Origin of the sequence: Nonomuraea sp. NPDC005983, assembly GCF_040614375.1 — a bacterium.
GTDB lineage: Bacteria > Actinomycetota > Actinomycetes > Streptosporangiales > Streptosporangiaceae > Nonomuraea.
Window position 1 is genome coordinate 55,949 of the sequence record NZ_JBEXUP010000001.1, and the last position, 56,068, is coordinate 112,016.

Genomic DNA, 56,068 nt, shown 5'->3' on the forward strand with positions numbered 1-56,068 from the left:
AGCATCCTGGGGATGAACGCGGCGCTCGGCATGGTCAGCCTGAGCCAGCAGCTCACCGCCGAACGCGAGGACGGGACCCTGCTCCGCGCCAAGGCGACGCCGAACGGGATGCGGGCCTACCTCGTCGGCAAGATCGTCTCGGTGTCCGGCAGCCTGCTCGCCGACCTCGCGATCTTCCTGATCCCCGGCGTGTTCATCATCGACGGCCTGGCGGCCGGCAGCCTGAGTTCCTGGCTGACCCTGGCCTGGGTGCTGGCCCTGGGCATGCTGGCGACCCTGCCCATCGGCGCGGTCCTGGGCTCGGTGTTCGGCAGCGCGCGCGGCCAGGGACTGATGCAGCTGCCGATCCTGGGCATGATCGCGATCTCCGGCATCTTCTACCCGATCACCTCGATGCCGGAGTGGCTGCAGGGGATCGCCCAGGTCTTCCCGGTCTACTGGCTCGGCCTCGGCATGCGTTCGGCCCTGCTGCCGGACACCGCGGTCAGCGTCGAGATCGGCGAATCCTGGCGGCACCTGGAGACCATCGGGGTGCTCAGCGCGTGGGCCGTGCTCGGCCTGGTCCTGGCCCCGATCGTGCTGCGACGGATGGCGCGCGGGGAGTCGGGGTCCAGCGTGGCCGCCCGCCGCGAAAGGGCCCTGCAGCGGGTCGGCTAAGGCGCGCGGCTCACCACGGACAGGGAGGTCGGCGCGCACGCCGACCTCCCTCGTCCGAAAGGAAGCGAGTTGAGGAGGTGCCGATGCGCACCGGCATGGGCATCTACGGCGTGCACCGGCTCCCGGTGACCTGGGACGTGCCTTAGACGCTGACCGGCCTGAGTGGCCTGACCGGGGCGGGGAGCTCCAGGCCGCGCTCCTGCCACAGGTCGCGCATGCGATCCGGGTAGTCGGTGACGATTCCGGTCACGCCCAGGTCGAGCATCCGGCCGCCCAGCTCGGTGTCGTTGACCGTCCAGACGGCGACGTCCAGCCCGGCCGCGGCGGCCTGGGACATCAGGCTCTCGTTCACCATCACGTGCTCGGGCGAGAGCGTGGTGGCACCGGCGTCGCGGGCCGCGGCGGGGACGTCGTCGCCCAGGTCGTCGTGCCAGTGCAGGGTGTCGAGCTCGATCAGCGCGAAGCGCCGGGCGGCGGGGGCCAGCTCGGCCGCGTGGCCGATGATCCGCCAGTCGAAGCTGAGGATGGCCGCGTTGTCGAGCCTGCCGTGCCGGTCGAGCTCGTCCACGACCAGCTCGGTGAACATCCGCGGGTCGGGCGTCAGCTCGGGCCTGGTCGGGTCGGACTTCAGCTCGACGTGCATCCGCACGCTCTCGGCGTCGTAGGCGTTGACCAGCCCGAGCACCGCGCCCAGCGTGGGCATCCGGGTGTCGGGAACCGCCACCTGGGTCAGCGCGAACGGGTCGGCGGGATGGCGCGGCATCCTCACTCCGACGTCCAGCGTGCGGAGCTGGGCGAGGGCCAGGGAGTTGATCGGCTTGCCGACGTACGGGAAGTCGGGGTCGTCTGCCACCACGGGACGCCTGTCGGCGCTCGTCACGGCGGAGACCGTGAGGTCATGTGTCAGCACGAGGCGCCGGTCGGCGGTGAGCGCGACATCGAACTCGAGCGCGTGCACCCCCAGCTCCATCGTGCGGCTCAGCCCCGGAAGCGTGTTCTCGGGCCACAGGCCCCTGGCACCCCGATGACCGTGTATCTCAACGCGCACACCGGGGACACTACCTTGCCGCGCGGCGCAATCCAGCGATGCCACGCCGCGTCCTTTTTGTGGCGTAAAGCGGCAAAGACCCGAAGCCGAACAGTGTGCCAACGCTGAACGATCTCTCGGGGTGGCGGGGACGTCGTCGCCCCAGGGTGACGCGACGATAGGGTCCGGCACTTCCGCCCTCGACGTCCCATTTCAGGCAAATAATCCGGCTACATAGCAATAACCTGGACGACATGACGGAGGCTCTCGAAACGGTCCGGCCCGCGACGGTCAGGGCGTGGGTGGACGGATGGGTCCTCTCGCGCAACGCCCCCCAGCCCGTGGAGGAGCCCTGGGGCCTGAGGGTCGACGTGGGGCTTCCCGATCACGTGGCCCGGCACATCCTCCCCGACCCCGACCCGGTCTTCCTGCGCCACCTGACGTCCCGGATCACCACGCCGGGCACCTGGCTCAAGCTCTGCGCCCCCGCCGAGTCGGTGAGTCGCTGGCTTCCGACGCGCTGGGAGGTCAAGGAGCCCGAGTACATGATGACGGCCTCCCTGGAACACGCCGAGGCGACGGCCCCGCCCGGTTACGCCCTGGCCGTCACGACCAGGGCGCACCTGACGACCGCCCGCCTCCTGACGCAGGCGGGCGAGGTGGCGGCCCGCGGCCAGATCGCCATCACGGGCGCCACCGCCGTCGTGGACCAGGTCGAAACGGCCGCCACACACCGCCGCCGGGGGCTGGGCAGCGTCATCATGACCGCCCTGTCGGCCAGGGCCGCGTCGTGCGGTGCCCACACGGGCATCCTCGTGGCCACCCCCGCGGGCCGCTCCCTCTACCGGACCCTCGGCTGGACCGTCCACACACCCATGACGGCCGCCGTCCTCACCGCGTGACGGCCGGTCAGACCAGCGAGCGGAGCACCAGCGTCTGGTCGCGGCCCGGGCCCACGCCGATGGCGGAGATCGGGGCGCCGCTCATCTGCTCCAGGGCGCGCACGTACGACTGCGCGTTGGGAGGCAGGTCCTCGAAGGACTTGGCCTCCGAGATGTCCTCCTGCCAGCCGGGCAGCTCCTCGTACACGGGCTTGGCGTGGTGGAAGTCCGTCTGGGTCATCGGGATCTCGTCGTGCCTGACGCCGTCGACCTCGTACGCCACGCACACCGGGATCCGCTCCAGACCCGACAGCACGTCCAGCTTGGTGAGGAAGAAGTCGGTGACGCCGTTGATCCGGGTCGCGTACCTGGCGATGACCGCGTCGAACCAGCCGCAGCGGCGGTTGCGGCCGGTGGTGACGCCGTACTCGCCGCCGGTCGTGCGCAGCCACTCGCCCATCTCGTCCTCGAGCTCGGTCGGGAACGGGCCGGAGCCGACGCGGGTCGTGTAGGCCTTGAGGATGCCGATCACGCGGGTCAGTCGCGTCGGCGGGATGCCGGACCCGGCGCACGCCCCTCCGGACGTCGGCGAGGACGACGTGACGAACGGGTAGGTGCCGTGGTCGATGTCCAGCAGCGTGCCCTGGCCGCCCTCCAGCAGGACGAACTTGCCCTCGTCCAGCGCCTTGCTCAGCACGAGCGAGGTGTCGGCGATGTGCGGCTTGAGCCGCTCGGCGTACGCCAGGTACTCCTCCAGGACGCGCTCGGCCTCGATCCCGCGCCGGTTGTAGACCTTGGTGAGCACCTGGTTCTTCTCGGTCAGCACGGCGTCGATCTTCTTGGCCAGAATGCCCGGGTCGAGCAGGTCCTGGACGCGCACACCCATCCGGTAGATCTTGTCGCCGTAGGCGGGGCCGATGCCGCGCCCGGTCGTGCCGATCTTGGCCTTGCCCAGATAGCGTTCGGTGACCTTGTCGAGCGCCTTGTGGTGAGGCATGATCAGGTGCGCGTTCGCCGAGATCAGCAGGCGCTCGGCGGAGATGCCGCGCGCGGCGAGCCCGTCGATCTCGCTGAGCAGCACTCCGGGGTCGACCACCACGCCGTTGCCGATGACCGGCACGACGTGGGGCGAGAGGATCCCGGTGGGAAGCAGATGCAGGGCGTATTTCTGGTCGCCGATCACCACCGTGTGGCCCGCGTTATTACCACCCTGGTAGCGGACGACGTAGTCGACGTCGCCACCGAGCAGGTCGGTGGCCTTGCCTTTGCCCTCATCGCCCCACTGGGCACCCACGAGAACGACAGCCGGCATGGTTCTAGTCTCCCGAACGCAAAACGAAAACCCCTGGCGCAAGCGCGACAGGGGCTCTTGCGTAGTGAGACTACCCGAGTATGGCTAAATGTCCCAAGAGCTAGTTCTGGGTCAGCGCGTCGTAGGCGGTGTCACTGCTGTCTTTGAGGAACTGGACGCAGCGCTCGGCCTCGTCCTTCTCGCCGATCGCCTGGGCGGCCCTCGACAGCGCGTACAGGCACCGCAGGAAGCCGCGGTTCGGCTCATGTTCCCACGGGACGGGCCCGTGGCCCTTCCAGCCGCTGCGTCGCAGTTGGTCGAGCCCGCGATGGTAGCCGGTACGTGCGAAGGCGTAGGAGGTGACGGCGTGCCCCTTCGCGAAGTACTCCTCCGCGAGCGCCGCCCACGCCGCTGGATGGGCAGGGAAGCGGGCGGCCACGTCAGCGGCCTTGGCGCCGGATTCGAGCGCCTCTCGGGCCTCGGGCAGATCCGGCAGGTAGGTCGGCGGCGGCCCGGCGAGAAGGTTGTCCATAGGACAAGTCATACCCGCCGGGCACCGAAAGTGGCTAGGAGATCTTCGTTCCGGCGCTCTTGAGGTTCTGGCACGCCTCGACGATGCGGGCCGCCATCCCCGTCTCGGCGGCCTTGCCGTACGAGCGCGGGTCGTAGGTCTTCTTGTTGCCGACGTCGCCGTCGACCTTGAGCACGCCGTCGTAGTTGCGGAACATGTGGTCGGCGATGGGCCTGGTGAAGGCGTACTGCGTGTCGGTGTCGACGTTCATCTTGACCACGCCGTACGAGATCGCCTCGTGGATCTCCTCCAGCGCCGAGCCGGAGCCGCCGTGGAAGACCAGGTCGAACGGCTTGTCCTTGCCGTACTTGGCGCCGACCGCGTCCTGGATCTCCTTCAGCACGCTCGGCCGTAGCTTCACGTGCCCCGGCTTGTACACCCCGTGGACGTTGCCGAACGTGGCGGCCAGCAGGTACCGGCCCCTCTCGCCGAGCCCGAGGGCCTCGGCCGTGGCGAGCGCGTCTTCGGGTGTCGTGTAGAGCTTCTCGTTGATCTCGCCGACGACGCCGTCCTCCTCGCCGCCGACGACGCCGATCTCCGCCTCCATGATGATCCTGGCGCGGGCGCACTTCTCCAGGAGCTCCTGGGCGATCTCCAGGTTCTCCTCGAGGGGCACGGCGGAGCCGTCCCACATGTGCGACTGGAAGAGCGGGTCGAGCCCCTTCGACACCCGCTCCAGGGAGATGTCGATCAGCGGCCGCATGTAGCCGTCGAGCTTGTCCTTCGGGCAGTGGTCGGTGTGCAGGGCCACGGTGACCGGGTACTTGGCGGCCACCACCCTGGCGTACTCGGCCAGCGCGCTCGCGCCGATCACCATGTCCTTGACCGTGGTGCCCGACAGGAACTCGGCGCCACCGGTGGACACCTGCACGATGCCGTCGCTCTCGGCTTCGGCGAAGCCGCGCAGCGCGGCGTTCAACGTCTGAGAGGAGGTCACGTTGATCGCCGGGTAGGCGAATCCACCGGCCTTGGCCCGGTCGAGCATCTCGGCGTAGACCTCTGGAGTCGCTATGGGCATGATTCATCTCCCTGGGAAGTACGGCTTCGCGCGAGCCCCGTCGCGAGCTCAGTATCCCGACTTAGTACCCCGCGTGGTAGTGACAACGCGTCCGCCGCTCCTCACCGCGGAATACCCTGCTCCAGGTAGGCTCCCTGTGTGGACTGGCTTTCCAATCTCCTCGACCCGACCTGGTGGCTCACCATCCTCGGCGCGTTCGCCACGATCGGCGTGCTGGCCATCATCTTCGCCGAGACGGGTCTGCTCATCGGCTTCTTCCTGCCCGGTGACTCGCTGCTCGTGGCCGCGGGCATCTTCAGCTCCGCGGCGGCGGCGAAGGGGATCGGCATCGAGCCGCTGTCCTTCCCCGTGCTGCTCATCGGCACGCCGCTGTGCGCGATCGCGGGTGCGCAGCTCGGCCATCTCATCGGGGTGAAGGTCGGGCGCAGGCTCTTCGAGAAGCCGGACTCACGGCTGTTCAAGAAGGAGTACGTGGAGAAGGCCGAGCACTTCTTCGAGAAGTTCGGCCCCGCCAGGGCGGTGGTCATCGCCCGGTTCGTGCCGATCGTCCGCACCTTCCTGAACCCCGTCGCGGGCGTGCTGGAGATGCCGGCCCGCCGGTTCTTCGTGTGGAACGTGGTCGGCGGCGTGCTCTGGGTCGAGAGCATGCTGCTGATCGGCCACTTCCTCGGCAGCCAGGTCGACCCCAAGCAGATCGACAAGTACATCCTGCCCGGGGTCTTCCTCATCGTGGCCATCTCGCTGATCCCGATCATCGTCGAGGTCGTCAAGACCCGCCGGGCGGGCAAGCAGGCGCAGACGCCGACCGGCAAGCACCACCGCGTTCCGTAGAGATCGGGAAGGCGAGCCTACCGACGGGTACGCTCCGGTGTGTGGGACGTCACAGGTCCGATCCGATGAGTCTCGCCCGCCTCGCGCTCGTCGTCCTGGCGGTCGCCGGGGTCGCCGCGCTCCTGGTCGTCGGCGGGCGGGCGCTGTTCGCCTCGCTCAGCACGCGGGCGCCGCAGCCCGAGCACCAGCGCGCCTCCGCCGCGCCTCCGTCGGCCGCCCAGGTGCCGACGGTGCGCATCGAGTGCGTCGCCGACACCTGCCCGCTCGTCACGGTCAGAGTGCCCGGCGGCGACGTCCTCCAGTACCGCGACATGGGCAGGGGTGAGGAGGTCAGCTACTTCGAGCCCGAACTGGACGTGGTGCTCGCCGACGCGGGCACCGTCCGCGTGACCGAGAACGGCACGCTCCGCGCGCAGGGCAAGCCCGGCGCGCGGGAGGCGTTCACCGTCAAAGGCCGGTGAACGCGTGGCCGCGGGAGGCGTTCACAGCGCCGCTGCGCGTGCCGCTTCGGGAGGCGTTCACAGCGCCCGTGCGCGTGCCGGTTCAGGAGGCGTTCACGGCGCCGGTGCGCGTGCCGCTGTGGGAGGCGTTCAGAGCCCGAGGTCGTCGAGCGTGAAGGCGCTGCGGTAGTCGAGGCCCTCCTCGGCCATCCGGGGCGCGGCACCCCGCTCGACGATCGTCGCCACCGCCACCACCTCGGCGCCCGCCTCGCGCAGCGCCTCGACAGCCGTCAGCGGGGACGTGCCGGTCGTCGAGGTGTCCTCGACCGCGAGCACCCGGCGCCCCCGCACCTCGGGGCCCTCGATCCTGCGCTGCATGCCGTGCGCCTTCTGCGCCTTGCGCACCACGAACGCGTCGAGCGTGCGGCCCCTGGCCGCGGCGGCGTGCATCATCGCGCTGGCCACCGGGTCGGCGCCCAGCGTCAGCCCGCCCACGGCGTCGTACTCCAAATCGGCCGTCAGGTCGAGCATCACCCTGCCGACCAGGGGCGCCGCGGCGCCGTCGAGGGTGATCCTGCGCAGGTCGAGATAGAAGTCGGCCTCCTGACCTGAGGAGAGCACCACCCTGCCGTGCACCACGGCCTTCTTCTTGATCTCGGCCAGCAGGTCGTCGCGATCCGTCATGGTCCCCAGCCTATGGGGCCGCCAGGTGCGCACCGGACCGCCTCCCATACGTAAAGCCACGGTCGGGGTTTAGTCATGGCGCTGGGTGCGGAAGGAATCCGTGATGCAACACCGGGTAATCGTGAGGTCACTATGAGTGCTGAGATCCCCTGGGGCGACGCGGATCTGCTCCAGGCGGTACGTGAGGGCGACGCCACCGCGTACGAACGGCTCCACGAGCGTCACGCGGGTGCCGCGCGGGCGCTGGCCAGGCAGCTCGTCAGGGGCGAGGCCGAGGTCGAGGACGTGGTCGCCGAGGCGTTCACGAGGATCCTCGACCTGGTCGGCAGGGGAGGCGGGCCGGAGTCGGGCTTCCGTACGTACCTGCTGACCGTGGTCCGGCGCACCGTCTACGACCGGACGCGGGTGGAGAGCCCCCACATGGCCGCCGGGGAGTCCGGCCGGTTCGACCCCGGCGTGCCCTTGGTCGACCCGGCACTTGTCGGTCTGGAGAGGTCCCCGGTCGCCAGGGCGTTCCGCACGCTGCCCGAGCGGTGGCGGGCGGTGCTCTGGCACACCGAGGTCGAGGGCGCCACCCCCGCCGAGGTCGCGCCGCTGCTCGGGCTGTCAGCCGGCGGGGTGTCCGCGCTGGTCTTCCGGGCGCGGGAGGGGCTCAGGCAGGCGTGCCTGCAACTGCGCCTGAGCGCGGCGCCGCGGCAGGAGTGCCGCCCGGTGCTCCGCAAGATGGGCGTGCACGTCAGGGACGGCTTGCCCAGGCGCGAGGCCCGCGCCGTCGACGAGCACGTGCGCGGCTGCGCCGAGTGCCGCTCGGTGCTTCTGGAGCTGACGGACATCGACCGAGGGCTGCGCGTCATCGTGGGCCCCCTGGTCGTCGGCCCCGCCTTCGCCGGGTACCTGGCAGAGCTGGGCAGCCCAGGATCGGATGGCCCCCCGCGCCTGCTCGGCCGGCTGCGGCAGAGAGCGGGCGGCCCGGCCCGCCGGCTGCGGTCGGGCGTGAGAGGCGCTCACCGTCCGCTCGGCCGGTCGCAGCGGGAGGCGGCTGGCTCTCTGCTGCGGCGGGTGTCGAGGCAGCAGTTGGCGGCCGTGGCCGGGGGGCTGACGGCCACGGTGGCCGTGGGGGCCGCGTTCCTGCTGGTCCTGACCGAGGAGCCGGTGCCGCAGCCGACCGCGCACGTCCCGCTCGCCGCCTCCTTCCAGGCCGAGCCGTCCGAGCCGCCGGACGAGCCGACGCTGGTCCGTCCCCAGCCGGCGCCCACCGTCCACGAGAGCGTGGGCGCGGTGCGGCTGCGTGCGACGATCGACGCGCTCGGCACGCTCGTACGCGACCAGTCCGGCATCGTCGGGCTGCGGCTGCGCAACACCGGCAGCCAGCCGAGCAAGGACCTGCGGGCCAAGGTCGACCTGCCGCCCGGCGTGACGATGAGCCCGCCGGCCGGCCAGGGGCAGGGCTTCGCCCCCGCCGGCGGGGCCGGGGCGGCCGACGGCTGGTCATGCCGTCCGGCCGGATACGGGGCGAACTGCGTCAGAGGCCCGCTCGGGGCGGGCCGGAGCACCGCGACGTTCCTGCGGGTGCGGGTCGCCGCCGACGCGCCGGAGGGCCTGGCGCCCGCCGTCCATGTCGCGTCCGGGCAGGTGCGGATCAGGGCGCGGGCGGTCGCGGGCGTGCGGCCCACCGGCGCGGCGGCCAGGTTCGCCACCGAGGGCAGGGTGGTGGTCAAGGCGGTCGGCAACGCGCTGCTGACCTGCCCGGACGAGATCGAGGGCTGCGCCGAGGCGCGCAGGCGCGTCGGCGACAGGCGCGACAACGACCAGTGGCCGATGGTCCCGCTCGACCAGGACACGGTGGCGAGCACGACCGCGTCCAGCGGCGCCACCCTCGACCTGCCCCGGGGCAGCCGGATCGGGTGGGCCGGGCTCTACTGGTCGGCCGGCGTCGCGACGGCCGGGCCGATCAAGTTCAGGCCGCCCGGACGCAAGAGATACCTGTCGATCACGCCCACTCAGGTGCTGACGCGGGCGCTGCCCTCGGGCCCCGCCTACCAGGCGTTCGCCGATGTCACCGGGCTCGTCAGCAGCACCCACGGGTCCGGCACGTGGTGGGCGGCCGATCCGCCGATGGCGACGGGGGTCTCGCAGCACGCCGGGTGGAGCCTGGTGGTGATCCTGGCCGACCCCGCCCTGCCGTACAGCCAGGCGGTGGTGCTCGACGCGGCCACAGTGGTGGGCGGCGAGGCGGGCACGGCGCGGATCCCGCTCGACGGGCTGAGCCCGTCGGCGTCCTCCGCCAGGGTCGAGCTGGTCACCTGGGAGGGCGACGCCGACCTCGGCGGCGACACGGTCTCGCTCGGCTCGGGGCCGCTCACGCCGGCGAGCGGCGGACGCGACCCGGCGAACGTCTTCGACGGCTCTGCCAACGGCGTGCGGGGGATGACGTTCGGCATGGACGTCGACACGTTCGGCGCCCCGCTCGGCTCCGATCCGGGGTTGCTGATCACCACCGAGGACGACGTCGTGCTGTTCGGTGTCGCCGCGGTGAGTGTCCCCGCACGCTCGTAACCCATAACAGGACAAACTGGTACGGTCTGCGTAGCTGTGCTGGCGTAACGTCGTGCGCGGGGCGAATCGTCGGGATTAACCCTCGCACGATCACCGGTCTTCATTACCCTGAGAGAGGGCCGCTGGAGTCCGGTCTCTGACGGTGCAGGGCCGGCAAGCTCGGGGCCACCCAAGAAAGGGGCGGTGTCAGTGGATCGCTGCGCGCTGTTCGTGGACGCTGGCTATCTGCTGGCTGACGGCGCGATGGCCGTGCATGGGACCCGCCATCGCGAGGCCGTTTCCTGGGACTATCCCGGGTTGCTCCAGCTCATGAGCAACCTGGCACGCGAGCGCACCGGCCTGCCGCTGCTGCGCTGCTACTGGTACGAGGCCACCGTCGAGGGCCGCCGGACCCCCGAGCACGACGCGCTGGCCGACATCCCCGGCCTCAAGCTCAGGCTCTCCCGCATCCGCCCCGGCCGCCGCGAGGGCGTCGATGCGCAGGTGCACCGCGACCTGATGACGCTGGCCCGCAACAGCGCCATCTGCGACGCCGTGGTGGTCAGCGGCGACGAGGACCTCGCCCAGGTCGTCTGCGACGCCCAGGACCTCGGCATCAGGGTGACCGTCGTGCACATCACCACCGAGGGCAGCTGGGCCGTCTCCCGCACGCTCAGGCAGGAGGGCGACGATCTCATCGAGATCGGCGCGAACCACCTGCGTCCCTACGTCAACCTGGTCAGCGGGGCCGTCGAGGCGTCCAACGGGCACCAGCCGCTCAGCAACGGCCACCACTCGCTGGGCAACGGGCATCAGCCGGCCGGGAGCGGTCACCAGCCGATGAGCAACGGCCATGCCGCGCACTCGCTGCCGCCCGCCTCGCAGCCGTCGGCGCCGCCGATCACACCGCCGATCACACCGTCGATCACACCGCCGCCCGCGCCATCGTCCGCGCCGCCGCCCACGCCCGCACTGCCGTCCCTGCCGCCCGCGCCGCAGAAGAGCAGCGGCAGCCACGCCGCGCCCCCGGCCGAGCAGCCCCCGCAGAGCCAGCCCACCGCTGGTGGCCTGCCGCCGAGCCGGGGCCAGGCTGCCACGCCGCCCGCGCTTCCCTCGTACACGTTCCCGTCCGAGCAGCCCGTCACGCCGCCGCCTGCCGCGCCCGCGACGGGGCCCGTCCAGCAGTCGCCGATGACCGGCCAGTTCTCCTCGCCCCCCGGCGGTTACCAGCCGTCGCAGCTCGGCCCCTACACCGGGCCGCAGCCCGCGCCCGTCCCGCCGCCCGCGGCCACCGCGGGCGCCACGACGCTGGCCGACGCGGTCAAGTCCGCGCACAGGGAGGGGCACGACTTCGGCGAGTCCGTCGCCCGCGACGCGCCCGCGCTCTGGCTGGAGGCGGTGCTCGCGCGCAAGCCGCGCATGCCGTCCGACCTGGAGGCCAGGCTGTTGCAGGGGTCGTCGCTGCCGATCGACTTCCTGCTGCACGACGAGGTGCGTCACGCGCTCCGCCGCGGCTTCTGGGACGCCTTGGAGCGCGCCAGACACTAGCCCGCCCGACGCCGGCCGGTTCGTTCGAGTGCCCGCCGACGCGGGTTCAGGCGGCTCGCTCGCGCCGGTCGACCGCTGACCCCGGTCATGAGCTCGCGCCGGTCGACCGCTGACCCCGGTTCACCAGCGCAGGTGCGCGGCCACGCCGTCGTGGTCCGCCAGCTCGGCCGCGGCCTGCGCGGTGAGGATGGTGACCTGGGCGCCGCTCTCCAGCGCTCGCTCGATCATCCGCTCGCCCAGGTCCGGCTCCTCCACCGCCTGCACGCCCGGCGGCACCTGCCCGGCGGGGTAGAGGAAGCCGTCGGGCCCGCGCCCGCCGTGCCACCGCCCGTTCTCGTCGAGCAGCAGGTCGTCCACCCGGCCCTCGTTCAGCAGCGCCAGCGTCTGCCCGAGCCCCAGCGCGCCGTGGCCTCCGGAGAACGCGGCGTCCTTGACCTGGCTGACCAGCGCGGCGTCGCGGCGCGCCCGTACCTCGGCCAGCGTGCCGGAGACGTGTTTGACCACGTCGGGCGCGTGCAGCGACGGCGGGATGATCGTGTCGGCCTGGATGACCGCCAGGGGGCGCAGCGCCGCCGCCACCGTCTCCGTCAGCTTCGGGTCGCCGACCAGCAGCAGGTCCGTCCAGCGCAGCCGTCCCATCCGGCTGCCGATCTGTGGTGCGATCGCGTGCAGGTAGCGCTGGAGGTTCACGTCCACGCGGCGCTGGAACTTGTCGAACAGGACCGACGACTGCCGCGCCGCGCTCGGGGAGGCGGGCCCGCGCATCTTCCGCCAGTCGCCGGTGTCGAGGGTGAAGACCGACTGGTAGACGTCCTCGGCGAGGCCGTACCTGTGGTCGATCAGCCGCACGCCGTCGCGGGAGATCAGCGCGATCCCGGCGGGCGCGCCGGTGGCCATCGCGGTGACGAGCGGCCGTACGTACGCGGTCGACTCCAGCACCGCGCAGGTGCCGACAGGCACCTGCAACGTGGTCATCCGCACGTCGTCGTCGCTCACCGGCGAGACGAGCACCCGCCCGATCCCGGACGCGGCGGGGTTCACCAGCTCCAGGACGTACGGCTCCAGCTTGTCGAGATGGCCGAGGACGGCCATGCGCCGATCCCTCTCCGGCCACTCGGACACCTGCTCCCGCATGGCCACCAGCTCGTTGCGAAGCTGGATCTCCCAGACGGGCCTGATGGCCGTCTCCTCCCGAGGGTCGGCGGTGACGTACAACGACACCACGCCGACCTCGTCCTTCAGCGCGACGAGCTCCCGAAGGAAGGCATGCTCGAATACCATGTCGGCCTCCTAGCGCCGGATCACTCCGACTCTAGGCACCAGAAATACGGATAATTCACCCTCTTAACGGAGGTTGTTCGCGGTTTTTACCATGACCTCCGGAGGAAGCCCGGTCCTTCAGGGCCGGGCGGACTCCGGCCCCGCAAGGGGGGCCCGGCGGAGCCGGGACAACCCAGGGCGCGAAGCACACATAACCTCACCTTCTCCCTTTCGCTGACGGATCTTTCCGTGCTGCGGCAACATACGAACATGCGTACGGCGTACAAGGTGCGGGTCTACCCCACCCCCGAACAAGCGGCGGTGCTGAACCGCACGTTCGGCTGCGTACGCCTGGTGTGGAACAAGACGCTGGCGTGGCGGCAGAACCGCTATCACGCCGACGGGGTCACGACGTCCTACGCGCAGAGCGACCGGTACCTGACCGAGCTGAAGCGTGACCCTGAGTTCGGGTTCCTGCTCGACGTCTCCTCCGTGCCGTTGCAGCAGACGTTGCGCCACCAGTACACGGCGTTCGTGAACTTCTTCGCCGCACGCGCCCGCTACCCCCGGTTCAAGTCCCGCCACGGCAAGCAGTCGGCGACCTACACCCGCTCGGCGTTCCGCTGGAAGAACGGATGGCTGTTCCTGGCCAAGATGGACGCGCCTGTCGAGTTCGTGTGGTCCTGGCCCGAGGTGGACCCCGCCACGCTGAACCCGACGACGGTGAGCATCTCCCGCGACCTCGACGGCCGCTGGCACGCCTCTCTCGCCGTCGAGGCCGCCGACGAGGCAACCGACATGGCCGCTGGCGGGACCGCCGGCGACCCCGGACAGGCCCCGGCCGCCGGCTCGGCGGTGCCGCCGCCTGGCGCGGGTCATCTCCGACTGCGGATGGGGCGAGTTCCGGCGCCAACTGCAGTACAAGACCGCCAGGCACGGGTGGCACCTGATCGTGATCGACCGCTGGTACCCCTCCAGCAAGACCTGCTCGGCGTGCGGGCACCTGCTCGCCGAACTCTCGCTCAACACCCGCACGTGGCAATGCCCGTCCTGCGGCACCCGGCACGACCGGGACATCAACGCTGCCAAGAACATTCTGGCCGCTGGTCAAGCGGTGCCCGCCTGTGGAGCTGACATGAGACATACCGGGCCCTCCCGGATGCGGTCGGCTGCGAAGCAGGAAACCTCACCCGCGAGGGTGGGACTCCCCCTCCGTTAGGAGGAGGAGGAAGTCAACTCAGGACAGCGCGTCGAATCCCGAGCGGAGGCGGGCGATCCGCTCGGCCAGGTCGGCCACCGGCCCCGCCAGGCCGGGATCCTGCGTCTTGCGGACGAGCTCGCGCACCCGCGCCAGCTCTTCCTCCACCGCCGACAGCCTGCGCGTCAGCTCCGGCAAGACCGCGGCGTGGTCGCCCGCGCCCGGCGGCAGCTCGCCGCTGACCTTGTCGCGCAGCAGCGACGCCTGCTCGGCCAGGCGCTTGTTCATGTTGTAAAGCTCGGCGAAGACCGACACCTTCGCCCGCAGCACCCAGGGATCGAACGGTTTCGTGAGGTAGTCGACCGCACCCGCCGCGTAGCTGCGGAAGGCGTAGTCGGGAGCGCTGTCGACGACCGTCAGGAAGATGATCGGGATGTTCCTGGTGCGCTCGCGTCGCTTGATATGGGCAGCTGTCTCGAACCCGTCCATGCCGGGCATGCGCACGTCGAGCAGGATGAGCGCGAACTCGGTGTTGAGCAGCGCCTTGAGCGCCTCCTCGCCCGATCTGGCGCGCACCGGCACCAGGTCGAGTGAGCTGAGGATGGCCTCGAGTGCGATCAGGTTCTCCTCCCGGTCATCGACCAGGAGGATCTTCGCTCGCTCCGCCATCGATCACGACCCTTCGGCTGAATCCGTCGTGGCCCCACGCCCACGGCTGAGCCAACCGCGCAGTCGTTCGAGCAGGCGGTCCACGTCGACCGGCTTGGGCACGTAGTCGGACGCGCCCGAGGCGATGCTCTTCTCACGATCGCCCCGCATGACCTTAGCGGTCAACGCGATGATCGGCAGATCCGCGAACTGCGGCATGCGCCGGATGGCGGACGTCGTGGCCCACCCGTCCATCTCCGGCATCATGATATCCATCAGGACGAGCCCGACATCCTCGTTCCGTTCGAGCTGCTCGATCCCCTCCCGCCCGTTCTCGGCGTAGACGACCGTCGAGCCGTGCCGTTCCAGCACGCTGGTCAGCGCGAACACGTTGCGGATGTCGTCGTCGACGATGAGGATCTTCGCTCCGCTGAGCGGGTCGTCGCCCTGCCAGTGACTGCCCTCGACGGGCGCGTCGATGAGCTCGGGCAGCGGCAGGTGATCGAGCGGCATCGGCTCGGGGGCCGGCGGCTCCTCGACGGGCACGGCGATGAGCTGCCTGCGGGCGGCGCCGCCGTCGGTCGCCACCAGCGGGCCCGAGTACGAGGCCGGCAGGTACAGGGTGAACGTGCTGCCCTGGCCCAGCTCGCTCTCGACGTGGATCTCGCCGCCGAGCAGCCTGGCGATCTCGCGGCAGATCGACAGGCCCAGCCCGGTGCCGCCGTACTTGCGGCTGGTCGTGCCGTCGGCCTGCCTGAACGCCTCGAAGATGACCTCGCGCTTGTCGGGCGCGATGCCGATGCCGGTGTCGATGACCTGGAAGGCGAGCAGGTCGTGGGAGTTGTGCAGGGTGTCGTCGTCGAAGTCGACCCCCGCGGGGGCGGGTGCGACCCGCAGCTTCACCTCGCCCTTCGGGGTGAACTTCACCGCGTTGGAGAGCAGGTTGCGCAGCACCTGCTGGAGGCGCTGCTCGTCGGCCCGCAGCTCCTGCGGCACGTCCGTGTCGACGTCCACCGTGAACGCCAGCCCCTTGTCGGCGGCGAGCGGCGAGAACGCGGCCTCCAGCAGGTCGACCATCTTCGGCAGCGACACCTGGATCGGGTGGATGTCCATCCGGCCCGCCTCGACCTTCGACAGGTCGAGCATGTCGTTGATCAGCTGGAGCAGCGCGGAACCCGCGCCGTGGATCGTCCGGGCGAACTCGACCTGCTGCGAGGTCAGGTTGCCCTCGGCGTTCTCGGTCAGCAGCTTGGCCAGCACGAGCAGACTGTTGAGCGGCGTGCGCAGCTCGTGCGACATGTTGGCGAGGAACTCGGACTTGTAGCGGGACGAGACCGCGAGCTGCTCCGCGCGCTCCTCAAGCGTGCGGCGGGCCTGCTCGATCTGGAAGTTCTGGATCTCGATCGCCCGGTTCTGCTTGGCGAGCAGCGCCGCCTTGTCCTCCAGTTCGGCGTTGGACCTGCGCAGCTCCTCCTGCTGGCGCTGCAGCTCGTCGGAGCGCTCCTGCAGCTCGCGGGTGAGCCGCTGCGACTCCGTCAGCAGGTCTTCGGTGCGGGAGTTGGCGATGATCGTGTTCATCGTGACGCCGATGGTCTCGACGAGCTGCGTCAGGAAGTCGAGGTGCACCTCCCCGAACGGGGTGAAGGAGGCCAGCTCCAGCACGCCCAGCACGCGGTTCTCGAACAGGATCGGCAGCACCACGATCTGCGCGGGCGTGGACTGGCTGAGCCCGCTGTCGATGGTGATGAACTGCGGCGGCACGTCGTCGAGGATGATGTGCCGGCCCTCGGCCGCGGCCTGGCCGACGATGCCCTCGCCGACCGCGAAGCGCTGGCGCGGCCCCCGGTCGGGACGCACCCCGTAGCCGCCGATCAGCAGCAGCTCGTGATCGCCCTCGGGATCGACGCCGTAGAACGCGCCGTAGCGGGCCGACACCAGCGGGGTCAGCTCGCTCATGGTCAGCTTGGCCACCTCGAACAGGTCGCGGTGGCCCTGCATGAGCCGTGAGATGCGGGCCAGGTTGGACTTCAGCCAGTCCTGCTCCTGGTTGGCCTGGGTGGTCTCGCGGAGGTTGGCCACCATCGAGTTGATGTTGTCCTTCAGCTCCGCCAGCTCGCCCTGCGCCTCGACGGCGATGGAGCGGGTCATGTCGCCGCGCGCCACGGCGCTGGTGACGGTCGCGATCGCGCGGACCTGCGTGGTCAGGTTCCCGGCCAGCTCGTTGACGCTCTCGGTGAGCCGCTTCCAGGTGCCCTCGACGCCCTCGACCCGGGCCTGGCCGCCGAGCTGGCCCTCCGAGCCGACCTCGCGGGCGACTCGGGTCACCTCGGACGCGAACGACGACAGCTGGTCGACCATCCGGTTGATGGTGGTCTTCAGGGCCAGGATCTCGCCCTGGGCGTCGACGTCGATCTTGCGGGTGAGGTCGCCGTTGGCGACCGCGGTGGTCACCTCGGCGATGTTGCGCACCTGGGAGGTCAGGTTGTTGGCCATGGAGTTGACGTTGTCGGTGAGGTCCTTCCAGACACCTGACACGCCCTGCACTCTGGCCTGGCCGCCCAGCTGCCCCTCGGTGCCGACCTCGCGGGCGACGCGGGTGACCTCGTCGGCGAAGGACGACAGCTGGTCGACCATGGTGTTCAGGGTGTCCTTGAGCTGGAGGATCTCACCCTGGGCGTCGACAGTGATCTTCTTCGACAGGTTGCCCTGCGCCACCGCGGACGAGACCGCCGCGATCTGCCGCACCTGGGAGGTCAGGTTGTTGGCCATGGAGTTGACGTTGTCGGTGAGGTCCTTCCAGACCCCGGAGACGCCGCGGACCTGCGCCTGGCCGCCCAGCTGCCCCTCGGTGCCGACCTCGCGGGCGACTCGGGTCACCTCGGACGCGAACGACGACAGCTGCTCGACCATCGTGTTCATGGTCGACTTGAGTTCGAGGATCTCGCCCTGGGCGTCGACGTCGATCTTGCGGGTGAGGTCGCCGTTGGCCACGGCCGTCGTCACCTGGGCGATGTTGCGCACCTGGTAGGTGAGGTTGTTGGCCATGGAGTTGACGTTGTCGGTGAGGTCCTTCCAGACGCCCGACACGCCCTTCACCTCGGCCCGGCCGCCCAGCTTGCCCTCGGTGCCCACCTCGCGGGCGACGCGGGTGACCTCGTCGGCGAAGGACGACAGCTGGTCGACCATGGTGTTCAGGGTGTCCTTGAGCTGCAGGATCTCACCCTCGGCGTCGACAGTGATCTTCTTCGACAGGTTGCCCTGCGCCACCGCGGTCGCCACCGTCGCGATGCTGCGCACCTGCGAGGTCAGGTTGTTCGCCATGAAGTTGACGTTGTCGGTCAGGTCCTTCCAGACGCCCGACACGCCCGTCACCTGGGCCTGGCCGCCCAGCTGCCCCTCGGTGCCGACCTCGCGGGCGACGCGGGTGACCTCCTCGGCGAAGCCGGACAGCTGGTCGACCATCGTGTTGACGGTGTTCTTCAGCTCGAACATCTCGCCGACGGCGTCGACGGTGACCTTGCGGCTCAGGTCGCCCTTGGCCACCGCGGTGGTCACGACCGCGATGTCGCGCACCTGCGCGGCCACGCGCGACGACATGGTGTTGACGGCCTCGGTGAGGTCGCGCCAGCTGCCGGACATCCCGCGCAGGTTGGCGCCGCCGCCCAGCCGGCCCTCGGTGCCCGCCTCGCGGGCCACCCTGGTCACCTCGGAGTTGAACAGGGCGAGCTGGTCGACCATGCCGTTGATGGCCTTGCCCAGGCGGCGCACCTCGCCGCGCGCCGAGCGGTCGAGGTCGATCCGGCGCGACAGGTCGCCCTTGGCCACGGCGTCGATCACGTCGGCGGCGCCGCTCACCGGGCTCACCAGCGCGTCGATCAGCATGTTGACGGACTCGACGCTCTCGGCCCACGCGCCGACCCCCGGCCCAGGGGTCAGGCGCTCGCCGAAGCGGCCTTCCTTGACGACTTCCTTGCGCACCCGTACGAGCTCGTTCGCCAGATGTTCCCGACGATCAGCCACCTCGTTGAGCAGCAGCCGCACCTCGCTCAGGATTCCCGCGGGCGCGTGCGGGACACGGCGCCGGAAGTCTCCGTCGCGCCACGAGAACAGCGTCTCCAGAATCGGGACGAGATCCGACTCGGTGTAGGTCCTCTCCTCAGGACTCGACGCGGCCTTGGCCGGTGTCATGGGGCCTCCTTCACCCCCGGCATCCCTCCGGGAGTGATTCAAGTCTGTCACGATGAGTAGCTCGTAGTCCTGTCCTTGGATTTACCCCAAGTCAGCGCGAAGTGTGGTAGGCACGGTGGGATGACTGCATCTCCCCATGCGGTGCTCGCTGCGACCTTCGCGCCGGGCGAGACCGCTGTGCCGGCTGCGATGAGGTTCACGCGCGAGGTGATGACCGCGTGGGCCGCGGGCGGCATGCTCCACGCCGCCGAGCAGGTGGCGGGTGATCTGGCCCAACAGGCCGTCGACGAGCCGTTCGAAGTCATCTGGAAGCACTTTGGCGATGCCGTGCAGGTTGAGCTGCGGCAGCGCATGGCGGCGCAGGGGGATCCGAAAGCTCCGTCCGTGGGGGTCGAGGAGTGGGGAATCACCTTTGCGGGCGATTCCCGTGTCCATTGGGCAAGACTCACGCTACCCGGCTCTGGCGATCGGATGACGTCCGAGTGGCTGGAGGAGGGGTCTCGTGGCCCCCACTGGCTGGGTTTCCTCGCCGACGCGAGCGACCTGCTGGCCGGCACGCTCGACCCCGGCATGGTGCCCGCCATCATCGCCCAGATCGTGGTGCCCAGGCTGTCGAGCTGGTGCGCCGTCTACACCTCCGACAGCGTGGCCGGCCCGGCGCGGCTGGCCTACCTCTGGCACGCCGACGAGGCCAGGATCGACGGGCTGCGCGAGGAACTGGCCGAGGTGGACGTGTCGTCCGTCGACTCCAGGGTCACCTCCGCCATCCAGCTCGCCGACTCCCAGGTGCTCGCAGTGCCGCTGACGGCGCGCGGGCGCAGCCTCGGCATGATGTGCCTGGGCAGGTCCGACCGCTTTGCCGACGAGGTCATCCAGTTCGCCGAGGACATCGGCAGGCGTGCGGCGCTGGCCATGGACAACGCCCGCGTCTACGCCCAGCAGGCCGCCGCCAACCGCGCCCTGCAGCGCAGTCTGCTGCCGCCCAACGAGCCCGAGGTGCCGGGGCTCGACTACGGCGTCGTGTACGAGCCCGCGGGCGAGGTCAACGAGGTCGGCGGCGACTTCTACGACCTGTTCAAGGCGGGCGACGACTCGTGGCGCTTCGCCATCGGCGACGTGTGCGGAACCGGCCCCGAGGCCGCGGCGGTGACCGGCCTGGCCCGCCACACGCTGCGGCTGCTCGCCCGCGAGGGGTACGGCGTGGCCGCCGTCCTCGGCCGGCTCAACCAGGCGATCCTCGAAGAGGGCGAGCGGGCCAGGTTCCTCACGCTGCTCCACGGCGACATCACCCCGGTCGGGTCGGGCCTGGAGGTACGCATGGTGTCGGCCGGGCATCCCGAGGCGCTGCGGCTCAAGCCGAACGGCGCCGTGGAGACGGTGACCACCCCGCAGTCGCTGCTCGGCGTCTTCCACGAGGTGGTGTTCGAGGCCGACACCATCCATCTCGACCACGGTGACGTGCTGCTCGCGGTCACCGACGGGGTGACGGAACGCCGCTCGGGCGGGCGCCTGCTCGACGACGACGGCGGCCTCGCCAAGCTGCTCGCCGAGTGCGCGGGGCTGTCGGCCAGGGCCGTCGCCGAGCGCATCCGCAGGGGCGCGGCGGAGTTCGCCGCCGAGCCGAGCGCCGACGACCTGGCGATCCTGGTCCTCCGCGCCCGCTGAACGAACTCTCGCGGCGTGGGCTGGGAGAATCTCGGGCAGGTGACGGGTTCGGGGGGAGGCAGGCATGGGAGAGACGCTACGGGCTGAGGTGGCCTCGCTGCGGGCCACGCGGTGGTTCGCCGACACACCGGTGCCGACGAGCGAGATCGTGCGGGTGCTGGAGGCGGCCCGATGGACGGGGTCGGCGCGCAACCGTCAGCCGTGGCGGTTCGTCGTCGTCAGGGACCGCGGCCTGCAGAAGGCGTTGAGCCTGCTGGGAGCCTACGCGGCTCATCTGGCCGCCGCTCCGGTGGTCGTCCTGCTCGCGGTGAACCAGGAGACCGGGGGCGAGGACGCGGAGTTCGACGCGGGCAGGGCCGCCCAGAGCCTCATGCTCGCGGCACACGGTCTGGGTATGGGCACCTGCCCGGCCTCGTTCTTCCCCGCCTACAACGCCGAGCGGGCCGCCCGGATGGTCGACGTCGAGGCCCCGTGGAAGGTGCGTACGGCCATCTCCCTCGGATATCCGGCCCCCACGCCACCGGGCAGGTCGGCGATCCCCTCCGGACGTCTCCCACTCGACCGCCTGGTCCGCTGGATCGACGGCTGATTTCGGGCACTTACTGATGAAATGTCATTCTCTAGTGGACATTGACGTGTTTACGGGCGAAATCGAGCTGAAGCGCTATTTGAGCGATTCGCTCGGCGACGACCAGTGAACCGTGAACGGCGTCGTACGTATACACCTCGTGATCGCGTCCGTGTTCGGCCAGTTTCGCTACGTATTTTTCGATCTGGCGTAGCGGGCAGCGCGTGTCGTTCTCTCCGGCGAGAATCAGGACCGGGGCCTTGACCTGGTCCACGTAGGTGATCGGGGAACTGGCCGCATACCGCTCCGGCTGCTCGTCGGGTGAGCCGCCGAACAGCGCCCGATGGTAGGCGCGCAGGCTCTCGGCCTCGTCCTCGTAGGACGTCTGGTGGCAGGCGATCGGCACCGCCGCGATGCCGGCCGCCCAGAGGTCCGGCTGGGTGCCGAGCCCGAGCAGCGTGAGGTAGCCGCCCCAGGCGGTGCCGCTCAGCAAAGTCCTGGTGGGGTCGGCGATGCCGCGCTCCACCACCCACGCGCGCACGGCCGCGACGTCGGCCAGCTCGATGCGGCCCACGTCGCCGTGCAGCGCGTCGCGCCAGGCCGAGCCGTACCCGGTCGAGCCCCGGTAGTTGACCCGCACCACCGCGTAGCCCGCGTCGACCCAGGCCGCCGCCTCGGGGGAGAAGGAGTCGCGGTCGTGGGCGGTGGGGCCGCCGTGCAGGACGAAGACCGTGGGGTAGGGGGCCGCGCCGTGCTCCGGCCTGGAGACGAGCGCGTGGATGCGCCCGCCGGGGCCGTCGACGTCCAGGTCCTCGACGGGCACGCTGGGCGGCGCGGGCGGGCCGCCGGCGTTCATCACCACCTGGCCGTTGCTGGAACGGATCACCGGCGGGCGGGAGGCGCTGGACCAGGAGTACTCGACCGCACCGCTGGGGCGCGGCGCCGCCTCCTCGATCACGCCGTGCGGGGTGTCGATCAGGGTCAGGCCGCCGCCCGCGAGGTCGTAGCGGTGCAGGTAGCTGCGCGCCCGGTTGTCGCGGAGCAGCAGCAGGCCGCGGCCGTCGTGGTACCACTCGGCGGCCAGGTCGCCGGAGTCCTTCAGCCAGATCTCGCGCTGCTCGCCGGTGACCGCGTCCCAGACCAGCGGCTCGTGGCGCTGGCGGCGCTCGTGCAGGGCCAGCAGGCGGCGGTCGCCGAGGACCGGGGCGAAGCTGAGGCCGATCACGCCCTTCCCGGGCCCGTCGTACAGCTCGCCGACCACGTCACCGCACTGGCGGACGACCCTGAGCGCCGGATGCCGGAAGTCGCCGTATTCGCCGTGATTTATCGCGATTAACGAGCCGTCGAGGGACATGTCGGCGACCCAGGCGGCCTCCGCGTGCTCGTAGAGCAGGTGGGAGTCCTCGCCGGCGCGCGCCAGGTGGATGCGGAACGAGCCCCCGCTGGCGAGGCTGATCGCGGCCAGGCCGGTCGCGGAGAGCGCGATGCCGCCCGGCTGGCCGGCGGGCAGGTCGGGGGCGGCGAGTTCGTCCGGGCCGCCCGTGAACGGCTGACGCCACCAGACGCCGAACTCGTCGCCCTCGGTGTCGGCGAACCAGTAGATCCACTGGCCGGTGGGGTCGATGGCGGCGTGCGCGGTGCCCTTCGGTCTGTCGGTGACCTGACGGGTGACGCCGGTGCCGCGGTCCCAGGCGTAGACCTCCCAGGTGCCGCTGGCGTTGGAACGGTAGATCGAGCGGCTCGGAGCCTGGCGTGACCAGGACGGCAGCGTCATACGCGACGCCCGGAACCTGGCTTGCCAGCGTTCCTCGGCCTTCATCCGGTGCCCCCCTCCCTCTGATTACCCGCCTCAGGGCGTTGGTTGCCGTCCAGTATTGCGCCTGCGCCGCGAGAATACTCAGGGAATGTGGGGGAATTTCGGACTAAAAGCCCCATCAGTAACACGAGTCCCAGAGGCCCGTCAAGGAACGGCTCTTGAACGCGGCGATGTCTCGAAGATAGACAGGTGAAGCGCCGCTTTCACTTTCTCGCGATGCGTTACGCCATTCTCGTCGTTTCGATCCTCTTGTGCGATATATCCAGCGATTTGCTCTTCCAGCTTGGCCGCCTCAGTGTGCCACGCGCTCGGGCCCATTTTCACCACCTCGGCGATGCCGTGACGGTCGAGCTCCAGGTCGAACTCGACCACCTGCCGCGCCACCTCGGTGAAGCCGGCCAGGCTGCGTGCCACCCGACGTTCCTTCTCCTCGTCCACGGTGAGCAGGCCGAGCCGCTCGACCAGCGGGCTCAGGTGCGCGGGCGCGGGGGTGACGACGACGACGGCCCCACCAGGACGCAGGATCCGCGCGAACTCCGGCCCGTTCCTGGGCGCGAACACGTCGATCACCACATCGGCCACCTCGTCCTGGATCGGCAGCGGCCGCCACACGTCCGCCACGAACGCACCAGCCCGAGGGTGCGCCCGAGCCGCTCGCCGAACGGCGTGCTTGGACACATCGAACGCCAATCCGACGCCGGGATCCACCGCTTTGAGGACATTCGCAAGGTAGTAGCCGGTGCCGGCCCCGGCATCGACGACCACCGGCTTACGGTACGCCTCCACCCGGCCGCTGTCCGGTCTTCCGCCGATCCGACCGGACAACCCCCGGTGTGTGTGGCCTGGGATGAGGTCGCGGACCGTCTCGGCCAGGGCGGCGGCGAGAGGGGCGTAGCGGCCGGCGTCCAGGAAGGCGGCGCGGGCGGCGACCATGTCCGCCGTGTCGGCGGTGCCCGGGGGGCGCGAGCCGGTGAGCAGGCTGACGTAGCCCTGCTTGGCGACGTCGAAGCCGTGACCTTGGGCGCACCTCAGGGTCGCGCCGTCGAGCCGCAGTTCGGCGCGGCACACCGGACAGGCCAGGTATTCGATGATGTCGGCAAGCATGAGGACATTGTCGCCCCGGGCGGGGAAGTGCCTCGTGCCGGGCGCGAGCGTCACGGCGACCGGCCACGTACCGGTCAGAGGTCGTGTTCCTGGAGGTCCTCAGCCACGTGCGGCGGGTGCGTCGATCGCTGTGGGAAGCGGTGTGACTGCGCGAGGTCGGGTTACGACGAGGCGGCGGTGTGGAGGAAGGCGGCGTTGGTGGGGGTTTCGCGGAGCTTGCCAACGAGCAACTCCAGCCCCTGCTGCTTGTCGAGGGCGCCGAGCATGCGGCGCAGGCGCCAGACCACCTGCTGCTCGCCGGACGGGAGCAGGATCTCCTCGCGGCGCGTGCCGGACGCCTCCAGGTCCACCGCCGGGAACAGGCGGCGTTCCGCGAGGTCGCGGGTCAGGTGGAGTTCCATGTTGCCGGTGCCCTTGAACTCCTCGTACAGGCTGTTGTCCATGCGGGAGCCGGTGTCGACCAGCGCGGTGGCGAGGATGGTGAGCGAGCCGCCGTCGAGCACGTTGCGTGCCGCGCCGAAGAAGCGCTTGGGCGGGTAGAGGGCGGTGGCGTCGAGCCCGCCGGTGAGGACGCGTCCGCCCCCGCGCGCCTGGTTGTTGTAGGCCCGGCCGAGCCGGGTCAGCGAGTCGAGCAGCAGGACGACGTCGTGTCCGCCCTCGACGAGGCGCTTGGCCCGTTCGATGGCGAGCTCGGCGACGGCGGTGTGGTCGCGGTCGGGATGGTCGAAGGTCGAGGAGAAGATCTCGCCCTGGATGGACGCGCGCATCTCGGTGACCTCTTCTGGCCGCTCGCCGACGAGCAGCACCATCAGGTGGACTTCGGGATGGTTGCGGGCGATGGCCGCCGCCAGCGCCTGCAGGACCATGGTCTTGCCGGCCTTGGGCGGCGCGACGATGAGCCCGCGCTGCCCCTTGCCGATGGGCGCGAACAGGTCGATGACGCGGGTGCTGAGCGACTCGGTCTCGATGCACAGCCGTTCCGTCGGGTGGACGGGGGTCAGGTCGGTGAAGTGCGGACGGTCCAGCCATTCGGTGGAGCCGTTGGCCGATTCGACGCCGACCAGCTTGTTCCCGGCGACGGTGGCGACCACCTGGTCACCGGGGCGCAGGCCGAGCTGCTTGACCCTCTCGGGCGGCAGCCGCACGTCGTCCGGGCAGGGCAGGTGCTGCAGGCGGAGGTGCGCGCCCTTGTCCCTGACGTCGAGCAGGCCGCTGACCTGCCGGGTGGGAGCGGACGTGCGTGGTTGGGGGATGGTGTGAACAGACATGATGAACCCTCTCAGGGGTACGCCGAAAAGATGCTCGGCAGGTGTTGAACGCGAGCCCGGGCCCACAGAACGGGCGGGGCGGCGAAGCGGGAAAGCGAGCGGAGCTGAAGCTCGACGCTGCTCGGAACGTATCACACGTTCTGACCCAGACAACACCTAGCCCGCTTGGGCTATTCCCGGGGGGTTCTGGCGCCTTCGCCCGCGACGATCGGGGCTCCGACGTAACAATGTCCACCTCCGCTGTCGCGGAATGCCTGTGACGGGTGTGCAGAACGGCATGGTTCGCCCATCGGCGCAGCGGCATCCTGTCAAGCGACCTGCAGGGCCTCTGCAATCCGACGAGGCTTCCATAGAAGGACGAACTCCAAGGGGGACGAGATGAAGACCAAGACCAGCTGCCCGCGCTGCCACCACGAGCTCGACGAGGGCCCGATCATCTACCGGTGCGCCCACTGCTGCCGCGCGGTCTACGCCGCCGACGTCGAGAACGAGTACGTTCCGCGCCAGCGCGTCGCCGCATAGTCTGGGCGGATGCCGCACCAGCCGTTGACCGTGTCCGGCGTCGAGGTGACACCGCTCTGCGACGCCGTCGGGCCGATGGGCGAGGCCATCCGCCGCCCGCTCCCCGAGCTGTTTCCCGGATCGGCCGCGCAGGACGATCCGTGGGTCCTGCACTTCCACTGCTACCTGCTCCGCGATCGGGCGGGCCGCGTCACGCTGGTCGACACCGGCATCGGCGCCGCCGACTCACCCGCGTCGAGCTGGGCGCCGGTACCGGGCACCCTGGCCGGTGAGCTGGCCGCCGCGGGTGTCACGCCCGCCGAGGTCGGCACCGTGATCCTCACGCACCTGCACAGCGACCACGCGAGCGGGGCCGTCGCCGACGGCAGGCCGCTGTTCGAGAACGCCCGCTACGTGCTCCAGCAGGCCGAGCTGGACACCGCCCGCGGCGCGATGCTGGAGCAGATCGTCACCCCGATCAAGGGGCAGCTCCAGGCCGTCGAAGGAGAGGCCGAGGTGTCGCCCGGCGTCCACGTGCGGTTGACGCCCGGCCACACGCCCGGTCACCAGATCGCCAGGGTCGGCGAGCTGGCCATGACGGGCGACCTGGTGCTCCATCCCATGCAGCTGGCGGATCCGCGCGTCCGCTACCTCTACGACGACGACGCCGAGCAGGCGGTCGCCACGCGCGTGGAGGTGCTCGACGGGCTGCGGGCCGAGCGCGCGGTCCTGGCGACCGCGCACTTCAGCGACCCGTTCGTCCGCCTCTGACCCCGCTCACGCCTCTGATCCTGGGGGACGGGGTCAGTGGGCGAGGGCGGGCTGGTCCGACAGGATGGCGGACGGCAGCATCACGCTCGCCGTCAGCCCCCCGTACGGCGAGGGCGCGAGCCTGACCCGGATGCCCTGCCTGGCGGCGAGCCTGCTGACCACGAACAGGCCGAGCCGGTCGCTCTGCGCCAGGTCGAACTCCGGCATCTCGGCCAGCCGGGCGTTGAGCTCGTCGAGTTCGGGCCGGGGCAGGCCGAGCCCGCGGTCCTCGATCTCCACGGTGAGGCCGTGCGGGGTCTGCGTGGTTCGCAGGTCCACCCTGGTCTTGGGTGGTGAGAAGAGTGTGGCGTTCTCGATCAGCTCGGCCATCAGGTGCGCGACGTCGGCGACCGCGGCGCCCGTCAGCGACAGGGGCGGCGTCTGCAGCACCTCCACCCGCTGGTACTCCTCCACTTCGGCGACGGCGGCGCGCAGCACGTCCACGATGGGCACCGGGTTGCGCCAGCCGCGGCCCGGCGCCTGGTCCGACAGGATGATCAGACTCTCGGCGTGCCGGCGCATGCGGGTGGTGAGGTGGTCGAGCTTGAACAGGTCGTCCAGCGCATCGGGCTCCTCGGTCTGCCGTTCCATGCTGTCGAGCTGGAGCAGCTGGCGGTGCAGGAGCGACTGGTTGCGCCGGGCCAGGTTGACGAAGACCTGGTTGACGCCGTGCCTCAGCTTCGCCTGGCTCACGGCCGCGTCCACAGCCGTGGACTGGACGGTGTTGAACGCCTGCACGATGTCCGCGACCTCGGCGGTCTCGGCCTTCACCGTGAGCGGCGCCAGCTCCACGGGCCCCGTGGGGTTGCCGCGCAGCCGCTGGACGAGCCCCGCCAGCCGCACCTCGGCCAGTTCGGTGGCGGCGTCGCGAAGGCCGGCGAGCTCGCGTACGAGCCTCCGGCGGAAGCGGAAGGAGAGCATGAGTGAGGCGGCCACGGCGAGCAGCCCGGCGCCGCCCGCCACACCGATCTTGACGAGGATGCCGTTGGCGGCGGGCGTGACCCGGCGGACGATCTCCTGGACGGCCTTGAACTGGTTGAGGTCGACGACCGTCCACAGGTTGTTCGCGTCGATGGGCCAGGTGGCCGCCGTGGCGGGCAGCCCGTTCAGGACGGCCTGGCCTCTGATCGCGTCCTCGGCCTCCTCGAACTCGCGGTAGACGGGCGAGCCGACGAGCTTCTGGTACGGCCCGCGCAGCCCGGCGTCGAGGTGGGAGAGCGCCTGCGTGTAGAGCAGGCGCCGGGTGGCGACCATGCCGGTGAACGCCTCGCGCTCGCCCTTGATCACCCTGCCTCTGGACAGGACCACCGCGATGACCGACTGCTCGCGCGACAGGATGTCCTTGGCCTCACCGAGGGCGGAGACCGCTCGCGCCTGCCGGTAGAGCGCCATGTCGGGGACGAGGATCATCGTGTCGTGCATGCGGAAGGACGCGTCCACGATCTCGCTGAAGCCGTCGATCACGGAGAGCGGGGTCGAGGTGCGGCCGTCGACCTGTCGCCGGATCTTGGGGAGCCGGTCGAGCCGGTCGTTCAGCTGGGTGAGCTGGGCGGCCATCTCGGGCGAGATGTCCGGCTGATCGCGCGCCAGCTTACGGAAGGTCCCGATCGTGGAGTCGGTGAGGGCGCGCTGCTTTGCCAGGCTTCCGGCGCTCCGCTTGCCGATCATGAACTCGACCGAGGCCAGCCGCTCGGTCTGGAGGTGCACGTTCATCTGTTCGGACGGGTTCGCCAGGTTCCTGACCAGCTCGTTGATCTGGAGCAGGCGCAGCCCGTCACCGCCGGTGAGTACGGCCGCGAACACCCAGAGGCCGACGAGCGAGAGCAGTGGCACGGTCAGCAGGATGAGGAGCTTCAACGCGATGGGACGGCCACGCGTGGGGGGCATGCGACCTCCGGGGCAAGGTGAGAGCGCCTCGCAGATTACACCCCTCAATGCGGAGATTCGGGTGGTTCACGCCTTGGCGCGAGGACACGCCCGCCCTCGCGCCGTTACGCCAGTGCCCGGCGTCCTCGACGCCACCGACCACGAGCCGGTCGGTGGGCGCGGCCGGATATGGCGGAACCCCTTGTTTCGTCGGGCTTTCCGGCACGGCATCGATCATCATGGCCAGCATGAGACCCGACCCTGGACAGGTACTGCACTTCTCCGAGGACCCGACCATCGAGCGGTTCGTCCCGCACGTCGCGCCGACCTCCGTACGATCCGAGCCGTACGTGTGGGCGGTCGGCTGGGACCGCTGCCCCGACTACTGGTTCCCGCGCGCCTGCCCCCGCGTGATGGCCTGGCGTGGGCCGCGCACCACCGACTCCGACGCCGAGCGCATCATCGGCGCGGGCTGCGGCGAGCGGGTGCACGCCATCGAGTACAGCTGGCTGAAGGCGCTCATGGAGGTTCGCCTGTACGCCTACAGGCTGCCCGCCGACGACTTCGCGCCGATCGGAGACCCGCCGCACGCGCTCGTCTCGCAGGTGCCCGTGGAGCCGCTCGGCCCGCCCGAGCCGGTCGAGGACCTCGTCGGGCTGCACGAGCGGGCCGGGATCCAGCTGCGGCTGCTCGACACTCTCTGGCCGTTCTGGTTGGAGGTGACGTCGAGCACGCTGGAGTTCAGCGGGATACGGCTGCGGAACGCTCGTCGATGAGCGCCACCAGCTCCTGCACGGGCATCGAGCCCGGCGGCAGCTTCTGCTTGGCGTACCTGTCGGCCTCGCGCTGGAGGACGTCGTTCACCGGGGTGGGGATGCCGAGCCGGCGGCCGAGCAGCGCGATCTCGCCGTTGAGGTAGTCGGCCTCGATGGAGCCGCTGCCCTTGGCCAGGCTCTGCCAGGACGAGCCGCCGCCGCGGGCGAGCCCCTCGATCGGGCGCAGGTCCACCCGGTTGCCGCGCAGTTCCTGCTCCTCCTGCTGGGTCGGGAAGTCGATGCCCGCCTCCTTCAGCACGGCGGCGCCCTCGGCCCTGACCTGTTCCGCGACCGCCTGCGCGCCCGGCTGGCGGGAGCAGAGCGCGTCGATCGCGTTGCCGAGGTTGCCGAGCAGCTTGGCGTACTTCCAGCGCATCACGTCGGGGCTGGCCAGGGCGACGAACCGGCTCTTGGTGAGGTCGGTGACGATCTGCTGGGCGACGTCGTCCACACCCTGTGGATAGCGTCCGACGTGCAGCATGCCGGAGTGCGGGTAGCCGTACGCCGCCACCACGCCCGGCTCCAGGTGCTCGGCGGGCAGCCAGACGCACATGCCGTAAACCCGATCGAATCTCCGCAGCACGGTCCGCTCGTTGTCCACGCCGTTCTGCGCGCACACCACCGGCAGGTGCCTGGGCCACGGGTCGAGCGCGGCGACGGTGTCCTGCGACTTGGTCGCGACGATCAGCACGTCGTCGTCGCGTGCCGGGATGGGGCCGTCAGCTGTCTCGACGTCGAGGGCCTCGGCCGAGTCGGGGGTGATGAACCGCAGGCCGCCGCTCTTCAGCGCCTCGTAGTGGGCGCCTCGGGCGACCAGCACCACCTCGTGGCCGCCCTGGAAGAGCCGGGCCCCGATCGTTCCGCCGACGGCTCCCGCTCCGATGACGATGTAACGCATGGTCCGAGAATGTCATCGTTTACTTGGCGAGCGCCACCTGGGTCTGAGGGGTGGCCGTCCCGCGTACCCGCTCGCGCAGGATCGTCTTCAGCACCCGCCAGCCGTCGCGGACGGCGTGCAGGTTGCTCTCACCGTGGATGCGGGAGCGCTCGTGGCTGGGCACCTCGCGGATGACCAGCCCGGCCTGCGCGGCGCGGACGTTCATCAGCGTCTCGATCTCGAAACCGTCGCAGTCGAGGTCCATCGCGTCGAGGTGGCGCGCCCAGAAGGCGTTGTAGCCGTAGCACAGGTCGGTGTAGCCGGTGCCGTACAGCAGGTTGGTCAGGCCGGTCAGCGCCTTGTTGCCGAAGGAGCGCAGCGGGCTGAGGTCGTCGGAGCCGCCGCCGGGGGCGTACCTGGAGCCCTTGGCGAAGTCGGCGCCGTCGAGCAGCGCCTGCACGAACGCGCCGATCTCGCGGCCGTCGGTGGACCCGTCGGCGTCGATCATGACGATGATGTCGCCGCGCGCCGCTTCGAAGCCCTCGATCAGCGCGTTTCCCTTGCCTCGCCGGGTCTGCGTGACGACGCGCAGGCCCGGACGCAGCCGCCTTGCGACGGCTACGGTCTCGTCGTTGGAGTTGCCGTCGACGAGGACGACCTCGTCGATCCAGTCGGGCAGCGTGGCGAACACGTGAGGCAGGTTGTCGGCCTCGTTCATCGCTGGGACGACGACGGTGACGCTGGCAGAGTGCTTCATGTGAGTAAAGTGCGCCAGCTCACATGCAGGTCGCTTGACTGTGCCTTGCATAGATCGCGAACCTATGTGTGCTATGGGTGCCCCACCAGGGCGTGTTCACCGTCCTGTGACCTGGGGTCTCGGCCGGGCGCGCCGGTTCTGCGCTGCCCGGTTTTGTTACCTTGACTTGTTTTGCGAAATGTGCGCCTCTTGCGCGGCAAGATACTCGGCCTCCGCGGCTCTGGAAAGGATCTCGTCCACTGTCTCCTCCGGTGTCTGCCCGGACGTGTCCAGCCAGAGGCCGATGCGCGGGGTGTCGCGCCTGAGCACCTCGTCGAGCTGGGCCACCGTCCAGTCGCCGTAGCCCGACTTGGGACGCTGCCGCTCGCGCTGCTCCACGGTGGCGGCGTCGGGGGCGAGCACCACCACCAGCAGCGGGCGGCTGCGCACCAGCCGCACGAACAGGTCGAGGTCGGGGCCGAGCACGACGTCCTGGATGATCGGCGTGAAGCCCGCCTCGAAGTACAGGTCGGCGGCCGAGGCCGCGATCCGGTACCGCAGGTGGAGCTGGGCGACTCCCTCGGGCACGCCAGGCTCCATGGGGACGGCCCCGTTCACCACCATCCGCCGGAAGGTGTCGCCGCGGACGTGCGCCGAGCGCGGCAGCCGCTCCGCCAGCGCCTGCGCGACCGTGGACTTGCCCGAGGCCATGATCCCGGTGACCAGGACGGCGGCCCTCACCCGCGGACCTTCCTGGCCCGTATGGCGCCGCTCACCCGCCGACCAGCTTCCTGACCCGGTCGGCGCCTACAGCGAGTAGCAGCGTCGGCAGCCGTGGGCCGGTGTTGCGGCCGATCAGGAGCGTGTACAGGAGCGCGAAGAAGGCCCGTTGCGCCGCCTTCAGTTCGGGCGTGGCCTTGGCGTCGGCGTCGAGGCCCGCCTGGAGCTTCGGCACGCCGTACACCAGCGTGGTCAGCCCGTCGAGCGACCAGTGCTCGTCGAGCCCGCCGGCCAGCAGGCGCAGCGCCTGTCTGTCGGTCTCGCCCAGTGAGTCGAGCAGCTCGGTGTCGGGGTTGTCGCGGACGCGGGTGCGCTGGTCGGCGGGCAGCTGCGTGTCGACCCAGCGCTGCGCCCTGTCGAGCCGGGGGCGCGCCTCGTCGAGCGCGGTGAGCCCGTCGGCGTCGCGCAGGATCCGCAGGGTCTGCTCCTCGTCGCCGGTCGTGATGTCGACGATCGAGGCGAGAGTCCGGTACGGCACCGGCCGCGGGGTCTCCGGCAGCGGCCCGGCGGACGTCCGCACCGCGCGGTCGTACGCGAACGACTCGGCGGGCTGCGCGGCCCCGGACGCCACCTTGCGCCCCACCGCGTCCCACTCGTCGTAGAGCCGCTGGATCTCCTGGTCGAAAGCGATCTTGAAGGACTGGGACGGCTTACGCCGCGCGTACAGCCAGCGCAGCACCGGAGCTTCCATGATCTCCAGCGCCTCCGACGGGATCGGCACACCACCCTTGGAGCTGCTCATCTTGGACATGCCGGTGATGCCGACGAACGCGTACATCGGCCCGATCGGCTGCCGGCCGCCGAACACGTCGGCCACGATCTGCTCGCCGACGATCCACGCGGAGCCCGGCGAGTGGTGGTCGACCCCCGACGGCTCGAACAGCACGCCCTCGTACGCCCAGCGCATCGGCCAGTCGACCTTCCACACCAGCTTGCCCCGGTCGTGCTCGGCCAGCCTGACCGTCTCGCCGAACCCGCAGGCACAGGTGTAGGCCAGCTCGGTGCTGTCGTCGTCGTAGGCGGTGACCGTGGTCAGGTCGCGCTCGCACAGCTCGCAGTAAGGCCGGTACGGGAAGTACTCGGCGGACTCCTCCTTGCTCTCCGCCGCCTCCTTGGTGCGGTAGCGGGCGAGGACGGCGTCGATGCGCCGCCGCTCGCGCATGGCCAGCAGGATCTGCTCCCGGTACACGCCGGAGGTGTACTGCTCGGTCTGGCTGATGCCGGTGTACTCGACGCCCAGCTCGGCCAGCGCGTCGATCAGCGGCGCCTTGAAGTGCTCGGCCCAGCTGCCGTACGGGCTGCCGGGAGGGGCGGGCACGGAGGTGAGCGGTTTGCCGACGTGCTCGGACCACGACGGGTCGATGCCCGCGGGCACCCGGCGGAAGCGGTCGTAGTCGTCCCAGGAGAGCAGGTGCACGCAGTCGAGCCCGCGCCGCCTGATCTCGTCGGCCACCAGGTGCGGGGTCATGACCTCGCGCAGGTTGCCGAGGTGGATCGGCCCCGACGGGCTCAGCCCTGAGGCGCAGACGATCGGTTTGCCGGGCGCGCGACGCTCCGCCTCGGAGATCACCTCGTCAGCGAACCTGGAGACCCAGTCGGTCTCGGCACTGTCAGCCATCGCGCCATTCTTGCGGCTCGGCCGCGTTCAGGCCAACGCAATCGGCCTCGGGCGGGCGCCGCGGGTCATGACGGCCGCCCTTCCAGGCCGGCGGCCACGGGGTGGCCGCCGCCGACCCGGACGATCGACCCGCTGATCTCCTGCGGGGAGCGGATCAGGTTCAGGATCGGGCAGACCCGCTCGACCTCGGCGTGCAGCCTGGCCAGCTCCTCGTCGGAGGCGGGCGAGTCGAGCAGCACCTCGTAGCGGAAGTTCTGCGGGTACACCGGGACGCCGGTCTCGCCGGGCTGCTGGGCGCGCGGGTCGTACTCGGCCCGGACGTCCACCTCCAGCGAGTCGACCGGCACCTCCAGCTCGGCCGCCTTGATCAGGAAGATGTGCGTGACGCAGCTGCCCAGCACGCCCGCCTGCAGCTCGGGCGAGCCGGGGCCGAGGTCGTACCCGGCGAAGTCGGGGGCGCTGTCGCTGATGATCTGGAAGTCCCTGATCCGGATGCGCCGGACGCCGCTTCGACCCTCGGCCGTGACGTGGGCGTGCAGCGGCACCGGGCCGCCGCCGGGCGCCTCGCGCCTGGCCAGCAGGGCCGCGCGCTTGTGCGACAGGTACTCGCGAAGGGTGCTCATGGATTCTCCTCAGCGCAGGGTGACGGTGCCGAGCGGGGTCTCCAGCTCGGCGCGCAGCTCGGTCTCGGCCCCTTCCGCGACGTCCAGCTCGACGCCGAGCGCCGCCAGGTCGCGCCGCAGCGCGGCGGGGTCGGGGTGGGACGCGGACAGCGAGCTCAGGCCCAGCCGCGGCAGGCCGGAGGCGGCGGGATGGGCGGTGGCTCCCCAGTCGATGAGGAACGGCACCGGCCGGACCGTCGCGGGGTCCTCGCGCCGGGTGAGCCGCCATTCCAGCAGCGTCCCGGCGGGGGTGCGCCGCGACAGCGGGGCCACGTCGCCCGGGTCGTAGCCGCGCTCACGGGCCCGCCGCACCGACGCGTCGAGGTCGTCAGGGTGGACGGCCCACGCGGCCAGGCGCGGCTCCGTGAGCGTCTCCAGCCCGAAGGCGCGGGGACGGGTGCCAGGGGCCGCCGCGGGGTCCGGCCCGATGATCTCCAGGTACGCCGTCGGGCCGAAGCCGACGAGGTAGTTGGCGGTGCCGCCGGGATGCCTGCCCCCGGCGACCGGGGTGACGCCGGTGCGCCGGGCGAACTCGGCCACCCCGGCCTCCAGGTCGGGCACCGCGTAGACGAGATGGTCGAGCTGCGGGTCGGTCACTTGGACGCCTTTCCTGCTGTCGGTTCTGTCGGTTCTGTCGGCTCCCCGAGCGAGAGCATGAGCCGGTTGGCCCAGTTGAAGAACGCGGCGGCGTGCAGCGTGTCGCTGATCGCCAGATCGTCCAGCCCGGCGGCGCGCAGCGCCTCGATGTGCGCCTCGCCCAGCTGGCCGGGCGTCGCCGCCAGCGCCACCGAGGCGTCGACGACGGCCTGCCACCGTCCGTCCTGGGGCGCGTCGACGCCCTCGTCGAGCAGCCGCCGCACGTCGTCGGGGCGCTTGGAGTAGTGGGAGGCGAACCTGGCGTGCACCGACGCGCAGAAGACGCACCCGTTGCGGCGCGAGGTCGCCGTCGCCGCCAGCTCGCGCTCCGCGCGCGGCAGCCCGCCCTTGGCGTTGTAGAAGATGTCGTTGTCGGTCTTGGTCCGCGCGTGCAGGATCTGCGGGTCGCGGGCGAGCAGCAGGAAGTACGGCGAGCCGGCGCGGGCCCTGTCGACCAGCGCCTCCCAGTGCTCGTCGGTCAGCTCGTGCTCGGCCAGCGGCTCCAGCCACGGTGCCCAGCCGAGCTGCTCCTGGGTGAAGCCGGTCATGACGGTGATCCCTTCTGGGCGGCGCCGAGCAGCCGCAGCCCGGCGACCACCCGTACCTGGAAGCTGAGGAAGGCGACGAGCTGGGAGAGCGTCACGATGCCCGTGGTGCTCCAGCCCGCCTCCGCGAGCGCCCGCAGCGCCTGGCGGCCGGCCTCGCGCGGGCGGAACACGAGCAGGTGCGCGTGCTCGAACGCGGCGGCGAGCCGCCCGCCGAGCGTGTCCGGGTCGCCGGGACGGTAGCGCAGGCCCTCGTCGCTCTCGGCGGCCAGCGGCCCGTCCGCCGGGTAGGTGCCGTAGGGGCCCGTCGTGCTGCCGGCTGCGATCTCCGCCTCGACGGCCTTGAGCAGCCCCGGCGCGAGCTCGGCGAGCCGGTCGGCGTAGAAGGCGGCCGCCACGGCGTCGCCGTGCAGCCCGGCCACGAACGCCGCGACCGCGTCGCGTTCGACGAGGGTGACCTCGTCCTCGGAGTCGGGGGCGAACAGCGCGTCGAAGCTGCGCTGGGCGTGCTCGCGGGCGTCCGGACGCTCGTCGCGCAGCCGGTCGAGGTGCGAGCCGGGGGAGATCCCGGCCAGGCGGTCGATGACGTCGGTCACGTGGTGCTCAATTCGGTGGAGGGGACCCAGCCGAGCGCGGGCGCGACCTCGGTCGCGAGCAGCTCGATCGAGCGCAGGATGAGAGGGTGCGGCGGGTCGACCGAGTGCACCTGGAAGACCAGGTCGGTCACCCGGTCGAGGGTGGGGTCGGCGAGCAGGCTCTCGACGACGTCCTGCGGCGTGCCGAGGTGCACGTCGAACGCGGTGATGCGCTGGTCGAGGCCGCTGTCGGGCAGCTCGAACGGCAGCCGTCCGCGGCCCAGGCCCAGCTCGGCGTGGCGCAGCGCGTCGGCCCTGCTGTCGGCCACGAACGCGGTGCGCGAGGCCATGATCCGCGGCGTGGCTCCCGAGGGCAGGTTGTCGTAGTACGCGTCCACGATGGGCCGCTGGATGTCGGCCAGCGTCGCCTGCGGGTCGTCCGCCGGGCGCGGCTGGGTGCGCGACAGCATCAGCCCGTTGCCCGCCCGGCCCGCGCGGGCGCCGCCGCCGGCCGAGAAGGTGGCCTCCCAGACCGCGTCGAGCAGGCGCGGCGCGGCCGGGTAGAGCCGGTTGCCGCCGCCCAGGTCCCGTCCGGACCAGGCGTCGAGGAGGGTCGCGAGGTGCTCGGCGTAGATCTGCGAGCGGCGCGCGCTGTCGTGGCCGAACGCGGCGAACGACGCGGGCGTGCCGCCGCTGCCGACGCCCACCTCCAGGCGGCCGCCGGTCAGCAGGTCGAGCACGGCGGTGTCCTCCGCCACCCGTACCGGGTGTTCGAGAGGCAGCGTGATGATGCCGGTGCCGAGCCGGATGCGGCTCGTCCGGGCCGCCACGTGGGCGAGGAAGACCAGCGGCGCGGGCAGCCCGCCCTCCTCGCCGTCGAAGTGGTGCTGGGCCACCCAGGCCGTGTCGAACCCGGCGTCCTCGGCGTGCTGGATCTGCTCGGCGGCGAGCCGGTATCTCTCGCCCGCGGGAACGTCGTCGAGCAGCCTGGTGAAGAACCCGAGCCGGCGGCGGGTCATCGCACCGGCTCCGGGATGGCGGCGAGCAGCTCGCGGGTGTACTCGTGGCGCGGGTCGGTGAAGACCTGCTGGGTGGTTCCGAATTCCACTATGCGTCCCTTTTTCATGACGGATACGGTGTGCGAGATCTGCCGCACCACGGCGAGATCGTGCGAGATGAACAGGTAGGTCAGGCCGAGGTCGCGCTGGAGCTCCTCCAGCAGGTCGAGGATCTGCGCCTGCACGGTCACGTCGAGCGCCGAGACCGCCTCGTCGAGCACCACCACCTCGGGGCCCACGGCCAGCGCGCGGGCGATCGCCACCCGCTGCCGCTGGCCGCCGGACAGCTCGCGCGGCCTGCGGCCGAGCACGTCCGGTGGCAGCGCGACCCGCTCGACGAGCTCCCTGACCCGGGCGCGGCGGGTGTCCCCGTCGCCCAGGCGGAAGTTACGCAGCGGCTCCTCCACGATCTGCGCGATCGACTGCCGAGGGTCGAGCGAGCCGTACGGGTCCTGGTAGACGAGCTGGACGTGACGGCGGAACTCGCGGTCGGCCCCCGCCCCGGCGACGGTCACCGTTCCCCGGGTCGGTCGGGCGAAACGGGCGACCATGCGGGCCGTGGTCGTCTTGCCGGACCCCGACTCGCCGACGAGCGCGTGCGTGCTGCCGCGCCGCACCTCGAAGGAGACGCCGTCAACGGCGCGGAAGGGCCGCCTGCCTACGCGGAACTCCTTGACCAGGTCGCGGGCGACGATCACGGGTTCGGTGTCCGGCGGTGTGCGGAACTCGCGGGCCGTGAGGGCGGGGGCGTCGTCCAGGAGGCGCCTGGTGTAGGCGGCGGCGGGTGCCGCCAGGACCTCGCGGGTGCCGCCCTGCTCCTCGACGCCGCCGTCGCGCATCACGACCAGCCGGTCGGAGCGGCCGGCGGCCACGCCCAGGTCGTGCGTGACGAGGAGCACCGCCGTCCCGAACTCCGCGCGCAGGTCGTCGACGAGGTCCAGGATGCGCCGCTGGACGGTGACGTCCAGCGCGCTGGTCGGCTCGTCGGCGATGACCAGCTCGGGTTCGAGCGCGATCGCGATGGCGATGAGCACCCGCTGCCGCATCCCGCCCGACAGCTCGTGCGGGTACTGGCGGGCGCGCACCTCGGGGTCGGGCAGCCCGACGCGGGCCAGCAGGTCCAGGACGCGCCGCGCGATCGTCCGCCGGTCACCGCGCCGGTGGATGCGCAGCACCTCGCCGATCTGCGCGCCGACCGTCTTGACCGGGTCCAGCGAGTTGGACGGGTCCTGGGGGATCAGCCCGATCCTGGCGCCACGCACCGACTCCATACGGCGGGAGGACCAGGTCGCGATGTCGGTGCCGCCGAGCAGGATCCGGCCCCGGTCGATCGTCCCGTTGGACGGCAACAGGCCGATGAGGGCGTGCGCGGTGGTCGTCTTGCCCGAGCCGGACTCGCCGACGACCGCCACCACCTCGCCCGGCTCGAGGGCGAAGGAGATGCCCTCGACCGCCCGCCTCCCGCCGTACGGCCCCCTGTACGAGACCGTGAGGTCGTCCACCTCCAGCAGGCTCATGCCCGCTCCCTTCCGATCGAGCGGCTGATGCGGCTGGCGGCGAGTACGACCGCCACCACCACGGTCCCCGGCAGCGTGGTCAGCCACCAGGACGTGGCCAGGTAGTTGCGGCCCTCTGAGATCAGCAGCCCCCACTCGGGGGTGGGCGGCTCCGCGCCGTACCCGAGGAAGCCGAGCGTGGAGATGGCCAGGATGGCCACGCCGAACTGGAGGGCGGCCAGCGCGATCACCGGGCCGAGCGAGTTGGGCAGCACGTGCCTCCACAGCACGGCCGGGAACCGTCCGCCGCTGCCGAACGCCGCCTCCACGTAGTCGGCCTGCCGCACCCGGACGACCTCGGCACGGGACAGCCGGGCGAACGCCGCCACGGAGCCGATGCCCACCGCGATCGCCACGTTGACCGTGCCGGGGCCGAGCAGGATGATCACGGTCAGCGCCAGCAGCAGGGCGGGGACTGACAGCAGCACGTCCACCACGCGCATGACGGCCTCGTCCAGCAGGCCGCCCGCCGCGCCCGCCAGCAGCCCGAGCAGCGTGCCGACCAGCAGCCCCACGGCGACCGCGACGAACGCCCCGGTCAGCGAGTGCACCGAGCCGTGCACGACCCTGGCGAACAGGTCGCGGCCGACCGCGTCGGTGCCGAACAGGTGCTCGGCGCTGGGCGGCTGGAGCTTCTCGGCCGGGACGCCCGCGATCGGGTCGTACCCGGTGAAGACGCCGGGGACGGCGGCCCAGAGCACCACGACGGCGATCACGATCCAGGACAGGACTCTCACGCCGCCGCCTTCAGCCGTGGGTCAAGGAGCGGGAACAGCACGTCCACGACCAGGTTGACGAGGACGAACACGGTGGTGGCGAGCACCACGACGGCCAGCATCACCGGCGTGTCCTGGGCGTTGACGGCCTGCTCCGTCAGCCGTCCGATGCCGTTGCGGCCGAAGACCGTCTCGGTGACGACCGAGCCCGCGATCAGCTCGCCGAACGTCAGCCCGGCGACGGTCAGCGTCGGCAGCAGCGCGTTGCGCGCCACGTGCCGCCACAGGATCCACCAGCGTGACGCCCCCTTGGCCGCGACCACCGGCACGAACGGCTGGGTGTAGACCTCGTCGATGCCGCGGGCCAGCACCTGCGCGATCGGCGCGGAGATCGGCACGGCCAGGGTCAGCACGGGCAGGATGAGCTGCTGCGTCGCGCTCCCGCCGATGACCGGCACGAGCTTGAGCCGGAACGAGAAGACCTGGATGAGCAGGATGCCGAGCCAGAACGCCGGAACCGAGATGAACAGCGACGGCACCGACAGCAGCGCTCCGCGCAGCCAGGACGTGCGGCTGTACCCGGCCGCGAGCGCGATGACCACCGCGATCAGCACGGCGAGCAGGAAGGCGGCGGAGGCCAGCTTGGCCGTCTCGGGCAGCGCCTCGGCCAGCCGCTCGACCACCGGGGTGCCGGTGTCGATGGAGTAGCCGAAGCCGCCGTTCAGGAAGCCGAGCAGGGTGTGCAGGTAGCCGGCGACGGGCGACAGGCCGCCGCCGTAGTACGCCCGGATGTCCGCGATCTGCTGCGGCGACAGGCCCAGCTCCGGGTTCTGGAACTTGATCAGGATGGAGTCGCCTGGCAGCAGCTGGAGGAGCACGTAGCTGGCGGTGAAGGCGACCCAGAGCACCAGGGCCGCCTGCCCGACCCGCCGCAGCAGGTAGCCGGTCACCGCTTCGACAGCCAGACCGAGTAGAACGACGGCCTGGCCACCGCCTCGAAGGCGACGCCGTGCACGTACGGCGCGGCTCCGTACACCTGGGGCTCCTCGAACAGCGGGATCGCGTAGCCCTGGTCGACCACGTACCGCTCGATCTCGCCGACCTTGGCGTTGCGCTCGGCGTTGTCGGGTTCGGCGGACTCCTCCTCCAGCAGCGTGTCGAGCTTCTTGTCGGTGGAGAGGATGACGTCGCGGTTCTTGCTGTGGAAGTGGCTCTTGATCACGTCCTGGTCGGCGCGGCCGACCATGCTGTGGGCGACGGCGGTCTTCTCGGCGTTCTTGATGTCCACCGCCTGGGTGCCCGAGTCGGCCGGTCTGATCTCCAGCTTCACGCCGATCTTGGCCCACTGCTGGGCGACGAGTTCCAGGGTCTGCTTCGACAGCGGTTGCGGCCCGGCGACGAAGACGCCGAGCTGGAGCTTCCTGCCGTCCTTCTCGCGGACGCCGTCGCTGCCGCGCACCCATCCGGCCTTGTCGAGCAGCGCGTTCGCGGTGCCGGGGTCGTAGGCGAGCTCCTTGGACAGGTCCACGTAGCCCTGGGCGAGGTGGCTGAGCACGGAGGTGGCGACCGGGTAGCTCGCCGTGAACAGGGTGTCGACGACCTCCTTGGCGTTCGTGCCCGCCTGGAGCGCCTTGCGGACGTCGAGGTCGCGCAGGATGCTGTTGCCGGGGCGGAGGTAGAGGCCGTTGTTCACGCCTCTGGTCGGCTCGGCGTAGATGGTGAAGCCGGCGTCCTTCACCGTCTTCTCGTCGTAGGCCTGGACGTACCGCACGAAGTCGGCCTGGCCGGAGGTGAGCGCTCCCACGCGCACGTTGTCCTCGGGCGTCACGATGATCTTGATCTTGTCGAGGTACGCCCTGCCCTGGTGCTGCGACGACGGCGGAGCCCAGTCGTAGTCCTTGCGGGCGGCCAGGTCGATCTCCTCGTCGACGACCTGCTTCTCCACCGTGAACGGACCCGAGCCGATCACGTTCTTCAGCTGGCACTGCTCCTCGTACGGCAGCGAGATCGTCTTCTTCGACACCAGCCCCGCGCCGATGACCGAGGTGCCCTGGAGGAAGCCGGGCGACGGCTTGTCGAAGAAGAACCTGACGGTGTGGGGGTCGACGACCTCGCTGCGCTCGTAGTTGTTGACGAACTCGGCCGGGGGGAGCTTGAGCGCGGTGTCGCCCTTGCCGTACACGTCGAAGTTGGCGGCCACGGCCGCGGCGTCGAGCGGGCTGCCGTCGCTGAACGTCACGCCCTCGCGCAGGTGGAAGGTGTACTCGGTGGCGTTCTTGGCGATCTCCCACTTGGTGGCGATCCACGGCTGGATCTCCAGCGTCTTCGGGTCCTGCCAGGTGAGCTTGTCGGTGAGCTGGTTGAGCAGGCCGCCGTTCGGATAGAAGCCGGCCGCGGGCAGGTAGAGGCAGGTCGGCGGCTGGTGTTCGAGGTAGGTCAGGGTGCCGCCGTGAACCGGTTGGCCCGCCGCCTGCGCCGTGCCCGACGGTCCGCCGCCACAGGCGCCGAGGAGCCCCACGACGGCGAGCGCGGCGAGGCTCGCTCCCAGCTTGGACCGCGGTCTGGGTGAAGACATGGGGGTAGCCCTTCGTGAACAGTCGTCCCGTTGCTCGGAACCCACTATAACCTACCTAAAAAGTAGGATTAGTGGGAAGAAGGACGAACCGCGCGGCCCTGGGCCGGTCGGCTACTCGCCCGTCACACCGTCGATGCGCTCACGCAGCAGGTCGGCCTGGCCGTTGTGCCGGGCGTACTCCTGGATCAGGTGGACGAGGATCCGGCGGTGGGAGACGTCCTGACCGTCGCGCTGCCGCTTGGCCATGGCATCCAGCGGCAGCTCGGCCGAGATCTTCCGGGCCCGCTCCATCTCGTCCTGCCAGGTGGTGAACGCCTCCTCGACCGAGGCCGTGCCGGCCTCCTCGAAGTCCGCGTCAGGGCTGGTCTCCTTGCCGTACAGCAGAGGGATGTCCTCGTCGGCGATGTTCCGCCGGAACCAGGCCCGCTCCACGTGCGCCATGTGCCGGACCAGCCCGAGCAACGACAGGTTCGACGGCGGCACGGCACGCTCCCGCAGCTGCTCGTCGGACAGCCCGGCGCACTTGACGGCGAGGGTCGCTCGATGCCATTCGAGCCAGCTGTTCAGGACGGTGCGTTCGTCGCCACTGAAAACGGGGGGCATGCGGTCATCGGTCATGGGCGGCAACGTACCGCCTGACCAGGAGCCGCTCTTGATGAGGGCCACGGCATTTCCTACATTGAGGTGGTCCGGCGCGAGCGGGGAGACAGCTATGGCGGCATCACCTCGTGCCCTCCTGATCAGCGGTCACCTGGTCGACGCCCCCGGCAGGCCCGCCGAGCGCTTCCCACAGCGGCTCGCCTCCCGCGTCCGCGACGAGATGAGCGCCGTCTTCGACGAGTGGGCGATCGGCCAGGGAACCACGGTGATCACTGGAGGCGCGCGCGGCGCCGACATCATCGGCGCGGAGCAGGCCGTCCTCCGGGGCGCCCACCCCGTCCTCTGCCTCGCCCTGCCCGTCCAGGAGCTGGAAGGGCGGTCGGTCGAGCTGCCCGGCACCGACTGGCTGGACCGCTTCCACCGTCTGCTCCCGCGCGCCGACGTCCGCGTGCTGCCCGGCCGGGCAGTCGCCGGCGACGAGGTGTTCGCGCGGGCCAACCAGTGGATGGTCGAGACGGCCCACGATCTCGACCCCGACCCCTTCGCGCTCGTCGTCTGGGACGGAAAGGAGGGAGACGGCCCTCTCGTGATCGGCTGGCTGGAGCCGGTGCTGGCATCGCCGAGCGTCCACCTGTGGATTCCGCCCCTCCACCACGGCGACCCCACCTGCGACGGCGTCATCCTGCAGACGTTCTCCGACCCCCTCGGCACCCGCTTCAGCGGAGGCGTCACCGCGTTGCTGCCCCGCCAGTTGGAGGCCCGCCTCCGCTCCCGCAGCCTGGCCCTCGCCCGGCTGCTCCAGTCGCTCGGCTACGTCGGCCGATGCTCTCTGGACTTCATCCTCGTCGGCGACCACCTCGACGACGCGGCGATGCTGTGCGTCGACTGCAACGCCCGCTGGGGCGGCGCCGTCTCGACGTCGCCGCCCTGGCCGACTCACCCCAGCAGGCACTGGGACGCCTCCGCAACGACATCCCCGCACTGCTGGACAAGGCCCTGCGGTAGCAGGCGACGAGGCGCAGCCCGGCGTGGGGCTGCGCCTCGTCGCCACGGGCCGGCTCGGCCCTAGCGGACGATCAGCGCTCGGCGGAGCAGCCGACCACCCTGATGGCGTGCTTGTTCTTCACGGCGAAGCGCTCGGCATCCCCCTTGTGCCGGAAGCTGAGCTTGTGCGGGACGCCCTCCTCGTCGCGGATGTTGAGCTTCCGCATCTCGCCGTGCTCATCGCGAATACGGACGTGCCACTTGCCGCCGTCGCGGTTCTTGGTGGGGCCTGCCAGGCACGCCACCTTCTTGGGCAGCCGGCACGCGCCGGGATCGGTGCTCGCCGGGATGACCTGCCAGCCCTCACCCTCGAGCCCGTCGACGGGCTTGGCGCAGTCGAGGACGGGCACGGGCTGACCGGTGGAGATGACCAGGGGGCCGTCCGGATGATCTGCCGCGAAGGCCGGAGCGGACATCGCGGCGGTGCCCCCGAAGGCCGCCGCCGCGACGATGGCGGCGCAAAGCGCGCGTCTCATGTGGTTCCTCTTTCCGAGTGAGCGGGCATTGACGACCGGCCGGTCATGAAGAAGCTTGCCGGGAGAGGTGTTAATTCCGTGTCATACCGGTCGCAACGGGTGGCCGCCCGCGCCAAGCTTGCCCAGCCCGACGAACGCCCCGATGGTGGAAGCGGCCCCACCAGTCCGAGTCGTCGGTGGGCTCGATGAAGGGAGAGGCCGGGACCGGCCACGCCGGTCCCGGCACACTCGGTAATGCGTCAGTACTCGGTCTTGAGGGTCACGCCGGCAAAGCCCGCGGCGCCGTAGAGGCTGATGTAGACGTAGCCGGCGGGTGGGTCGGCGACGGTCAGGGTCTCGGTGTTGCCGGACGACGCGGAACGCTGGGCGTAGGCGGTGGTGGTGGCCCAGCCCGTCTGGTTGTAGTACAGATCGGCGTTGCCGGTGCCGCCAGAGGCGGTGATGGTCAGGCTGGAGACTCCGGCGGGCAGGTAGATGTACAGGTAGGCGTAGTCGCCCTGGCCGGCTGACAGGTTGCTGCGCTTGCAGTTGCGGTCGAGCTGCCGGGTGTCGGCGCCGGTGCACTCGGGCGTGGAGCCGCCACCGGCGGAGACCGTGACCTGTCGCGTGGCGGTTCCGGTGGCGCCCTTGTCGTCGGTGACGGTGAGCTTGACCGTGTACGTCCCCTGAGCCGCGTAGGTGTGCGACGGGTCGGCCGCGGTCGAAGAGGCGCCGTCACCGAAGTCCCAGCGCCGTCCCGCGACGGTGCCGTCGGGGTCGGTGGAGGTGTCGCTGAAGGTGGCGCTCAGCCCGGTGGTCGTCACGGTGAACGACGCCGACGGAGCCTGGTTGCCACCACCTCCGCCTGCACACGCCCCGGCTGCGCAATCGGCCAGCCAGGTGTACCAGTCGGAGTCGTAGCGACTTCCGACGGAGCCGGTCAGGAACGACCTCGCGGTGCTCCAGGCGCCCGTCCGGTAGGACCCGAGGACGGTCGCCACGTCTGCCGGGTGCCGCTCGAACAGGTACCGCACCGCCAGGTAACCCCAGCGGTAGATCCGCGTGGTGTCGTGGGAGTAGGTGGTGTCCCACAGCGTGCTGAGCGCGTAGGTGCGCCTGCCCGCCTCGGTGATCGCCGCGTCGTAGGTCTCCTTACGGTAGGAGTAGGAGACGTACTCGGCGAAGCCCTCGATCCACCAGATGGTCGGCGTGCTGACACCGGCGTTGAAGTCGCCGTACATGTCGAAGCGGCCGTCGAGGTAGTGGGTGTACTCGTGGTTGAGGTTCCAGATCTGGAAGTCGGGGCGCAGCCACTCGGCCTCGTAGGCGATGAAGCGCGGCTGGTTCCCGGCGGTGGCGGGGTCGCCCTCGAGGTACATGCCGCCGTTGTTGGTGTCGATGCCGAACATGACGCCCGCGTACGTCTGGTAGTCCGCGCTGGAGTCGAAGACCACCACCTCGAGCGTCGTGTTGTTGTCGTTCGCGACGGGGCCGCCGTCCTGGACCAGGTTGTGGAAGAACGCGTCCTGACCGGCGAGGCTGGAACACGTGCCGGACAGTTGCCCGGCGGTCATGTCCTGCGCCCGGATCCTGATGCTCGAACTGCAGGTGTGGGAGATCGGGAGGACGCTCGAGGCCAGCCGCTGCTGCAGGTCGCAGGTGTCGTAGTAGGCGCAGTCGGCCTTGTCGTAGGAGTCGGTCATCTCCGCGACGCCGACCCACAGCGGCGCCGTCGGGCCGGTGATGGAACTGCGGCCCAGCAGGTCCTTGGCCTGCGGGCGGACCGTCGCGAGCAGGGCGGAGTGCTGCAGGAAGCGACCGAGCTCACGGCCCGCGTTCGAGGTCAGGTAGGCGCGGTCGGTGCCGAGGAGCGCCAGGTGATTGACGGCGAAAGACCTCAGCGTGGTCAGCACGCCGGTGTCGGACTGGACCGCACTGACGAACGCGGGCACCTGATGACCGCGGAACAGGACGGTGTAGACGTTGTTGACGGCGTTGAGCATCCACCACGAGGCGTCGTAGGAGCTGTTGTAGCCGTCGAGCAGGCGCCTGACGACGTAGAGGTAGCGCGCGTTCTGCTCGGCGCTGTCGATCAGGGTGACGGCCTCGGCCAGGACCTCGCCGTTGGCGTCGCTGACCGCCCAGGCGCGGGAGGCGGCGAAGAAGGCGTCCAGCCCCGACTGGATCGCCGTGGTGAGGGCCGGGCCGTAGGCGCCGACGTCGGTCGGGTGGTACCACTGCACGTAGTAACCGGCGCGCAGGTAGAGCACCAGTTGCGCGGTGGCGGTGGTGTTGTCTCCGGGGTAGGTGGCGGAGTTGTCACGCAGGGCGTAGGCGACGGTGGCCATCTGCGCCTCGCGGAAGGCGCTGTGGGCGTCGCCGCCGGTCAGGTTGAACAGCGTGTTGACGCAGTCGGTGGTGCTGGCCTTGATCTGCTGCACCAGCGCGCTTCCCGTCCGGCTGGTGAAGTCGGCGACGTTGCAGGACGCCGCCGCCTTGGTCTGCGCCCTGGCAGAGGGCCGGGGATGTTCCGGCGCCTTGGCCGGCTCGTCGTAGTCCCTCCGCAGGGCGTCCGTGGCGGCTGCGCGCGGGGGGCGCTCGGCCGTGTCCAGCCGTGACTTGCTGACGTGCGGCGCACCGTCGTGGGCGGTGGCGGAGGGGACTGACGGTGGTGGCTCGGCTTCCGCGTACGCGGGTGCCGAGGCGAGGGACTGGACGACGACGCAGGCGGCTAACAGCGCTAACAGGCGTCGGCGTGACGTGATCGTGCGCACGAGGACCTCCGGGGGGTGTACGCATGAATGTGAGGCCGACTATGAGTGTGAGGTCGGTCAGCGCTCTGTAGTCATCAGGCGATCCATAAATCTCATGGATGACCATGCGGTGAAGCTATGGAGTCAAACGTGTGCAATGTCACATAATTTTTTTGTGGACCTCGACCTGAGACATCTCCGCATGATCTGCGCGATAGCCGAGACCGGCAGTGTCACCAAGGCGGCAGCGCGCTTGGGGTTGTCCCAGCCGGCGATCACCAACCAGTTGCACCAACTCGAGGAGTGGGTGGGGGGCAACCTCTTCGTCCGGACCCGGACGGGCGCCCAGCCCACTCCGCTGGGACAACAGGTCATCACCCGCGCCCGGATCGTGCTCCACGAGGTCGACGCGCTCGTCGACGACCTCCGCAGGGCGACCTCACCGTCAGCCACGCTCAGCCTCGGCTGTAACCACCTGGCCTGCGTCGCCAGCGTCGTCAACCGGGTCAGCGAACTGCTTCCCGACCGAACCGTCTGTCTGCGGATAGAGCCGTCGACCGCGCAACTCGCCGATGCTCTGACCCACGGCTGGCTCGACGCGGCGCTCATGGGCATGATCGAAGGAGCGGAGATCGCGCTGCGTGCCCCCGTCGTCATGCGCACGCTGATCCCGCGGCATCCGATCTTCGTGGCGCTGTCGGCGGCGCATCCACTCGCGCAACGGACGACGGTGCGGCTCGAAGAGCTGGAGCATGAGCGATGGATCAGCCCGCCAGGTGCCGACGACGGGTCGCTCGCGGCACTCCGCGCATCCTGCCGCGCGGCGGGCTTCGAACCGGACATCCGCTACGACGCGCCGAGCGGAGCGGGCCGGCCGCTCGTCGCCGCAGGACACGGTGTCCGGCTCGTGGACCCGACGTGGCCTCCGCCGGAGGGCACGGTGGCGCTGCCGCTGGCGGGCGAACCCCAGGTGGCGCGCCTCGTCATGGCCTGGCGCAGGGACCGCCTGAGCGCGGACGTCGCCGCAGCGATCTATCGCGGGTTCGCAAGAGCCTTCCAGGACCATGTGGCCGACAATCCGACATTCAGCCAATGGTGGGACGCCCATCCGGAATCCCATCCGGTCTTCTGACCTCGGGCTGACCGGTGGAGACGATCAGGGAGTCGGGATTCACCTCTTCGTCGCCAGGGCACCATGGCCATGAGTAGTCGATTGACTACATGAAGTGGCCAAGGTGGAGGGCTTGCATGCATACGCAGGAGGCGAGCGAGACGGGCCGGCGCGGCGCCGGGACAGCGTCGTCGCAGGCGGTCGGCGGAGACGTCCCGCTCGTGGATCCGGCGCGGCGCCTCGGCGACGCCTCGGCGGCCGCCCTGGCGCTCGCGCCGGAGGTCGGGCGGGCATGGCAGCAGGTCCGCGAGCGCGTCGTGGCCGAATCCCTGATGCAGGTAGCCCAGCCTGGCGAGGAACGCAGGCCGTTCCCCGTGCTGCCGATGCTGGCCGCGCTGCACCCCGAGGCCGAGCCCGAGCTGCGCCGCCGGGTCACGGGCGTGGTCGGCTGCCTGGAGCAGCTGGTGCGGCGGTATCCGGCCGACGCCGAGCTGCAGGACTTCTTGGCGGTTCCGCCACTCCTGCACCGCTGGATCATGGAAGAGCCCGGCGAGCGGGAGCTGACCATCGACTACTGCCGGCTGGACCTGCTGGGCAGCGACCTGGGCGACGTGCGCGTACTCGAGTTCAATCCCAGCAGCCCGGGCGGGGTGATCTCGTCGGGAATGCTCAATCGGTTCTGGCGCGAGTCCTCGCTCGGCCCGGTCCTGGCCGACTGGGCGGCGCCCCCGGCCCCCTTCGAACGCCACGACTGGTTCGCCCGCTGGCTGCTGGAGTACGGCCGCGAGCGCGGCGTGCCCGACAACGGGCACCCGATCGGGCTCTACCACGCCAGTAAAAGCACCAGATTCGAGCTGGACCAGGTCCAGCGCCAGCTGTCCGGCTGCGGGCGCGAGGCCGTGCTGATGCGGCCGTGCGAGGTCGGTCGTGCCGACGGCGTGCGGCTGGGCTACTTCAAGTTCATCCCCATCGAGCTGGACGAGGTGCCGCAGTGGGATCGGTTCTGCGCCCGCCTCGTCGAGGGCGCCATCGTGGTGCCCAACCGGCTGGGAGCGCGCTGGGTGGCGGAGAACAAGCTGTGCCTGGCAGCGCTGTCCGATCCTCGGTTCCGCCGTCTCTTCCACGGCTCCGACGCGGCTCATCTCGACACCTTGGTCCCCTACAGCCGCAAGCTGGGTGACGGCGTCGACGAGGCGGAGGTGATCAGGCGGCGGGAGGAGCTGGTGTTGAAGGCGCCCTACAGCTTCCACGGCAAGGACGTGCACATCGGCGGCGAGCACGACCAGCGCTCATGGGAGCGCGTGGTGAGCGCGCCCGGCCATCAGGGCTGGCTGGTCCAGGAGCGTCTGCGGGCCGGAGTGCTGAACGCCGGCGACGGCACCCCCTACCTGCACGATCTGGTCGTGCCGGTGCTCGGCGGGCGGGTCATCGGCTACTCCTCACGGGCGAACACCGGCCCGCTGCTCAACGGCGCCCAAGGTGGCGGCGCGTACGCCCTGTTCAGCCCGCATCCACTGGACGACGCGGCCCAGTCGGGCGGTGGGTGAGCCGCGGTGGCCCTCGGGCCCGCTGCCATGCTCGGCGCATCAGCGGGTCCGTGGCGGCTCGCGCTGCCGGGCGGGCACCGCGGGCCGGTCGGCGTTCAATCCCTCTTCTCCATGGGCGATCACAGATCGAACAGGTCGTGTGCGGCGAGTCCGGCGGGCCGGGCGGACCACAGCATCGACACGCCCCAGCCGCCGAGCGCGACGACGGACGTCATCACGCCACAGAGGACGAATCCGGCCGAGACGTCGGCCGCGGTCAGCACGGGAAGCAGCAGCATCCCGACCGTCTCTCCGGCCCTGACCACGGTCACGTCCAGGCTCATCAGCCGCAGCCGCACCGGCTGCCGGAACGCCGACAGGCGGGTCAGCAAGATGACCGACATGTACGGCGTGGTGATCCCCAGCAGCACGCACAGGACGAGCAGCGCCGTCGGAGAGGGCGCGATCCCGAGCGAGGCGACCATCAGGCCACAGGCGGTCCACGCGCCACAGTACGAGCCGGGGAAACGGCCGATCGAAGGCAGGTTGCCCACCAGCACGTTCCCCAGCAGCGCGCCGGCGCCGATGCACGCCGAAGCGCCCGCGTACGTGCCTGCGCCCTCGTGCAGATGCACGGTGACCAGGATCGGCATCGCGATCGTGACCGTCGTGAACAGCGTCGCCACGCCGTGGACTGCCACGGCGCCCGCGATGTCCGGGTGCGCGCGCAGCAGCGGACGTATCGGCGACGTGGCGGACGGGGTCACCCCCGACCCCGCGACGGTGCCGGCTGCCCGCCGCCCGAGCCAGGCCAGCGCCGCCGCCGACACGATGAAGGTCGCGCCGTCGATCACGTACAGGACGGTCGCGGGCAGCGACGCCAGCAAGAGAGCGGCCCCTCCGGGCCCCGCGAAGCGGGCGATCCGGTCGGCGGAGTCCAGGAGCGCCACCGCCTGTCGCACCTGATCCGGCTGGACGAAACCGGGAAGCAGCGCCTTGAGATTCGGCTCGAACAAGGCTCCCAGCAGCCCGTTGACACCGGCCACGACGAACAGCCCGGCGAGGTCCGGCCCGGCGACCGCCCACCAGATCGGTAGCGCGATCACCACCAGTGCTCGTGCGAGGTCGATGACGGCCAGGGCGGACAGCGATGCCAGCCTCGCCAGCAGCCGCCGTCCGGTGACGCCGACGATGACGTACGGCAGGGCTCCCGTCAGGGCGACGAGGCCGAGCAGGGCCGTGGAACGCGAGGTCTGCCACGCCAGCCACACCACTGCGAGCATGTACAAGCGGTTCCCGACAACGGAGAACGTCTGCGCCGCCCACAGGGCGCACAACCTCCGGTGGCGCAGCAGCCGCGCATACCGCATGGCCGTCGTCCTCAGCCGGGGGTGGGCACCCGCGGGCCCACAGCTTGGGGCGCGGCTGGGCACACGAGCGCGCATCCTCTCCACGAACCGTCGTCCGGCGCGACCTGCGCCCAGGACGGCACGTACCTACCCGGTTACGAAGAGTGACTAACCGGGTGGCGGTCCCGCTCGACGGTCGTGGCAAGGCCCGCTCCACAGGTCTTGGACCCTGGCGGGCGCCCCGCTCGCTCGCGGGCCTTCCAGGTGTACGCCCTTGTCCCGTCACCTATCCGTGCGAGCCCTTAGGCGTCTTTCTCAAGCCAGGCGACGATGCTGCGCACGTACCCCTCGACGTTCGTCAGCGGACGGCCGTCGAGGATCCCGACGAGATGCCCCACGTCGAACGGGGCGTCGTAGATCCGGGCGCGGCGGTAGGTCTCGGGATCCACGGCCTTCCTGACATTGTCCCAGCCATGCCAGGCCATCAGGGCAGCGTCAATGGCGGGATCGAACAGATGGGCCTGGTCCCAGTCCAGGACGCCGACCAACTGCCCGTCCTTGCTCCAGTGGACGTTGGAGCCGCATAGATCGCCGTGGACGAGCGCATCCGGTACGGGATCTAGGTCGCGCGCCGCTTCGAGACGCCCGCGGCATTCGTCGCGCCACCTCTCCGGCAGGCGCGGAATGACCTGCTCGGCCAGGAGCTCGGCCCAGCCCTTGTCCCTCGGGGCGTACAGCAGTTCCCTCAGGCGTGGGGTGATGGCGACTTCCCGTACAGCGCGCAGCAGCTTCCTAATCTGGTCGGGGTCGCCCTGCCCCTCGGGTTGCTCCTCGCCGTCGACCCAGGAGACGGCCACCGCCGTACGCTCGTCGAACCGGGTCACGGGTGTGAGCGGCTCCGGCACCTCGAAAGGCAGCCCGGCCCGCGCGACCTCGCGCAGCACCTCAATGCGGCGCGGCATCTCCTGAGCCGACGACGGCCGCTTGTTCACCCGTACGGCCGCCGTTCCCGGGAGGAGTACGACGTGGTGCAGGTTGCCGGCCGTGATCCGGGCGTCGTCAAGGGAGTGGCCGGGGAGCAGGGCGTCGGCGATCTCCAGCAGTTTCTCGGCGGTGGGTTCGGCGGGCTGAGGAATCATGGTCATGCCTTCACGAAGATCCATGTCGCTGCGAGGTTTTGGGAGGCTAAGTGCCGCTGAGGCGATCCAGGAGAGAGAGTAGCCAGCGCCCATCGGGCTAGGTTGCCGAGCTCTCCAGGGCTGTAGTCACGCAGTTAGTCACTCAGCACACAAGTAAGGCCGCTTCCGATCTTCGGAAGCGGCCTTCTACCTGGTCAAACTGTGTCGGGGTGGCGGGATTTGAACCCACGACCTCTTCGTCCCGAACGAAGCGCGCTGCCAAGCTGCGCTACACCCCGGTGCACGCCGTCTTGCGCGTGCTTGGGAAAGTCTAGCGGACTTCGCGGGTGCTTGTGACCGCCTCAGCGGCGCGGTACGAGGGTCAGGAGCGAGGCCTCCGGGAAGCAGGCGAAGCGCGCCGGGGCGTACGGCGAGGTGCCGAGACCGGCCGAGACGTGCAGCCAGGCGGAGTCGTGGCGGTGCAGGCCCTTGACGCGGGCCGTGTCGATGCCGCAGTTGGTGACCAGGGCGCCGTAGAACGGGATGCACAGCTGCCCGCCGTGGGTGTGGCCGGCCAGGAGGAGCTGGTAGCCGTCGGCCGCGAAGCGGGTCATGTTGCGGGGTTCCGGGGAGTGCATGACGCCCAGGCGGAGGTCGGCGTCGGCCGGGGCGGGGCCCGCCACCAGGTCGTAGCGGTCGCGGTTGATGTGGCTGTCGTGGATGCCCGCCACCGCCACGTCCAGGTCGCCGACCTTGACGCGGGCCGTGGTGTTGTTCATGTCCAGCCAGCCCTCGGCCGCCATGCCCGCGCCGAGCTCCTCCCACGGCAGCGAGGGGACGTGCTGACGGCGGTCGTTCTTGGACGTGCGCCACAGGTAGCGGGCCGGGTTCTTGGGCTTGGGCGCGTACAGGTCGTTGGAGCCGTACACGAACAGCCCGGGACGCGACAGCAGCGGCTCCAGGGCGTGCAGGAGCGACGGGACCGCGTCGACGTGGGCGATCGAGTCGCCGGTGTTGACGACCAGGTCGGGCTCGAGGTCGCCGAGCGAGCGGACCCAGTTGATCAGCATCCTGCGGCGCGGTGTCAGGTGCAGGTCCGACAGGTGGAGGATGCGTACGGGACGCTGCCCGCGCTCCAGCACCGGGACGTCGAAGCGGCGCAGCCGGAACCAGTTGCGCTCCACGACCGAGGCGTAGCCCAGCCCGGCCACGCCGAGACCGAGCAGGGACAGGGGCACTGCGACGGCTTTCCTCACCTCTTCATGATGCCCGACATCAGGCACGGGCCGTCCGCGTTGACGGCAAGATGGACGTCATGAGCGCATTGAAAGACAAGCTGAAGGCCGATCTGACGGCCTCGCTGAAGAGCCGGGACGAGGTCCGTCTCCGGACGATTCGGATGGCACTGGCGGCGGTGAACGTCGAAGAGGTCGCAGGCAAGGAGGCCAGGGAGCTCTCCGACGACGAGATCATCAAGGTGCTGACCAAGGAGGCCAAGAAGCGGCGCGAGGCGGCGGAGGCGTTCGGCAACGCGGGCCGCGCCGAGCAGGCCCAGGCCGAGCTGGACGAGCAGGCGGTGCTGGAGGAGTACCTGCCCGCGCAGCTCTCCGACGAGGAGCTGGGGCGGATCGTCGACGAGGCCATCGCGGAAACCGGCGCGTCGGGGCCGCAGGCGATGGGCCAGGTCATGAAGGTGGTCAACCCGAAGGTGGCCGGACGGGCCGAGGGCGGGCGCGTCGCGGCCGCCGTCCGGTCCCGGCTCACCTCCTAGGCAGGCCTCCGCCGGAGGCCGAAGGCGCATTCGAGGGGTCGTCGCAGCACAGGTGATCATTTGCTGGCGGCAGTGTGCATAGCGGGATGGGTCACCGGTGGGTGTCCTTCCGAGGGCGGCCGGTCCGCTCCGGGAAGGACGCCCGCCACGCCGACAGTGCTTTCGTCAGAGATCGCAGAATCTCTGGCTGTACCTGCCAGAAGACGTCAGGTACAGCTGGCAGCGTGGGCGGCACACCTCACAAAAGGAGTTGGCTGGATGAGCGGCATCGAAAAGACCCTGGTAGAACTCGAGCAGCGGATGCTGGACGCTGACGCTGCCTATGACGAGAGGTTCTTCGAGGAGTACTGCGCCGACGACTTCGTAGCCATGGGGCACTACGGCATCGTGTCCAGGCAGCAGGTTCTCGACATGTACGTCAAGGGAAGCGGGAACCCGGACCGGCGCAACCGAGCACACGATGTTGTGGTCAAACCGCTCGGCGACGCAGGAGCCGTGGTCGCCTACAAACTGACAAGCACCACCGGCGACGAGACGTCCTCATGGCATGCGTCGACGGTCTACCGCCGGACCTCCGAGGGCTGGCGCGTCGTCCTCCTCCACCAGACACCCATGTAGGTGCGGCATGCCGTGATGACGTTCGCGCCGCCGTACCCACTGATCGGCCCCACTGACAGCTCGCCGAATTCCGCCGGGTAAGTCACGCCACCAAGCCACAAAGTCACGGCCACGCTGCGGCATTGCGTCCGCCATGTCAGGCGTAGGTTGCCAAGAGCTCGGCGAGGCGCTTCTCCCGCACCCGGTCGGCAATGGAGATGCGCTCGTCTTCCTGCAGGAAGCGGGGCACACCAGAAGGGGGCCCCGCCGGTCGTTTGACCGGCGGGGCCCCCTTCTTTTTCGCCTTGTTCGGTGCCCTGCCGTTCCGCCACCGCTTCCTGGTCCGCAGGTTGATCCCGACCGGGGCGGACGGGTCAGCGCCGCCAGCGCCCGTGTCCGCGGTCCTGCCTCTGGTTGCCGTTGTCGTTCATGTTGAACGTGGTGAACGGGTCGTTGGGGTCAGGGGGGCCGCCCTGGTCGTCCTTCTTCTTCTCGGGCTTCTTGGGGGCGCAGTTGTCGCCGCAGCCGCCGAAGCGGGAGCTGTCGACCGGGGTGAACGACGCCGCCTCCACCCCCTTGAGCGCCTGCAGCATGGACGCCTTCCAGATGGGCCCGGAGATCGAGGCGCCGTACACGTAGGGGTAGTACCGCCCGCCGATGGTGACGCCCATCAGCCGGTGGTCGAACGCGCCGCGCGGGTCGCCGAGGCTGACGGCGCTGGACAGGTTCGGGGTGTAGCCGGCGAACCAGGCGGCGGTGTAGCCGTCGGTGGTGCCGGTCTTGCCGGCGGCGTCCCTGCCGATGCCGCCGACCTCGCGCATGGTGCCCTTGGTGAACACGCCCGACAGGATGCCGCTGACCGCGTCGGCGACCTCCTCCTCCATGACCTGCGAGCACTTGGGCTTGTACTGGGTGGTCTTGCCGTCGCGGGCGGTGATCTCGGTGATCGCCAGCGGCTTGCAGTACTTGCCGCGGGAGGCGAAGACGGCGTAGGAGTTGGCGACGGTGACCGGGTCGACCTCGTTGATGCCGAGCGTGAACGTCTCGTACTCGCCCAGCTTGGCGCCGTCGGCCCGCTTGAGCCCGAGGCGCTTGGCCATCTTGACGACCTTGCAGAGCCCGACGCGCTCCTCCAGCTTGAGGAAGAACGTGTTGACGGAGCCCCAGGTGCCGGTCTGCAGCGTCTTGAACCCCTCGCTGCTCTCGCTGGAGTTGCTCACCGTGTGCGACGGGTCGCCGACGCGCTCGTTCTTGCAGTTCTTGAAGGAGCCGTAGCCGGGCGCCTGGTAGGTGGCGGGCGACGGGAAGCCGTCGTTGTACTTCAGCCCCTCCTCCAGCGCCGTGGCCAGCGTGTACGGCTTGGCCGTCGAGCCCTGCTGGAAGCCGCCGCCTCCGCCGTGCCTGCCGTCGGCGACGACGTTGTAGCTGATCTCGTTCTTCTTCTTGTTGCTGCCGAAGTCGCGGGACGCGGCCATCGCCTTGATCTCGCCGGTGCCCGGCACGATCATCGCCTGGGAGGCGACGGGCTTGTCCTTGGTGCTGACGTACTTCTTGATCGCCTTCTCGGACGCTTCCTGCATCTTCGGGTCGATCGTCGTCTTGATGGTCAGCCCGCCCCGCTGGAGCAGCTTCAGACGTTCCTGCGAGGTCTTGCCGAACTCCTCGTTGCTCAGGATCTCGTTCTGGACGTACAGGCAGAAGTACGGGTACTTGCTGACCTCACAGCCGCCGGGCACCTTGGTGTCCTTGAAGCCGAGCTTCTTGGCCTTGGCCTCGGTGGCCTGCTGCGGAGTGATCTTGCCGAGCTGGGCCATCCGGTCGAGCACGACGTTCCGCCGGGTCAGCAGCGCATCTCTGGACTTCTTGCTGACGTTCGGGTCGGTCCTGTTCGGGTTCTGCACGGCGCCCGCCAGCGTGGCCGCCTCGACCAGGTTGAGCTCGGACGCGGGCTTGCCGAAGAAGCGCTTGGACGCGGCCTGGATGCCGTGCGCGCCCGCACCGAAGTAGGCGATGTTGAGGTACTTCTCCAGGATCTGGTTCTTGGAGTACTTCTTCTCGATCGCCATCGCGTAACGCAGCTCGTTGAGCTTGCGCGACAGGGTCGGGGCGATGGCCGCGGCCTGCTCCTCGGGGGTCTCGGCGGCGTTGAGCAGCACCTGCTTGACGTACTGCTGGGTGATGGACGAGCCACCCTGCGTGACGCCGCCGCTGGTGAAGTTC

Annotated in this window: 49 protein-coding genes, 1 tRNA gene and 1 pseudogene (2 of these 51 cut by a window edge); 18 read left to right on the forward strand and 33 right to left on the reverse strand. The window is 70.4% G+C overall.

All coding sequences use genetic code 11. The annotated features are described in order from the left end of the window. On the forward strand, positions 1 to 657 hold the 3' portion of the coding sequence (locus ABZ297_RS00270) for an ABC transporter permease (protein WP_355337019.1). It extends 186 nt beyond the left edge of the window; only the last 657 of its 843 coding nucleotides appear in the window; its start codon lies off the left edge, out of view; its stop codon occupies positions 655 to 657. Positions 658 to 799: 142 nt separating this feature from the next. Here the strand turns inward: ABZ297_RS00270 and ABZ297_RS00275 are convergent, their stop codons facing one another. Beyond that, a complete protein-coding gene (locus tag ABZ297_RS00275) occupies positions 800 to 1,705 on the reverse strand; it encodes a glycerophosphodiester phosphodiesterase family protein (protein WP_355337021.1) in 906 nt (301 codons plus the stop codon). 233 nt (positions 1,706 to 1,938) lie between these two features. Here ABZ297_RS00275 and ABZ297_RS00280 point away from each other — a divergent pair, with 233 nt between their 5' ends. Beyond that, on the forward strand, positions 1,939 to 2,586 hold the full coding sequence (locus ABZ297_RS00280; RefSeq protein ID WP_355337023.1) for a GNAT family N-acetyltransferase: 648 nt from the start codon (positions 1,939 to 1,941) through the stop codon (positions 2,584 to 2,586). A 7-nt stretch (positions 2,587 to 2,593) separates the two neighbouring features. Here ABZ297_RS00280 and ABZ297_RS00285 read toward each other — a convergent pair whose 3' ends face one another. The 3 genes from ABZ297_RS00285 to fbaA all read right to left on the reverse strand — a co-directional run bounded on the left by ABZ297_RS00285 (position 2,594) and on the right by fbaA (position 5,445). Then, complete coding sequence (locus ABZ297_RS00285) at positions 2,594 to 3,877, reverse strand: adenylosuccinate synthase (protein ID WP_355337025.1); 1,284 nt, start codon at positions 3,875 to 3,877, stop codon at positions 2,594 to 2,596. A gap of 100 nt (positions 3,878 to 3,977) precedes the next feature. Beyond that, entirely contained in the window at positions 3,978 to 4,388 is a 411-nt protein-coding gene (locus tag ABZ297_RS00290) for a DUF3151 domain-containing protein (RefSeq protein WP_355337027.1), read from the reverse strand. A 34-nt stretch (positions 4,389 to 4,422) separates the two neighbouring features. Next, positions 4,423 to 5,445: a class II fructose-bisphosphate aldolase gene (gene fbaA / locus ABZ297_RS00295; RefSeq protein ID WP_355337029.1), complete on the reverse strand. Its 1,023-nt coding sequence runs from the start codon at positions 5,443 to 5,445 to the stop codon at positions 4,423 to 4,425. Positions 5,446 to 5,583: 138 nt separating this feature from the next. Between fbaA and ABZ297_RS00300 the strand changes: the two genes are divergently transcribed. Then, on the forward strand, positions 5,584 to 6,276 hold the full coding sequence (locus ABZ297_RS00300; RefSeq protein ID WP_355337031.1) for a DedA family protein: 693 nt from the start codon (positions 5,584 to 5,586) through the stop codon (positions 6,274 to 6,276). Between the two features lie 65 nt (positions 6,277 to 6,341). Continuing rightward, positions 6,342 to 6,737, forward strand: a complete 396-nt coding sequence (locus ABZ297_RS00305; protein ID WP_355337033.1) for a hypothetical protein — start codon at positions 6,342 to 6,344, stop codon at positions 6,735 to 6,737. A 129-nt stretch (positions 6,738 to 6,866) separates the two neighbouring features. Here the strand turns inward: ABZ297_RS00305 and pyrE are convergent, their stop codons facing one another. Beyond that, positions 6,867 to 7,400, reverse strand: coding sequence for an orotate phosphoribosyltransferase (gene pyrE / locus ABZ297_RS00310; RefSeq protein WP_355337034.1), 534 nt, complete (start codon positions 7,398 to 7,400; stop codon positions 6,867 to 6,869). A 132-nt stretch (positions 7,401 to 7,532) separates the two neighbouring features. Between pyrE and ABZ297_RS00315 the strand changes: the two genes are divergently transcribed. Next, a complete protein-coding gene (locus ABZ297_RS00315) occupies positions 7,533 to 9,956 on the forward strand; it encodes a sigma-70 family RNA polymerase sigma factor (RefSeq protein WP_355337036.1) in 2,424 nt (807 codons plus the stop codon). Between the two features lie 189 nt (positions 9,957 to 10,145). Continuing rightward, positions 10,146 to 11,483: an NYN domain-containing protein gene (locus ABZ297_RS00320; protein ID WP_355337493.1), complete on the forward strand. Its 1,338-nt coding sequence runs from the start codon at positions 10,146 to 10,148 to the stop codon at positions 11,481 to 11,483. A 120-nt stretch (positions 11,484 to 11,603) separates the two neighbouring features. Here the strand turns inward: ABZ297_RS00320 and ABZ297_RS00325 are convergent, their stop codons facing one another. Further along, complete coding sequence (locus tag ABZ297_RS00325; protein ID WP_355337038.1) at positions 11,604 to 12,764, reverse strand: VLRF1 family aeRF1-type release factor; 1,161 nt, start codon at positions 12,762 to 12,764, stop codon at positions 11,604 to 11,606. A gap of 249 nt (positions 12,765 to 13,013) precedes the next feature. Here ABZ297_RS00325 and ABZ297_RS00330 point away from each other — a divergent pair. Then, positions 13,014 to 13,088 (forward strand): annotated as a pseudogene (locus ABZ297_RS00330) (helix-turn-helix domain-containing protein); the annotation flags it as partial. Between the two features lie 568 nt (positions 13,089 to 13,656). Then, a complete protein-coding gene (locus ABZ297_RS00335; protein ID WP_355337496.1) occupies positions 13,657 to 13,962 on the forward strand; it encodes a zinc ribbon domain-containing protein in 306 nt (101 codons plus the stop codon). An 18-nt stretch (positions 13,963 to 13,980) separates the two neighbouring features. On the opposite strand, the gene ABZ297_RS00340 is transcribed toward ABZ297_RS00335, so the two are convergent. Together ABZ297_RS00340 and ABZ297_RS00345 are read right to left on the reverse strand one after the other, a co-directional pair. Then, positions 13,981 to 14,610 carry a response regulator gene (locus ABZ297_RS00340; RefSeq protein WP_355337040.1) on the reverse strand — a complete coding sequence of 210 codons (630 nt, stop codon included), beginning with the start codon at positions 14,608 to 14,610 and terminating at the stop codon, positions 13,981 to 13,983. 3 nt (positions 14,611 to 14,613) lie between these two features. Then, a complete protein-coding gene (locus ABZ297_RS00345) occupies positions 14,614 to 18,777 on the reverse strand; it encodes a HAMP domain-containing protein (protein WP_355337042.1) in 4,164 nt (1,387 codons plus the stop codon). A 120-nt stretch (positions 18,778 to 18,897) separates the two neighbouring features. Between ABZ297_RS00345 and ABZ297_RS00350 the strand changes: the two genes are divergently transcribed. Next, on the forward strand, positions 18,898 to 20,442 hold the full coding sequence (locus ABZ297_RS00350; protein WP_355337044.1) for a GAF domain-containing SpoIIE family protein phosphatase: 1,545 nt from the start codon (positions 18,898 to 18,900) through the stop codon (positions 20,440 to 20,442). Between the two features lie 64 nt (positions 20,443 to 20,506). After that, positions 20,507 to 21,031 (forward strand): nitroreductase family protein, encoded by a 525-nt coding sequence (locus ABZ297_RS00355; protein WP_355337046.1) that lies wholly within the window; start codon positions 20,507 to 20,509, stop codon positions 21,029 to 21,031. Between the two features lie 31 nt (positions 21,032 to 21,062). On the opposite strand, the gene ABZ297_RS00360 is transcribed toward ABZ297_RS00355, so the two are convergent. From ABZ297_RS00360 to rho, 3 genes are all read right to left on the reverse strand, one after another. Further along, positions 21,063 to 22,829 (reverse strand): prolyl oligopeptidase family serine peptidase, encoded by a 1,767-nt coding sequence (locus tag ABZ297_RS00360; RefSeq protein WP_355337048.1) that lies wholly within the window; start codon positions 22,827 to 22,829, stop codon positions 21,063 to 21,065. 141 nt (positions 22,830 to 22,970) lie between these two features. Beyond that, the gene (locus ABZ297_RS00365) at positions 22,971 to 23,930 is read right to left on the reverse strand and encodes a putative RNA methyltransferase (protein WP_355337050.1); all 960 of its coding nucleotides are present in this window, start codon (positions 23,928 to 23,930) and stop codon (positions 22,971 to 22,973) included. A 161-nt stretch (positions 23,931 to 24,091) separates the two neighbouring features. Further along, positions 24,092 to 25,198, reverse strand: coding sequence for a transcription termination factor Rho (gene rho / locus ABZ297_RS00370; protein ID WP_355337052.1), 1,107 nt, complete (start codon positions 25,196 to 25,198; stop codon positions 24,092 to 24,094). 378 nt (positions 25,199 to 25,576) lie between these two features. On the opposite strand from rho, the gene ABZ297_RS00375 reads away from it, so the two are divergent. Next, positions 25,577 to 25,720 carry a hypothetical protein gene (locus ABZ297_RS00375; RefSeq protein ID WP_355337054.1) on the forward strand — a complete coding sequence of 48 codons (144 nt, stop codon included), beginning with the start codon at positions 25,577 to 25,579 and terminating at the stop codon, positions 25,718 to 25,720. A gap of 9 nt (positions 25,721 to 25,729) precedes the next feature. Continuing rightward, positions 25,730 to 26,470: an MBL fold metallo-hydrolase gene (locus ABZ297_RS00380; protein WP_355337056.1), complete on the forward strand. Its 741-nt coding sequence runs from the start codon at positions 25,730 to 25,732 to the stop codon at positions 26,468 to 26,470. 33 nt (positions 26,471 to 26,503) lie between these two features. Here the strand turns inward: ABZ297_RS00380 and ABZ297_RS00385 are convergent, their stop codons facing one another. After that, entirely contained in the window at positions 26,504 to 28,396 is a 1,893-nt protein-coding gene (locus tag ABZ297_RS00385; protein ID WP_355337058.1) for a nitrate- and nitrite sensing domain-containing protein, read from the reverse strand. Positions 28,397 to 28,623: 227 nt separating this feature from the next. On the opposite strand from ABZ297_RS00385, the gene ABZ297_RS00390 reads away from it, so the two are divergent. Further along, a complete protein-coding gene (locus tag ABZ297_RS00390; RefSeq protein WP_355337060.1) occupies positions 28,624 to 29,151 on the forward strand; it encodes a DUF6886 family protein in 528 nt (175 codons plus the stop codon). Here ABZ297_RS00390 and ABZ297_RS00395 read toward each other — a convergent pair. The 14 genes from ABZ297_RS00395 to ABZ297_RS00460 form a co-directional block, all read right to left on the reverse strand. After that, positions 29,117 to 30,088, reverse strand: coding sequence for a 2-dehydropantoate 2-reductase N-terminal domain-containing protein (locus ABZ297_RS00395; protein WP_355337062.1), 972 nt, complete (start codon positions 30,086 to 30,088; stop codon positions 29,117 to 29,119). The genes ABZ297_RS00390 and ABZ297_RS00395 overlap by 35 nt on opposite strands. Positions 30,089 to 30,107: 19 nt before the next feature. Beyond that, complete coding sequence (locus ABZ297_RS00400; protein ID WP_355337064.1) at positions 30,108 to 30,824, reverse strand: glycosyltransferase family 2 protein; 717 nt, start codon at positions 30,822 to 30,824, stop codon at positions 30,108 to 30,110. A 156-nt stretch (positions 30,825 to 30,980) separates the two neighbouring features. Further along, positions 30,981 to 31,544, reverse strand: coding sequence for an AAA family ATPase (locus ABZ297_RS00405; protein WP_355337066.1), 564 nt, complete (start codon positions 31,542 to 31,544; stop codon positions 30,981 to 30,983). Between the two features lie 31 nt (positions 31,545 to 31,575). Further along, positions 31,576 to 33,201 (reverse strand): lysine--tRNA ligase, encoded by a 1,626-nt coding sequence (lysS, locus tag ABZ297_RS00410; RefSeq protein WP_355337068.1) that lies wholly within the window; start codon positions 33,199 to 33,201, stop codon positions 31,576 to 31,578. 65 nt (positions 33,202 to 33,266) lie between these two features. After that, the gene (locus ABZ297_RS00415) at positions 33,267 to 33,824 is read right to left on the reverse strand and encodes an OsmC family protein (RefSeq protein WP_355337070.1); all 558 of its coding nucleotides are present in this window, start codon (positions 33,822 to 33,824) and stop codon (positions 33,267 to 33,269) included. Between the two features lie 9 nt (positions 33,825 to 33,833). After that, positions 33,834 to 34,460, reverse strand: coding sequence for a VOC family protein (locus ABZ297_RS00420; RefSeq protein ID WP_355337072.1), 627 nt, complete (start codon positions 34,458 to 34,460; stop codon positions 33,834 to 33,836). Beyond that, a complete protein-coding gene (locus tag ABZ297_RS00425) occupies positions 34,457 to 35,047 on the reverse strand; it encodes an alkylhydroperoxidase domain protein (protein ID WP_355337073.1) in 591 nt (196 codons plus the stop codon). Before ABZ297_RS00425 ends, ABZ297_RS00420 begins: the two co-directional genes overlap by 4 nt. Further along, positions 35,044 to 35,640, reverse strand: coding sequence for a CMD domain protein (locus ABZ297_RS00430; protein ID WP_355337075.1), 597 nt, complete (start codon positions 35,638 to 35,640; stop codon positions 35,044 to 35,046). Before ABZ297_RS00430 ends, ABZ297_RS00425 begins: the two co-directional genes overlap by 4 nt. Further along, positions 35,637 to 36,638, reverse strand: coding sequence for a putative FMN-dependent luciferase-like monooxygenase (locus ABZ297_RS00435; protein ID WP_355337077.1), 1,002 nt, complete (start codon positions 36,636 to 36,638; stop codon positions 35,637 to 35,639). The genes ABZ297_RS00430 and ABZ297_RS00435 overlap by 4 nt, the downstream gene beginning before the upstream one ends. Further along, on the reverse strand, positions 36,635 to 38,194 hold the full coding sequence (locus ABZ297_RS00440; RefSeq protein ID WP_355337079.1) for an ABC transporter ATP-binding protein: 1,560 nt from the start codon (positions 38,192 to 38,194) through the stop codon (positions 36,635 to 36,637). Before ABZ297_RS00440 ends, ABZ297_RS00435 begins: the two co-directional genes overlap by 4 nt. Then, positions 38,191 to 38,970, reverse strand: a complete 780-nt coding sequence (locus ABZ297_RS00445) for an ABC transporter permease (protein WP_355337081.1) — start codon at positions 38,968 to 38,970, stop codon at positions 38,191 to 38,193. Before ABZ297_RS00445 ends, ABZ297_RS00440 begins: the two co-directional genes overlap by 4 nt. Beyond that, positions 38,967 to 39,899, reverse strand: coding sequence for an ABC transporter permease (locus ABZ297_RS00450; protein WP_355337083.1), 933 nt, complete (start codon positions 39,897 to 39,899; stop codon positions 38,967 to 38,969). Before ABZ297_RS00450 ends, ABZ297_RS00445 begins: the two co-directional genes overlap by 4 nt. Further along, positions 39,896 to 41,524: a TIGR04028 family ABC transporter substrate-binding protein gene (locus ABZ297_RS00455; RefSeq protein ID WP_355337085.1), complete on the reverse strand. Its 1,629-nt coding sequence runs from the start codon at positions 41,522 to 41,524 to the stop codon at positions 39,896 to 39,898. The genes ABZ297_RS00450 and ABZ297_RS00455 overlap by 4 nt, the downstream gene beginning before the upstream one ends. A 111-nt stretch (positions 41,525 to 41,635) precedes the next feature. After that, positions 41,636 to 42,142, reverse strand: a complete 507-nt coding sequence (locus ABZ297_RS00460) for a DinB family protein (RefSeq protein ID WP_355337087.1) — start codon at positions 42,140 to 42,142, stop codon at positions 41,636 to 41,638. A 94-nt stretch (positions 42,143 to 42,236) separates the two neighbouring features. Between ABZ297_RS00460 and ABZ297_RS00465 the strand changes: the two genes are divergently transcribed. After that, positions 42,237 to 43,193, forward strand: coding sequence for a hypothetical protein (locus ABZ297_RS00465; RefSeq protein ID WP_355337089.1), 957 nt, complete (start codon positions 42,237 to 42,239; stop codon positions 43,191 to 43,193). 7 nt (positions 43,194 to 43,200) lie between these two features. On the opposite strand, the gene ABZ297_RS00470 is transcribed toward ABZ297_RS00465, so the two are convergent. Both ABZ297_RS00470 and ABZ297_RS00475 read right to left on the reverse strand, forming a co-directional pair. Beyond that, the gene (locus tag ABZ297_RS00470) at positions 43,201 to 43,644 is read right to left on the reverse strand and encodes a hypothetical protein (protein WP_355337091.1); all 444 of its coding nucleotides are present in this window, start codon (positions 43,642 to 43,644) and stop codon (positions 43,201 to 43,203) included. 239 nt (positions 43,645 to 43,883) lie between these two features. Further along, positions 43,884 to 46,397, reverse strand: a complete 2,514-nt coding sequence (locus ABZ297_RS00475) for a collagenase (RefSeq protein ID WP_355337093.1) — start codon at positions 46,395 to 46,397, stop codon at positions 43,884 to 43,886. 154 nt (positions 46,398 to 46,551) lie between these two features. Between ABZ297_RS00475 and ABZ297_RS00480 the strand changes: the two genes are divergently transcribed. After that, positions 46,552 to 47,508 (forward strand): LysR family transcriptional regulator, encoded by a 957-nt coding sequence (locus tag ABZ297_RS00480; protein WP_355337095.1) that lies wholly within the window; start codon positions 46,552 to 46,554, stop codon positions 47,506 to 47,508. 116 nt (positions 47,509 to 47,624) lie between these two features. Further along, positions 47,625 to 49,034: a hypothetical protein gene (locus tag ABZ297_RS00485; protein ID WP_355337097.1), complete on the forward strand. Its 1,410-nt coding sequence runs from the start codon at positions 47,625 to 47,627 to the stop codon at positions 49,032 to 49,034. A gap of 119 nt (positions 49,035 to 49,153) precedes the next feature. Here ABZ297_RS00485 and ABZ297_RS00490 read toward each other — a convergent pair whose 3' ends face one another. The 4 genes from ABZ297_RS00490 to ABZ297_RS00505 form a co-directional block, all read right to left on the reverse strand. Then, complete coding sequence (locus ABZ297_RS00490; RefSeq protein WP_355337099.1) at positions 49,154 to 50,383, reverse strand: MFS transporter; 1,230 nt, start codon at positions 50,381 to 50,383, stop codon at positions 49,154 to 49,156. A 281-nt stretch (positions 50,384 to 50,664) separates the two neighbouring features. Beyond that, positions 50,665 to 51,507: a phosphotransferase gene (locus tag ABZ297_RS00495; protein ID WP_355337101.1), complete on the reverse strand. Its 843-nt coding sequence runs from the start codon at positions 51,505 to 51,507 to the stop codon at positions 50,665 to 50,667. 198 nt (positions 51,508 to 51,705) lie between these two features. Continuing rightward, positions 51,706 to 51,779 (reverse strand) — tRNA-Pro (locus tag ABZ297_RS00500). Positions 51,780 to 51,842: 63 nt separating this feature from the next. Continuing rightward, positions 51,843 to 52,736 (reverse strand): metallophosphoesterase, encoded by an 894-nt coding sequence (locus tag ABZ297_RS00505; RefSeq protein ID WP_355337103.1) that lies wholly within the window; start codon positions 52,734 to 52,736, stop codon positions 51,843 to 51,845. Positions 52,737 to 52,795: 59 nt separating this feature from the next. On the opposite strand from ABZ297_RS00505, the gene ABZ297_RS00510 reads away from it, so the two are divergent. Together ABZ297_RS00510 and ABZ297_RS00515 are read left to right on the forward strand one after the other, a co-directional pair. Next, the gene (locus tag ABZ297_RS00510; RefSeq protein ID WP_355337105.1) at positions 52,796 to 53,251 is read left to right on the forward strand and encodes a GatB/YqeY domain-containing protein; all 456 of its coding nucleotides are present in this window, start codon (positions 52,796 to 52,798) and stop codon (positions 53,249 to 53,251) included. Between the two features lie 258 nt (positions 53,252 to 53,509). After that, positions 53,510 to 53,869, forward strand: coding sequence for a nuclear transport factor 2 family protein (locus ABZ297_RS00515; protein ID WP_355337107.1), 360 nt, complete (start codon positions 53,510 to 53,512; stop codon positions 53,867 to 53,869). Between the two features lie 353 nt (positions 53,870 to 54,222). Here the strand turns inward: ABZ297_RS00515 and ABZ297_RS00520 are convergent, their stop codons facing one another. Beyond that, positions 54,223 to 56,068, reverse strand: partial view of a transglycosylase domain-containing protein gene (locus ABZ297_RS00520; RefSeq protein WP_355337109.1) — the 3' portion only. It continues 341 nt past the right edge of the window; only the last 1,846 of its 2,187 coding nucleotides appear in the window; the start codon falls outside the window, past its right edge — the gene reads right to left on this strand; its stop codon occupies positions 54,223 to 54,225.

Excerpts from the sequence above, each read along its gene's own strand:
- ABZ297_RS00280 (WP_355337023.1), top strand. The coding sequence starts at position 1,939 with ATGACGGAGGCTCTCGAAACGGTCCGGCCCGCGACGGTCAGGGCGTGG.
- ABZ297_RS00285 (WP_355337025.1), bottom strand. The coding sequence starts at position 3,877 with ATGCCGGCTGTCGTTCTCGTGGGTGCCCAGTGGGGCGATGAGGGCAAA.
- ABZ297_RS00290 (WP_355337027.1), bottom strand. The coding sequence starts at position 4,388 with ATGGACAACCTTCTCGCCGGGCCGCCGCCGACCTACCTGCCGGATCTG.
- fbaA (WP_355337029.1), bottom strand. The coding sequence starts at position 5,445 with ATGCCCATAGCGACTCCAGAGGTCTACGCCGAGATGCTCGACCGGGCC.
- ABZ297_RS00305 (WP_355337033.1), top strand. The coding sequence starts at position 6,342 with ATGAGTCTCGCCCGCCTCGCGCTCGTCGTCCTGGCGGTCGCCGGGGTC.
- pyrE (WP_355337034.1), bottom strand. The coding sequence starts at position 7,400 with ATGACGGATCGCGACGACCTGCTGGCCGAGATCAAGAAGAAGGCCGTG.
- ABZ297_RS00315 (WP_355337036.1), top strand. The coding sequence starts at position 7,533 with ATGAGTGCTGAGATCCCCTGGGGCGACGCGGATCTGCTCCAGGCGGTA.
- ABZ297_RS00325 (WP_355337038.1), bottom strand. The coding sequence starts at position 12,764 with ATGGTATTCGAGCATGCCTTCCTTCGGGAGCTCGTCGCGCTGAAGGAC.
- ABZ297_RS00340 (WP_355337040.1), bottom strand. The coding sequence starts at position 14,610 with ATGGCGGAGCGAGCGAAGATCCTCCTGGTCGATGACCGGGAGGAGAAC.
- ABZ297_RS00345 (WP_355337042.1), bottom strand. The coding sequence starts at position 18,777 with ATGACACCGGCCAAGGCCGCGTCGAGTCCTGAGGAGAGGACCTACACC.
- ABZ297_RS00350 (WP_355337044.1), top strand. The coding sequence starts at position 18,898 with ATGACTGCATCTCCCCATGCGGTGCTCGCTGCGACCTTCGCGCCGGGC.
- ABZ297_RS00355 (WP_355337046.1), top strand. The coding sequence starts at position 20,507 with ATGGGAGAGACGCTACGGGCTGAGGTGGCCTCGCTGCGGGCCACGCGG.
- ABZ297_RS00360 (WP_355337048.1), bottom strand. The coding sequence starts at position 22,829 with ATGAAGGCCGAGGAACGCTGGCAAGCCAGGTTCCGGGCGTCGCGTATG.
- ABZ297_RS00365 (WP_355337050.1), bottom strand. The coding sequence starts at position 23,930 with ATGCTTGCCGACATCATCGAATACCTGGCCTGTCCGGTGTGCCGCGCC.
- rho (WP_355337052.1), bottom strand. The coding sequence starts at position 25,198 with ATGTCTGTTCACACCATCCCCCAACCACGCACGTCCGCTCCCACCCGG.
- ABZ297_RS00375 (WP_355337054.1), top strand. The coding sequence starts at position 25,577 with ATGAAGACCAAGACCAGCTGCCCGCGCTGCCACCACGAGCTCGACGAG.
- ABZ297_RS00380 (WP_355337056.1), top strand. The coding sequence starts at position 25,730 with ATGCCGCACCAGCCGTTGACCGTGTCCGGCGTCGAGGTGACACCGCTC.
- ABZ297_RS00385 (WP_355337058.1), bottom strand. The coding sequence starts at position 28,396 with ATGCCCCCCACGCGTGGCCGTCCCATCGCGTTGAAGCTCCTCATCCTG.
- ABZ297_RS00390 (WP_355337060.1), top strand. The coding sequence starts at position 28,624 with ATGAGACCCGACCCTGGACAGGTACTGCACTTCTCCGAGGACCCGACC.
- ABZ297_RS00395 (WP_355337062.1), bottom strand. The coding sequence starts at position 30,088 with ATGCGTTACATCGTCATCGGAGCGGGAGCCGTCGGCGGAACGATCGGG.
- ABZ297_RS00400 (WP_355337064.1), bottom strand. The coding sequence starts at position 30,824 with ATGAAGCACTCTGCCAGCGTCACCGTCGTCGTCCCAGCGATGAACGAG.
- lysS (WP_355337068.1), bottom strand. The coding sequence starts at position 33,201 with ATGGCTGACAGTGCCGAGACCGACTGGGTCTCCAGGTTCGCTGACGAG.
- ABZ297_RS00415 (WP_355337070.1), bottom strand. The coding sequence starts at position 33,824 with ATGAGCACCCTTCGCGAGTACCTGTCGCACAAGCGCGCGGCCCTGCTG.
- ABZ297_RS00425 (WP_355337073.1), bottom strand. The coding sequence starts at position 35,047 with ATGACCGGCTTCACCCAGGAGCAGCTCGGCTGGGCACCGTGGCTGGAG.
- ABZ297_RS00435 (WP_355337077.1), bottom strand. The coding sequence starts at position 36,638 with ATGACCCGCCGCCGGCTCGGGTTCTTCACCAGGCTGCTCGACGACGTT.
- ABZ297_RS00440 (WP_355337079.1), bottom strand. The coding sequence starts at position 38,194 with ATGAGCCTGCTGGAGGTGGACGACCTCACGGTCTCGTACAGGGGGCCG.
- ABZ297_RS00455 (WP_355337085.1), bottom strand. The coding sequence starts at position 41,524 with ATGTCTTCACCCAGACCGCGGTCCAAGCTGGGAGCGAGCCTCGCCGCG.
- ABZ297_RS00460 (WP_355337087.1), bottom strand. The coding sequence starts at position 42,142 with ATGACCGATGACCGCATGCCCCCCGTTTTCAGTGGCGACGAACGCACC.
- ABZ297_RS00465 (WP_355337089.1), top strand. The coding sequence starts at position 42,237 with ATGGCGGCATCACCTCGTGCCCTCCTGATCAGCGGTCACCTGGTCGAC.
- ABZ297_RS00470 (WP_355337091.1), bottom strand. The coding sequence starts at position 43,644 with ATGAGACGCGCGCTTTGCGCCGCCATCGTCGCGGCGGCGGCCTTCGGG.
- ABZ297_RS00485 (WP_355337097.1), top strand. The coding sequence starts at position 47,625 with ATGCATACGCAGGAGGCGAGCGAGACGGGCCGGCGCGGCGCCGGGACA.
- ABZ297_RS00490 (WP_355337099.1), bottom strand. The coding sequence starts at position 50,383 with ATGCGGTATGCGCGGCTGCTGCGCCACCGGAGGTTGTGCGCCCTGTGG.
- ABZ297_RS00495 (WP_355337101.1), bottom strand. The coding sequence starts at position 51,507 with ATGACCATGATTCCTCAGCCCGCCGAACCCACCGCCGAGAAACTGCTG.
- ABZ297_RS00510 (WP_355337105.1), top strand. The coding sequence starts at position 52,796 with ATGAGCGCATTGAAAGACAAGCTGAAGGCCGATCTGACGGCCTCGCTG.
- ABZ297_RS00515 (WP_355337107.1), top strand. The coding sequence starts at position 53,510 with ATGAGCGGCATCGAAAAGACCCTGGTAGAACTCGAGCAGCGGATGCTG.